Annotated in this window: 58 protein-coding genes (2 of these 58 running past the window's edge); 13 read left to right on the top strand and 45 right to left on the bottom strand. The window is 65.7% G+C overall.

Going from position 1 to position 55,725, the window contains the following annotated elements:
- Positions 1-264 carry the beginning of a phenylalanine--tRNA ligase subunit alpha gene (gene pheS / locus AC5RVY_RS12570; RefSeq protein WP_493955029.1) on the bottom strand. Its footprint begins 798 nt before the window's first position, so only the first 264 of its 1,062 coding nucleotides appear in the window; the start codon lies at positions 262-264; its stop codon lies off the left edge, out of view.
- A 209-nt stretch (positions 265-473) separates the two neighbouring features.
- Here pheS and AC5RVY_RS12565 point away from each other — a divergent pair, with 209 nt between their 5' ends.
- The 3 genes from AC5RVY_RS12565 (at position 474) to AC5RVY_RS12555 (ending at position 2,884) form a co-directional block, all read left to right on the top strand.
- Positions 474-977, top strand: coding sequence for a hypothetical protein (locus tag AC5RVY_RS12565; protein WP_493955028.1), 504 nt, complete (start codon positions 474-476; stop codon positions 975-977).
- Positions 978-979: 2 nt separating this feature from the next.
- Positions 980-1,696, top strand: a complete 717-nt coding sequence (locus tag AC5RVY_RS12560; protein WP_493955027.1) for an SIMPL domain-containing protein — start codon at positions 980-982, stop codon at positions 1,694-1,696.
- Positions 1,697-1,783: 87 nt separating this feature from the next.
- Positions 1,784-2,884, top strand: coding sequence for an Rv2578c family radical SAM protein (locus AC5RVY_RS12555; protein WP_493955026.1), 1,101 nt, complete (start codon positions 1,784-1,786; stop codon positions 2,882-2,884).
- A 19-nt stretch (positions 2,885-2,903) separates the two neighbouring features.
- On the opposite strand, the gene AC5RVY_RS12550 is transcribed toward AC5RVY_RS12555, so the two are convergent.
- Entirely contained in the window at positions 2,904-3,350 is a 447-nt protein-coding gene (locus tag AC5RVY_RS12550) for a (deoxy)nucleoside triphosphate pyrophosphohydrolase (protein WP_493955025.1), read from the bottom strand.
- Positions 3,351-3,515: 165 nt separating this feature from the next.
- Here AC5RVY_RS12550 and AC5RVY_RS12545 point away from each other — a divergent pair, with 165 nt between their 5' ends.
- A complete protein-coding gene (locus AC5RVY_RS12545; RefSeq protein ID WP_493955024.1) occupies positions 3,516-4,724 on the top strand; it encodes an MFS transporter in 1,209 nt (402 codons plus the stop codon).
- A 49-nt stretch (positions 4,725-4,773) separates the two neighbouring features.
- Here the strand turns inward: AC5RVY_RS12545 and AC5RVY_RS12540 are convergent, their stop codons facing one another.
- Positions 4,774-5,733: a cation diffusion facilitator family transporter gene (locus AC5RVY_RS12540; protein ID WP_493955023.1), complete on the bottom strand. Its 960-nt coding sequence runs from the start codon at positions 5,731-5,733 to the stop codon at positions 4,774-4,776.
- Between the two features lie 197 nt (positions 5,734-5,930).
- Between AC5RVY_RS12540 and AC5RVY_RS12535 the strand changes: the two genes are divergently transcribed.
- Positions 5,931-6,206, top strand: a complete 276-nt coding sequence (locus AC5RVY_RS12535; RefSeq protein ID WP_493955022.1) for a GlsB/YeaQ/YmgE family stress response membrane protein — start codon at positions 5,931-5,933, stop codon at positions 6,204-6,206.
- Between the two features lie 84 nt (positions 6,207-6,290).
- Here the strand turns inward: AC5RVY_RS12535 and AC5RVY_RS12530 are convergent, their stop codons facing one another.
- The 4 genes from AC5RVY_RS12530 to infC all read right to left on the bottom strand — a co-directional run bounded on the left by AC5RVY_RS12530 (position 6,291) and on the right by infC (position 9,140).
- Positions 6,291-7,202 carry a TrmH family RNA methyltransferase gene (locus AC5RVY_RS12530; protein ID WP_493955021.1) on the bottom strand — a complete coding sequence of 304 codons (912 nt, stop codon included), beginning with the start codon at positions 7,200-7,202 and terminating at the stop codon, positions 6,291-6,293.
- A gap of 66 nt (positions 7,203-7,268) precedes the next feature.
- Positions 7,269-7,661 carry a 50S ribosomal protein L20 gene (gene rplT / locus AC5RVY_RS12525; protein ID WP_104042761.1) on the bottom strand — a complete coding sequence of 131 codons (393 nt, stop codon included), beginning with the start codon at positions 7,659-7,661 and terminating at the stop codon, positions 7,269-7,271.
- A 117-nt stretch (positions 7,662-7,778) separates the two neighbouring features.
- On the bottom strand, positions 7,779-7,973 hold the full coding sequence (gene rpmI, locus AC5RVY_RS12520; RefSeq protein WP_009358635.1) for a 50S ribosomal protein L35: 195 nt from the start codon (positions 7,971-7,973) through the stop codon (positions 7,779-7,781).
- Positions 7,974-8,090: 117 nt separating this feature from the next.
- A complete protein-coding gene (gene infC, locus AC5RVY_RS12515; protein ID WP_493955020.1) occupies positions 8,091-9,140 on the bottom strand; it encodes a translation initiation factor IF-3 in 1,050 nt (349 codons plus the stop codon).
- A 376-nt stretch (positions 9,141-9,516) separates the two neighbouring features.
- Here infC and AC5RVY_RS12510 point away from each other — a divergent pair, with 376 nt between their 5' ends.
- Complete coding sequence (locus AC5RVY_RS12510; protein ID WP_493955019.1) at positions 9,517-9,903, top strand: DUF1844 domain-containing protein; 387 nt, start codon at positions 9,517-9,519, stop codon at positions 9,901-9,903.
- A 92-nt stretch (positions 9,904-9,995) separates the two neighbouring features.
- Here the strand turns inward: AC5RVY_RS12510 and AC5RVY_RS12505 are convergent, their stop codons facing one another.
- The 8 genes from AC5RVY_RS12505 to AC5RVY_RS12470 form a co-directional block, all read right to left on the bottom strand.
- A complete protein-coding gene (locus AC5RVY_RS12505) occupies positions 9,996-11,294 on the bottom strand; it encodes an MFS transporter (RefSeq protein ID WP_493955018.1) in 1,299 nt (432 codons plus the stop codon).
- A 54-nt stretch (positions 11,295-11,348) separates the two neighbouring features.
- On the bottom strand, positions 11,349-12,236 hold the full coding sequence (locus AC5RVY_RS12500) for an SseB family protein (protein WP_493955017.1): 888 nt from the start codon (positions 12,234-12,236) through the stop codon (positions 11,349-11,351).
- Between the two features lie 18 nt (positions 12,237-12,254).
- Positions 12,255-13,001, bottom strand: coding sequence for a bifunctional 1-(5-phosphoribosyl)-5-((5-phosphoribosylamino)methylideneamino)imidazole-4-carboxamide isomerase/phosphoribosylanthranilate isomerase PriA (gene priA, locus AC5RVY_RS12495; RefSeq protein WP_493955016.1), 747 nt, complete (start codon positions 12,999-13,001; stop codon positions 12,255-12,257).
- Positions 13,002-13,040: 39 nt separating this feature from the next.
- Positions 13,041-13,199, bottom strand: a complete 159-nt coding sequence (locus AC5RVY_RS12490) for a hypothetical protein (protein ID WP_493955015.1) — start codon at positions 13,197-13,199, stop codon at positions 13,041-13,043.
- Positions 13,199-13,960 (bottom strand): imidazole glycerol phosphate synthase subunit HisH, encoded by a 762-nt coding sequence (gene hisH / locus AC5RVY_RS12485; protein WP_493955014.1) that lies wholly within the window; start codon positions 13,958-13,960, stop codon positions 13,199-13,201. The genes AC5RVY_RS12490 and hisH overlap by 1 nt, the downstream gene beginning before the upstream one ends.
- Complete coding sequence (gene hisB / locus AC5RVY_RS12480; protein WP_050055651.1) at positions 13,957-14,577, bottom strand: imidazoleglycerol-phosphate dehydratase HisB; 621 nt, start codon at positions 14,575-14,577, stop codon at positions 13,957-13,959. Before hisB ends, hisH begins: the two co-directional genes overlap by 4 nt.
- Positions 14,578-14,637: 60 nt before the next feature.
- Positions 14,638-15,756 (bottom strand): histidinol-phosphate transaminase, encoded by a 1,119-nt coding sequence (locus tag AC5RVY_RS12475; protein WP_493955013.1) that lies wholly within the window; start codon positions 15,754-15,756, stop codon positions 14,638-14,640.
- A 69-nt stretch (positions 15,757-15,825) separates the two neighbouring features.
- On the bottom strand, positions 15,826-16,182 hold the full coding sequence (locus AC5RVY_RS12470; RefSeq protein ID WP_493955012.1) for a LysM peptidoglycan-binding domain-containing protein: 357 nt from the start codon (positions 16,180-16,182) through the stop codon (positions 15,826-15,828).
- 381 nt (positions 16,183-16,563) lie between these two features.
- Here AC5RVY_RS12470 and lexA point away from each other — a divergent pair, with 381 nt between their 5' ends.
- A complete protein-coding gene (lexA, locus tag AC5RVY_RS12465; protein ID WP_493955011.1) occupies positions 16,564-17,298 on the top strand; it encodes a transcriptional repressor LexA in 735 nt (244 codons plus the stop codon).
- Positions 17,299-17,378: 80 nt separating this feature from the next.
- On the opposite strand, the gene AC5RVY_RS12460 is transcribed toward lexA, so the two are convergent.
- Positions 17,379-19,436 (bottom strand): ATP-dependent DNA helicase, encoded by a 2,058-nt coding sequence (locus AC5RVY_RS12460; protein ID WP_493955010.1) that lies wholly within the window; start codon positions 19,434-19,436, stop codon positions 17,379-17,381.
- Positions 19,429-21,009: a GTPase HflX gene (hflX, locus tag AC5RVY_RS12455; protein WP_493955009.1), complete on the bottom strand. Its 1,581-nt coding sequence runs from the start codon at positions 21,007-21,009 to the stop codon at positions 19,429-19,431. The genes AC5RVY_RS12460 and hflX overlap by 8 nt, the downstream gene beginning before the upstream one ends.
- A 425-nt stretch (positions 21,010-21,434) precedes the next feature.
- Here hflX and AC5RVY_RS12450 point away from each other — a divergent pair, with 425 nt between their 5' ends.
- A complete protein-coding gene (locus AC5RVY_RS12450; RefSeq protein WP_493955008.1) occupies positions 21,435-22,058 on the top strand; it encodes a class I SAM-dependent methyltransferase in 624 nt (207 codons plus the stop codon).
- On the opposite strand, the gene dapF is transcribed toward AC5RVY_RS12450, so the two are convergent.
- From dapF to AC5RVY_RS12420, 6 genes are all read right to left on the bottom strand, one after another.
- Complete coding sequence (dapF, locus tag AC5RVY_RS12445; RefSeq protein ID WP_493955007.1) at positions 22,030-22,974, bottom strand: diaminopimelate epimerase; 945 nt, start codon at positions 22,972-22,974, stop codon at positions 22,030-22,032. The two genes, AC5RVY_RS12450 and dapF, sit on opposite strands and share 29 nt — an antisense overlap.
- 121 nt (positions 22,975-23,095) lie before the next feature.
- Positions 23,096-23,992 carry a tRNA (adenosine(37)-N6)-dimethylallyltransferase MiaA gene (gene miaA, locus AC5RVY_RS12440; protein WP_493955006.1) on the bottom strand — a complete coding sequence of 299 codons (897 nt, stop codon included), beginning with the start codon at positions 23,990-23,992 and terminating at the stop codon, positions 23,096-23,098.
- A 3-nt stretch (positions 23,993-23,995) separates the two neighbouring features.
- Positions 23,996-25,525, bottom strand: coding sequence for a tRNA (N6-isopentenyl adenosine(37)-C2)-methylthiotransferase MiaB (gene miaB, locus AC5RVY_RS12435; protein WP_493955063.1), 1,530 nt, complete (start codon positions 25,523-25,525; stop codon positions 23,996-23,998).
- A gap of 54 nt (positions 25,526-25,579) precedes the next feature.
- Entirely contained in the window at positions 25,580-26,113 is a 534-nt protein-coding gene (locus tag AC5RVY_RS12430; RefSeq protein ID WP_493955005.1) for a regulatory protein RecX, read from the bottom strand.
- 108 nt (positions 26,114-26,221) lie between these two features.
- Positions 26,222-27,277: a recombinase RecA gene (gene recA, locus AC5RVY_RS12425; RefSeq protein ID WP_493955004.1), complete on the bottom strand. Its 1,056-nt coding sequence runs from the start codon at positions 27,275-27,277 to the stop codon at positions 26,222-26,224.
- A gap of 191 nt (positions 27,278-27,468) precedes the next feature.
- Complete coding sequence (locus tag AC5RVY_RS12420) at positions 27,469-27,693, bottom strand: DUF3046 domain-containing protein (RefSeq protein WP_493955003.1); 225 nt, start codon at positions 27,691-27,693, stop codon at positions 27,469-27,471.
- Between the two features lie 41 nt (positions 27,694-27,734).
- On the opposite strand from AC5RVY_RS12420, the gene AC5RVY_RS12415 reads away from it, so the two are divergent.
- On the top strand, positions 27,735-28,331 hold the full coding sequence (locus tag AC5RVY_RS12415) for a MarR family winged helix-turn-helix transcriptional regulator (protein WP_493955002.1): 597 nt from the start codon (positions 27,735-27,737) through the stop codon (positions 28,329-28,331).
- Positions 28,332-28,436: 105 nt separating this feature from the next.
- Here AC5RVY_RS12415 and AC5RVY_RS12410 read toward each other — a convergent pair whose 3' ends face one another.
- From AC5RVY_RS12410 to AC5RVY_RS12375, 8 genes are all read right to left on the bottom strand, one after another.
- A complete protein-coding gene (locus tag AC5RVY_RS12410) occupies positions 28,437-28,889 on the bottom strand; it encodes a helix-turn-helix domain-containing protein (protein WP_142044884.1) in 453 nt (150 codons plus the stop codon).
- A 151-nt stretch (positions 28,890-29,040) separates the two neighbouring features.
- Positions 29,041-29,535, bottom strand: coding sequence for a CinA family protein (locus tag AC5RVY_RS12405; protein WP_493955001.1), 495 nt, complete (start codon positions 29,533-29,535; stop codon positions 29,041-29,043).
- Positions 29,532-30,176 (bottom strand): CDP-diacylglycerol--glycerol-3-phosphate 3-phosphatidyltransferase, encoded by a 645-nt coding sequence (gene pgsA, locus AC5RVY_RS12400; protein ID WP_493955000.1) that lies wholly within the window; start codon positions 30,174-30,176, stop codon positions 29,532-29,534. The genes AC5RVY_RS12405 and pgsA overlap by 4 nt, the downstream gene beginning before the upstream one ends.
- Positions 30,177-30,199: 23 nt before the next feature.
- Positions 30,200-33,088 carry an FtsK/SpoIIIE family DNA translocase gene (locus tag AC5RVY_RS12395; RefSeq protein ID WP_493954999.1) on the bottom strand — a complete coding sequence of 963 codons (2,889 nt, stop codon included), beginning with the start codon at positions 33,086-33,088 and terminating at the stop codon, positions 30,200-30,202.
- A 178-nt stretch (positions 33,089-33,266) separates the two neighbouring features.
- On the bottom strand, positions 33,267-34,958 hold the full coding sequence (locus AC5RVY_RS12390; protein ID WP_493954998.1) for a ribonuclease J: 1,692 nt from the start codon (positions 34,956-34,958) through the stop codon (positions 33,267-33,269).
- A 40-nt stretch (positions 34,959-34,998) separates the two neighbouring features.
- Entirely contained in the window at positions 34,999-35,907 is a 909-nt protein-coding gene (dapA, locus tag AC5RVY_RS12385; protein ID WP_493954997.1) for a 4-hydroxy-tetrahydrodipicolinate synthase, read from the bottom strand.
- A 135-nt stretch (positions 35,908-36,042) separates the two neighbouring features.
- On the bottom strand, positions 36,043-36,804 hold the full coding sequence (locus AC5RVY_RS12380) for a carbon-nitrogen hydrolase family protein (protein ID WP_493954996.1): 762 nt from the start codon (positions 36,802-36,804) through the stop codon (positions 36,043-36,045).
- Between the two features lie 24 nt (positions 36,805-36,828).
- Positions 36,829-37,173, bottom strand: coding sequence for a hypothetical protein (locus tag AC5RVY_RS12375; RefSeq protein ID WP_493954995.1), 345 nt, complete (start codon positions 37,171-37,173; stop codon positions 36,829-36,831).
- Positions 37,174-37,257: 84 nt separating this feature from the next.
- On the opposite strand from AC5RVY_RS12375, the gene AC5RVY_RS12370 reads away from it, so the two are divergent.
- Positions 37,258-38,493: a heparan-alpha-glucosaminide N-acetyltransferase domain-containing protein gene (locus AC5RVY_RS12370; protein WP_493954994.1), complete on the top strand. Its 1,236-nt coding sequence runs from the start codon at positions 37,258-37,260 to the stop codon at positions 38,491-38,493.
- 23 nt (positions 38,494-38,516) lie between these two features.
- Here the strand turns inward: AC5RVY_RS12370 and AC5RVY_RS12365 are convergent, their stop codons facing one another.
- The 7 genes from AC5RVY_RS12365 to AC5RVY_RS12335 all read right to left on the bottom strand — a co-directional run bounded on the left by AC5RVY_RS12365 (position 38,517) and on the right by AC5RVY_RS12335 (position 44,276).
- Positions 38,517-38,996, bottom strand: coding sequence for a hypothetical protein (locus AC5RVY_RS12365; RefSeq protein WP_493954993.1), 480 nt, complete (start codon positions 38,994-38,996; stop codon positions 38,517-38,519).
- Between the two features lie 2 nt (positions 38,997-38,998).
- On the bottom strand, positions 38,999-39,769 hold the full coding sequence (dapB, locus tag AC5RVY_RS12360; RefSeq protein ID WP_493954992.1) for a 4-hydroxy-tetrahydrodipicolinate reductase: 771 nt from the start codon (positions 39,767-39,769) through the stop codon (positions 38,999-39,001).
- A 120-nt stretch (positions 39,770-39,889) separates the two neighbouring features.
- A complete protein-coding gene (locus AC5RVY_RS12355; protein ID WP_493954991.1) occupies positions 39,890-40,396 on the bottom strand; it encodes a molybdenum cofactor biosynthesis protein MoaE in 507 nt (168 codons plus the stop codon).
- A complete protein-coding gene (locus AC5RVY_RS12350; RefSeq protein ID WP_493954990.1) occupies positions 40,386-40,934 on the bottom strand; it encodes a MogA/MoaB family molybdenum cofactor biosynthesis protein in 549 nt (182 codons plus the stop codon). The genes AC5RVY_RS12355 and AC5RVY_RS12350 overlap by 11 nt, the downstream gene beginning before the upstream one ends.
- Complete coding sequence (gene moaC, locus AC5RVY_RS12345) at positions 40,931-41,425, bottom strand: cyclic pyranopterin monophosphate synthase MoaC (protein WP_493954989.1); 495 nt, start codon at positions 41,423-41,425, stop codon at positions 40,931-40,933. Before moaC ends, AC5RVY_RS12350 begins: the two co-directional genes overlap by 4 nt.
- Positions 41,413-42,699 (bottom strand): molybdopterin molybdotransferase MoeA, encoded by a 1,287-nt coding sequence (locus AC5RVY_RS12340; RefSeq protein ID WP_493954988.1) that lies wholly within the window; start codon positions 42,697-42,699, stop codon positions 41,413-41,415. The genes moaC and AC5RVY_RS12340 overlap by 13 nt, the downstream gene beginning before the upstream one ends.
- A gap of 20 nt (positions 42,700-42,719) precedes the next feature.
- Positions 42,720-44,276: a molybdopterin-dependent oxidoreductase gene (locus AC5RVY_RS12335; protein WP_493955062.1), complete on the bottom strand. Its 1,557-nt coding sequence runs from the start codon at positions 44,274-44,276 to the stop codon at positions 42,720-42,722.
- Positions 44,277-44,503: 227 nt separating this feature from the next.
- Between AC5RVY_RS12335 and moaA the strand changes: the two genes are divergently transcribed.
- From moaA to AC5RVY_RS12320, 3 genes are all read left to right on the top strand, one after another.
- Positions 44,504-45,625 (top strand): GTP 3',8-cyclase MoaA, encoded by a 1,122-nt coding sequence (gene moaA, locus AC5RVY_RS12330; RefSeq protein WP_493954987.1) that lies wholly within the window; start codon positions 44,504-44,506, stop codon positions 45,623-45,625.
- Between the two features lie 5 nt (positions 45,626-45,630).
- Positions 45,631-45,897 (top strand): MoaD/ThiS family protein, encoded by a 267-nt coding sequence (locus AC5RVY_RS12325; protein ID WP_493954986.1) that lies wholly within the window; start codon positions 45,631-45,633, stop codon positions 45,895-45,897.
- Positions 45,898-46,228: 331 nt separating this feature from the next.
- On the top strand, positions 46,229-47,872 hold the full coding sequence (locus AC5RVY_RS12320; protein WP_493955061.1) for an HNH endonuclease signature motif containing protein: 1,644 nt from the start codon (positions 46,229-46,231) through the stop codon (positions 47,870-47,872).
- A 47-nt stretch (positions 47,873-47,919) separates the two neighbouring features.
- Here the strand turns inward: AC5RVY_RS12320 and AC5RVY_RS12315 are convergent, their stop codons facing one another.
- The 7 genes from AC5RVY_RS12315 to AC5RVY_RS12285 form a co-directional block, all read right to left on the bottom strand.
- A complete protein-coding gene (locus AC5RVY_RS12315; RefSeq protein ID WP_493954985.1) occupies positions 47,920-48,438 on the bottom strand; it encodes a DUF1579 family protein in 519 nt (172 codons plus the stop codon).
- A 99-nt stretch (positions 48,439-48,537) separates the two neighbouring features.
- Positions 48,538-49,881: a M16 family metallopeptidase gene (locus tag AC5RVY_RS12310; RefSeq protein WP_493954984.1), complete on the bottom strand. Its 1,344-nt coding sequence runs from the start codon at positions 49,879-49,881 to the stop codon at positions 48,538-48,540.
- A 111-nt stretch (positions 49,882-49,992) separates the two neighbouring features.
- Positions 49,993-52,254 carry a polyribonucleotide nucleotidyltransferase gene (locus AC5RVY_RS12305; RefSeq protein ID WP_493955060.1) on the bottom strand — a complete coding sequence of 754 codons (2,262 nt, stop codon included), beginning with the start codon at positions 52,252-52,254 and terminating at the stop codon, positions 49,993-49,995.
- Positions 52,255-52,494: 240 nt separating this feature from the next.
- A complete protein-coding gene (gene rpsO, locus AC5RVY_RS12300) occupies positions 52,495-52,764 on the bottom strand; it encodes a 30S ribosomal protein S15 (RefSeq protein WP_013600532.1) in 270 nt (89 codons plus the stop codon).
- Between the two features lie 183 nt (positions 52,765-52,947).
- Positions 52,948-54,216 carry a kynureninase gene (gene kynU, locus AC5RVY_RS12295; RefSeq protein WP_493954983.1) on the bottom strand — a complete coding sequence of 423 codons (1,269 nt, stop codon included), beginning with the start codon at positions 54,214-54,216 and terminating at the stop codon, positions 52,948-52,950.
- Positions 54,213-55,067: a tryptophan 2,3-dioxygenase gene (gene kynA, locus AC5RVY_RS12290; RefSeq protein WP_493954982.1), complete on the bottom strand. Its 855-nt coding sequence runs from the start codon at positions 55,065-55,067 to the stop codon at positions 54,213-54,215. The genes kynU and kynA overlap by 4 nt, the downstream gene beginning before the upstream one ends.
- Before the next feature lie 38 nt (positions 55,068-55,105).
- Positions 55,106-55,725 carry the 3' portion of a bifunctional riboflavin kinase/FAD synthetase gene (locus AC5RVY_RS12285; protein ID WP_493954981.1) on the bottom strand. 364 nt of this gene lie beyond the right edge of the window, so only the last 620 of its 984 coding nucleotides appear in the window; the start codon falls outside the window, past its right edge; its stop codon occupies positions 55,106-55,108.

Below are 55,725 nucleotides of genomic sequence, written 5' to 3'. Positions count from 1 at the left end.
GTCCGCGAGCGCCTTGTTGACCCGGCCGCGGGAAGCGCCCATGAGCTTTCCGGCGATGGCCTTCTGGTCCTTGGGCAGCTTGCCGATTTCACGGTTGGCCAGGCTCAGCGGGGACTTTTCACCGGTGTGCGCGAGCCTCACCGCCTTCAGCTCGTCAAGGGTGGCCGCGCCGGCAATGGCGGCGGTGGCCTGGTCTACAGCGGCAGTAATGGCGGCTTCATCCGTGGGATTCGGGATGGCGGCGCCCGGCAAAGTTTCAGTCATCTACTGTTCTTAGCTACGAGTCGTGGCTGCCGGTGAACGGGCAGCCTGCGCGGTTTCCCGGCGGCTCGTCCGTCACTGGCAGGTCATGGATGAATGACCCTCATTCACGTGCAAATATGGGTTCATTCAATGACCAGGTCAGGGCACACCGGTTTATCCGGCCGCCACTGCCCTCCAGTCTAATTGAACGGTCCGGCTACCATGTCCTCATGACACCACGGGAGCCTCTTGCCGGTCAGGGGCGGGCCCTGACCGGTCCGCAGGCCCTGCGGCTGGCTGCAAATGCCGTCAATGGCAGCACCGGCCTGGGCCTTGCCGTGGCGGCCGCCGCGACGACGGAGCTCAGCAGGGGCCCGCGGGGACTGATCCTCGCCGGCGGCTACCGGTGGCGACTGCCTTTTGCCGGCGCATTCACGCTGGGGAACGTCGTCCTGTGCCGCTGCGCCGTTAAGGACCTGTTGTCCTCGCCGGAGCTGCTGCAACACGAGGAAAGGCATTGTTCCCAGTACGCCTGGTGCCTGGGCATCCCCTTCCTCCCGCTCTACTTCCTCGCTGCCGGCTGGTCCCTGCTGCGCAGCGGCAATCCGGGGACACGGAACATTTTCGAACGGCATGCGGGCCTTGTGGCCGGCGGCTACCCTGCCCAGGGCACCCCGCCCCGTCCCCGACGCGGCCGGCCGGGGACGACCAACCATGCCGATATGGGGGCGTAACCATGACTGCTGAAGAAGCTACCGGCAGCAACCATGATGAGCCGGGCAACGCCCTGGGGCGGGCAGGCCATCAGTCCGACGGCGAAGCTGACGCCGGCACGGTCAGCGTCGCCGGAACCGGCACCGCCCACGCTGCCCCTGACCTGATGGTGGTGTCCATCGGTGTGGAATGCCGCGCCGATTCCGTGGACGCAGCCTGGTCCCGCGCGGGCAGCCGCGCAGAGGCTGTGGCCGCAGGTTTCCGCAGGCACGGGGTTGCCGCCGCGGACATCAGGACCACGGGCCTGACAGTCCGGGCTGACGTCGTGTGGCGGGAGGGCGAAGGCCAGTCCGTCACCGGGTACGTCGCGGCAAGCACCATCGCCGTCAGGTTACTGATGCCCGGTTCGGCCGCAGCTGCGGTGTCCGACGCAGTGGAGGCGGGCGGGAACGACGTCCGCCTCAACGGCATTGACCTGACGTTTGCGGACGACGCCGAGGTGCGGGCACGGGCGCGGGAAGCGGCCTGGCTGGACGCACTCCGTTCGGCACAGCAGTTTGCCCGCCTCGCCTCCGCCCGGCTTGGCCGGGTGCTGTCGATTACGGACACCGCGGCGCCCCAGGCCCCGGTGCCGCTCTCACCACTGCAGCGTGTTGCATCGGTGGAAGCCTTCGCCGTGGAGGCGGGGGAAACTGCGGTGAGCGCCACTATCAGGGTGGTGTGGGAGCTGGAGGCCTGAACCTTTCGGTGGGATAAGGCAGGGTGGATCCTCCTAGAGCCGTTCTGAAGGCTTGACTTAAGTTCGAACGTATATTCGAATGGAGCCATGAGATGGGACTCCCAAGCACTGATGCCGCCGCCGGCACCAACAGCTGCAAATGGTGCCGCTCCTGCACTGCTTCCCCTGGCCGGCCTGGTCCGTTCCGTCACAACGCCGGACTTCGCCGGTATCACTTTTCATGAGGTCACCGCCAAATCGGTGCTCAACAAGGTGCCGGCAGGTTCGCGGATGCCGTTTGAATGGACCATCAACCCCTACCGCGGGTGCAGCCATGCCTGCGTGTACTGTTTCGCCAGGAAGACGCACACCTATCTTGACCTCGACGCCGGGCGGGACTTTGACAGCCAGGTGGTGGTGAAAGTCAACGCGGCGGAGGTTCTCCGGAAGGAGCTGGCCAAGCCGTCCTGGACGCACCAGCAGGTTGCCCTGGGAACCAACACCGATCCGTACCAGCGCGCCGAGGGACGCTACCAACTGATGCCCGGGATCATCACCGCGCTGGCTGAGTCCGGCACTCCCTTGTCCATCCTCACCAAGGGAACCCTGCTGGCCAGGGACATTCCGCTGTTGAAGAGTGCCGCCACCCAGGTGCCGGTGGGCCTTGGCATCTCACTCGCCATGACCAATGAAGCATTGTCCGAGGCCATCGAGCCCGGCACCCCCGGACCGCGGGCGCGGCTCAAGCTGGTCTCCCGGCTTCGCGAGGCCGGACTCCCCTGCGGCGTTATGGCCATGCCCATCCTGCCCTGGCTTACGGACAGCGATGACGCCCTGGACTCCCTTTTTGCCTCCCTCGCTTCCGCCGGAGCCACCGGCGTTACTGCCGGTGCCCTCTACCTGAAGCCGGGCGGCACCAGGGAGTGGTTCATGAAGTGGATGGCCGCCAATCATCCTGAGCTGGTGGGACGTTATCAGCGGCTTTATGGCACCGGCTCCTACGCCTCGAAGGAATACCGGGCCTGGCTGGCCGGACGGGTCCGCCACTTCAAGGCGCGATACGGATTTTCCCAGTCGTCAGGCTTCAGCCACAGGGACCTTGACGATCCCCGCGGCGAAGAAGCCGAGTACCCGGCCGGCATCATCCCGGCCGCCCTGCCCACGGTGCCCGCCCACCCCCGGCCAGGGACGCAAGCTACCCTGTTCTAGCAGGCAGTGCCTGCGGGTTTTAGCGCATGCCTGCGGCGGGCACACCGAGTGCCGCCAGCAACTCCCGCACGATCGGGAAGTCGGCTGGAATCCAAGGCAGGCCAAGAACCTCATCCTGGTCAGCCAGTGAGACCCACCGGAGTTCATCGTGGTCCTCGAGCGGCTCCGGCTCGCCTGCCAGAATCTCCGCGAACCAGACACGCATACTGGCCCGGTGGTTCAAAGGCCAGCCGTTGGGGGAATCCGCGCGAAGCTCAGCGCCAAGCTGTACCCCGATTCCCAGTTCCTCGTCCAGTTCACGGCACAGCGCCGCTTCGGGGTCCTCGCCCGGCTCCACCTTGCCGCCCGGAAACTCCCACAGACCGGCCAGCTTCTCCGGTGCACTGCGCCGCGCCACCAGCAGCATGGACGGTTCCGCGAGGCGGTCCACGACGGCTCCGCCCACCACCTGTATCAGTCCAGTCACCGCCCCATTCTATGGGGGACAATGGGATAGCCAGGGCACCGGTTCCACCGCGGGGAATACGTCCGCCATACCGCCGGTTGTCACGGGAGTCCAGGCGCCCAAAACCAGCCCCGCTGCCGTGGCTGCAGCCCACCTTGTATTTCCAGTACCCCGAAAAGCAGGCACATGAGCAGCGTTTTACAGTCACCCACGCCTACCAGCACCACAGTTCCCCACATCGCGATGGCCATCATTGCCCTTGCCATGGGCGGGGTGGGTATCGGGGTCACCGAGTTCACCATGATGGGCCTCCTCAAGGAAGTGGAACAGGGCCTGGGTATCAGTACCCCCGAAGCCGGACACCTCATCTCCGCCTACGCGCTGGGAGTGGTGGTGGGCGCACCGCTGCTGGCCGCCGTCGGCGCCAAGCTGCCCCGCAAGAACCTGGCGCTCGGCCTGATGCTGTTCTTCACCATCGCCAACCTGGCCTCGTTCCTGGCCCCCGATTACGGAACCATGCTGGTTTCGCGGTTCGCGGCCGGGCTGCCGCACGGCGCCTTCTTCGGTGTTGCTGCCGTCATCGCCGCCTCATTGGTGCCGCCCACCCGCCGCGGCTGGGCCATCTCAATGGTGATGGCCGGCCTCAGCATCTCGAACGTGATCGGCGTTCCGGCTGCCACGTGGGTGGGTCAGACCTACGGCTGGCGGCTGCTCTTCATCCTTGTAGGCCTGCTGGGAATGCTCACCCTGGTGCTGATCTGGCGGTTTGTTCCCTTCCACAAGGCCCATCCCGACGCCAGCATCCGGCGCGAGCTCGGGGCGCTTAAGCGGCTCCAGGTCTGGCTTGCCCTCCTGGTGGGCATTGTGGGCTTTGGCGGCTTCTTTGCCACCTACACCTACATCTCCCACACCATGACCAACGTTGCAGGCCTGCCCTCCTCGCTGATTCCCCTGGTGGTGGCGTTGTATGGCCTGGGCATGGTGGCCGGCAACGTGGTGGGCGGCCGGCTCGCCGACAAGTCCGTGATGGGTACGCTCTACAGCGTGCTGCCGGCCATCGCTGCAGCCCTGGTGGCATATGCCATCGCCGCACACTGGCCCTGGTCAGCCCTGGTGATGGTGTTTGTGGTGGGCGCTGCCGGATCAATGCTCATTCCCGCGCTGCAGACCCGCCTCCTGGATGCCTCCCCCGACGCCCCGTCGCTGGCCTCGTCCCTGAACCACGCCGCGTTGAACGTGGCCAACGCCCTTGGAGCTTTCCTGGGCGGGCTCGTGATCGCCTGGGGCTGGGGCTATGTAGCCCCAGCGTTTGTCGGTGCCGGCCTGGCCGTCCTGGGCCTGGGAGTTGCGGTGGCCAGCGGCCTGCTGGAGCGCAAAAAACCGCTGGCCGCCTGAATAAGGGCGGCCAGCGGCTAGTGGACGCTATATTGCTTCCGGGGCAGCCCTAGGAGCCGGGCGCCACGGCGGCGGGCTGCTGGCCGGCACCTGCGGCATCTGAACGGTGGAGGTCCGGCTCCAGGTAGATCACCCTGGCAATGGAGACAGCTGACCGGATGCGGGCTTCTGCACTATCGATTTCCCTGGCAATCTCCTCGCCGGTGGCGTTGCGGTTGATGGCGATCTTGGCCGCCACCAGCAGTTCCTCCGGCCCCAGGTGCAGGGTCTTGAGATGGATGATCCGGCTCCCGTCGGCCTCAATGGCCTGGGCGATCCGCTCCAGGTCATCCTTGGACGCCGATTCACCCAGGAGCAGGGACTTGGTCTCCAGGGCAAGGATGACGGCGATGGCCACAAGCAGGAGGCCGATCATCGCCGTACCCGCAGCGTCCCAGAGTCCGTCGCCGGTCACAAGCGTCATGCTCACGCCGACGAGGGCGAACACCAGGCCCAGGAGCGCGCCGAGGTCCTCGAGCAGGATGACTGGAAGTTCCGGCTGCTTGGCGCTGCGGACAAACTTCGCCCACGACTGCTGTCCGCGCAGGTGGTTGGATTCCTTGATGGCTGTCCGGAACGAGAAGGATTCGGCGATGACCGCTCCGACCAGCACTGCCAGCGGGACCCACCAGAAGTCGCCTTCTATGGCGTGCGGGTGCTGGAACTTCTCCCATGCCTCATAGAGGGCAAAGAGTCCGCCCACACTGAACAGCACGATGGACACGATGAAGGCGTAGATGTAGCGTTCGCGGCCATAACCGAAGGGATGCTCCGGGCTGGCAGCGCGCTGTGCTTTCTTCCCACCCACCAGCAACAGGATCTGGTTGCCGGAGTCGGCCACGGAGTGGATGGCTTCAGCAAGCATCGACGACGATCGCGTCAGGAAATACGCAACAAATTTCAGGACGGCGATGGTCAGGTTAGCAGCCAGAGCCGCAATAATCGCCTTTGTACCGCCACTAGCAGCCAAGGGGCTTCACCTCTTTTACGGTTTTTGGAACACTACGGAATTTGCGGATCCTGCCTCGGCTCCGCCCATAGTTACCGTACCCGCACTGGCAGCAGGCATCCACCAGCGACAGGCCTAAGGCTGCTGACAACCACGGGGCCCTATGTTAGCTTGAAGCTCATCGGGACCGTATATCCCGGTCACTATAAGGAGGAGACATGGGTTTTCTTGCTTGGATCATTCTCGGCCTCATCGTCGGGGCCATCGTTAAAGCCGTGATGCCCGGCAGGGTGGGCGGCGGTTGGGTCACCAGCCTGATCCTGGGCGTGGTGGGCGCAATAGTAGGCGGCTGGATCGGCAGCCTGCTCTTCAACAAAGGCGATCTGGCCTTCTTCGATCTCGGCACGTGGATTCTCGCCATCGTAGGCGGCCTTGTGGTCGCCAGCATCTACGGCGCCATCACCGGACGCGGCAAGGCAACACGCGCTCCCTGAGTTTCCGGTCACCATTCACAGTTCACACAAGCGAGGGCTCCGGATTATCCGGGGCCCTCGCTGCGTTGTCAGCCAGCAGTTCAGCTACCCCGGCAGGACTGCCGGGAGATGCTGGGAACGGGCACTGGCATAGAGGCACACTGTGGCGGCCGTGCCGAGGTTGAGGCTTTCCGCCGCCCCGTACACGGGCACCGCCACCCGGTGGTCCGCCAGGTCAAGCTCAGCCTGGGACAGACCCTGCGCCTCGTTGCCGAACAACCACGCGGTAGGCTTTTCCAGTTCGTATTCCGACGGGGTGCCGTCCCCCGTCAACCGGCGCCGGGCATTCTCGTCCTGCAGTGCGTCAAGGTTGAGCGAACCATAGCCGTCCGCCGCCAGGATGCCGATCCCCCGTGCCCGGCACGCAGCCGCCAGTTCCGTGACGTCCGCCCCCAGCACTACGGGCAGGTGGAACAGCGAACCGGCGGTGGAACGGACGGCCTTGGGATTGTAGATGTCAACGCTGGAGCCGGTGAGGATGACTGCGTCCGCGCCCGCCGAATCGGCGGCCCGCAGGACTGTTCCCGCATTTCCCGGGTCCCGGACCTGGCAGAGCACGGCAATCAGGCGCGGGCCGGCGTCGAGCACTTCCTCAAGCGGTACGTCCACGAACCGGCAGACAGCAATGATGCCCTGGGGGTTGACCGTGTCCGCCATGGCTGCCAGGACATCGTCGGTAGCCAACCGGGCATTCGTGCCCTCGGCAAGCTCCTCGAATTCGGGGAACCTGTCCAGGCAGCTTTCACTGGCAAACACCTCGGTGACCACACCGGGCGCTCCCCCGGCCAGGCGCTGCTGGTGCAGCTTCAACGCTTCACGGACGGCTTGCGGGCCTTCGGCCAGGAATTGTCGGCGCTTTAAACGCGCCGGGCGCCCGGCAAGTTTTGCCACGTCCCTCACCCGATCTGCTCGGGGGTTGGAGAGTGGTAAATCCTGCGGGCGCCCGGTTTCGTTCATATAGGAAACTTTAGTGGCTGGAGCCACCGGTTCCTGAACTGCCCCTGGTACGAGGGAAGGCAGTTGCTACTGCGCGGCGGCGACCTTCTTGGCGGAGGTGTCGGCAGGCAGGGAGTCCTTGGCGACCTGGACCAGCGCGGCGAACGCGTTGGCGTCGGAAACAGCCAGCTCGGCCAGCATGCGGCGGTCAACCTCAACCTCAGCAGCCTTCAGGCCCTGGATAAGACGGTTGTAGGTGAGGCCGTTGGCGCGGGACGCAGCGTTGATGCGCTGGATCCAGAGACGGCGGAAGTCGCCCTTCTTCTTCTTGCGGTCGCCGTAGCTGTACACAAACGAGTGCAGCAGCTGCTCTTTGGCCTTGCGGTACAGGCGTGAACGCTGTCCACGGTAGCCCTTTGCGCGTTCAAGGATAACCCGGCGCTTCTTGTGGGCGTTGACTGCCCTCTTCACACGTGCCACGTGCGTACTCCTTCGAAATTCTGATCCCAAGCATCTACTGCCGGATTCCCGGCGGCCTGAGAAGGCTTTTTGGTAGGTGACTTACACCAGGTGGTGGTCAGTCAAAGAACTTGGAAACTAGATGCCGAGCATCTTCCGGATGACCTTGGCGTCGCCCTTGAAGACGATCTTGTCGCCGGCGAGGCGGCGGGTCAGCCTGGAGGACTTGTGCTCGAGGTAGTGGCGGCGGTTGGCCTGCTGGCGGCGCAGCTTGCCGCTGCCGGTCAGCTTGAAGCGCTTCTTAGCACCACTGTGGGTCTTCATCTTCGGCATGGGAACCGATCTCCTTACGTGTCCGCAGGCTGGGCCTGCAGTTCTATCGCGCAGCTGCCCCTGGGGGCGGCGTGCTGGTTGCTGACTGCCGGAGGGTGGACCCCCGGCAGCTGTGGACTAAGTGGTCTTCTTACCAGCCGGCTTCGGCACTGCCTTGGGGGCAGGGCGGGCAGCGGGTTTGGGTGCAGCGGGCCTGGCCACCGGCTTCGGCGGCGCAGGGACTGCTGCGGGCTTCGGCGCCGCAGCTGCCGGCTTGGCAGCTTCGGGCTTCTCGGCAGCGGGCCGTGGCGCCGGTGCAGCAACCTTCGGGGCTTCCTGCTTAGGTGCAGCAGCCTTGGGGGCTTCCTGCTTCGGAGCAGCTGCCTTGGGGGCTTCCTGCTTAGGTGCAGCAGCCTTGGGGGCTTCCCGCGTGGGGACTTCCTGCTTGGGAGCCTCCTGCTTGGGAGCTTCAGCGGCCTTGGCCGGAGCTTCTTCAGCGGCAGGCTCGACGGCGGGAGCCGCCTCCTGCGCGGGGGCTTCGTCGGCTGCCTCAGGCTCCGTTGAGACCGTGAAACCCTCAGGCAGCAGGTCCGCCAGGGACTGCGTCAGGGGTGCCTGGTCATCACCGGATACGTCGATGCGGCCGGAAGCCTTGGCTTCGTTCTGGGCTTTCGCTTCAGCCCGCTGCGTAGCGCGGCGTGCTTCGGCCTTGGCCTCGGCCTTGTTCTTCAGCGGGCCGACCACCATGACCATGTTGCGGCCGTCGATGCGGGGGCTGGATTCCACCACACCCACTTCGGCGACGTCGTCGGCAAAGCGCTGGAGCAGGCGGATGCCCATCTCCGGACGCTGCTGTTCACGGCCACGGAACTGGATCATGGCCTTCACCTTGTCCCCGGCGCCGAGGAAGCGCAGTGCGTGCCCGCGCTTGGTCTCGTAGTCGTGGGTGTCGATCTTCAGGCGGAAGCGGATTTCCTTCAGAACGGTGTTCGTCTGGTTCTTCCGGGCTTCACGTGCCTTGACCGCGGCCTCGTACTTGTACTTGCCGAAGTCCATCAGCTTGCACACCGGAGGCTTCGCCTGAGGTGCAACTTCAACGAGATCAAGGTCGGACTCGGCGGCCAGACGCAGGGCATCCTCAATACGGACGATTCCTACCTGTTCACCTGCAGGGCCGACCAGCCGCACCTCGGGGACGCGGATACGCTCATTGATTCTTGGCTCGCTAATGTTAAAGCTCCTGTGTTGTTGTGGGATCCGGCAAATAGAGAAGGCCCCCAATTGCCGGAGCAATCGAAGGCCTCGAAGACTGGTTGTGCGAGTCCTAAAGGAAACGTCACATCGGGTTCCGGAACGTGCCGGTTACCACTGCCAACCAGGTACCCGGCAACCTTGCGTTCCATCAACTGACGGAACAGCGGCTGACGCGGGTGGGAGAGAACTCCGCTTGCAAACTGCATGCCATCTTACAGAAAAAATTCCCGAACAACCCAAGGGTTGCGGGAACCTTGATCGTTTCTTCTGAAATAACGACATCCAGTCGGTCTGTGTCAAGCTTACCAGTATGAGCACCCCAGACAGTAATTCGTACGTTTTCGAGCCTGCGGACGCCGCTTCGGACGTCTCCCAGCAGATCCGCGACATTTCCGAAGTGCCGGCCATCGAGGTCATCACCACCGCAGCCGTCCACCTGATGAGCGCCGCGGCCGTCAAACTCGGCCTGGCGGCGGAAGACAACGCCGAGGAGCTCAAGGACCTCGACGAGGCACGGAAACTGATCACTGCGCTGGCCGGCCTGGTGACCGCGGCAGCCCCCGAAATCGGCTCCCAGCACGCGGGACCGTTGCGTGACGGCCTGCGGTCACTGCAGCTGGCCTTCCGCGAAGAGTCGCTGATCCCCGACGCACCGGGCAAGGGCCCGGGCGAGAAGTACACGGGCGCCGTTAACTGACGCAGCGCGCCACTCGCTGATTCCGACGGCGGGCCTCCTCACCAAGGGAGGCCTGCCGTCGCGCTTTAACTTCCTGCGGAACCGCCCGGTCCCTATGCGCGGACCTTGGCCCGACGGCGGCGCTGGAGGGCCAGCCCCACAAGGCACAGTGCCACGCCCGCGGCACCCACCGCAATAAAGCCTCCGGACGCGCCCACCTGGTCGATGAAAACGCCCGCCAGCGGAGCGCCAAACGCCACTCCCGCAGTAAGGGCGGAGCCATACCAGCCCATTGCCTCGCCCCGCCGCGCCTCCTCCACCAGGTCCGTCACCTTCTCGGATGCCGACGAGAGCACCGGGGCGCACAGCAGCCCCGGCAGGATGGCAACCAGGGCGAGGGTCCACGTGTCGTGGGCGAACCCCATGGGGATGGTCAGGGCGGCCATGCCAAGGAGCAGGACAATGGGCGAAATCGGCCGGTGCATGGCGCCGTAGATGAGCCCGCCCACCACCGAGGCGGCGCACCAGAACAGGAACACGATGCCGATTTCGGCCTGGTGCCCGCCCGTTTCGAGTGCTGCGACTATTCCCACGTCCGTGCCGCTGAGGACCATTCCGGCTCCCGCGGCAACAGCGAAGAGCGCGGCCACGGTGGCGGTGAACCAGGTGAAGTTGCCCGCCACCTTCTCCCTGAGCCCAACGCTGCGGGCGCTGTGGGCAGCAGCGGGTGCCAGGTCCGCCGCGGCTTCCTGCGGGTGGGCTGGCGCGGTGGAGACGACGGCGGCCTCGGCTGCCCGCTGCTGGTCCGCCTCGCAGTTTTCCGAGGTGGTGGCACTGCGGGTGGGCGGGTTGAACCACATCAGGAACAGGCCCGCCAGGGACGTTGAAACTCCCACAATCGTCAGGCCGGCTACGCTGAAACCGCTGGTGGCCACAATGGCTCCGGCGGCAGGACCGATCATAAAGACCACTTCGGTGGTGATTGCATCCAGGGCGAAGGCTGTGCGGCGCTGATCGTCGTCGGCCAGTACCCCCAGGGATTGCCGTACCACGCTGAAGATGGGCAGCGTGAGGAGCCCGCCCACGAAGACCAGTGGCAGGAGCCATTGGTAGGACACGTGCGGCACTACGGACCAGATGACGGTCTCGGACACCACTGAAGGAATCAGGGCCCTGCGCAGGCCCACCGTATCCACCCGTCGTCCGCGCCAGGGGGCACCAAGGGCGATGCCAATGGTCATCACGGCCGCGGCGGTACCTGCCGCGGCGTATCCCTGGTCGAGGGTGAGGACAATGTGCAGGGTCAGCAGCACACCGGCGGCGGAGTGCGGAATACGGGCGATCATGCCCACCAGGAGCAGCCGCCTGATGGGCCGCACGGCGAGCAACTCCCGGTAGAGAGCGAAATTCACGAAAGAATCCTTCGGTCTGCCGCAGCCGGCCGGGGATCCCCCTCCTCGCCGCAGCTAGTGGACAGCGCGCCGGAGTTTTATCTCGATCGAATCGACCCGCTCACCAAACAATACATTCCGGGACCACTCCGCCTGGAGTCCGGCCACCAGGTCCTGTACTGCGGCTGCATCCAGGCCGTCCTCCAGATAAAGGACCGCCTGCATCTCGGGACCGGCGCCTCCGCCGGCGAGGAGGGTTCCGTCAGCAGTACGGGCTGCCACTCCCCTGCCCGGCAGAAGCTCCAGGCCATGCACCGCGGGGAAGCGCGCCGCCGCCTGCCGCATCTGGTGGCCGACGGCGTCATCCGAGTAGGACGGAATCCAGTCTTGCTGCTGGGCCAGTGCCCACAGGGCAGGCCGCCGGACCACAAAGGTCACCGCCGAGCCCGGGTCAAGGACCAGCAGTTCGGCGCCTTCCGCCACGGCAGAAAGGGCTGCGCGGGCGGCGTAGACCGCTACGGGCCGCGCATCCGGGTGCCAGGAGCCGAGCGCTGCGGCGGACGTGAACGCCGGCATGGCCGTCCTGCCGTCGGCGGCTTTCAGGGTCACCAGGGCCATGTCCGCCTGCTTATTGGCGTGCAGGCCGTCCTGGCCTTCGGCTTCTTCAGCGAGCTGGGCAACGATCGGGATGAAGACGCGCGCGGTGGCGAGGGAGGCCACCACGGCGGCCTCGTCCCCGTGACCAGCCTGCAGGGCCGCGACGGCGGCCAGGTATCCGGCGTCGGCCAGTCCGTCGTCGTTGTCGAAGTTGTGGATCCTGGCGTGCTCCCCCGCCAGGCTCCGGCCCGCCCAGGGCTGGCCCGCGGAGTCGGCGGCACCACCGGCGCCTGCCAGTGCTGCTGCGATGTGTCCGGGGAGGTGGCGTTGCGGAGGCGTGCCCGGTCCGGGTTGGGTGCTGGCCACGGTGTTGCGCCTGGCCGGCTAGCGGCGGCCGGCGACGTCGAGGGCCTCGGGCAGGGTGAAGGCACCAGCGTACAGGGCCTTGCCCACAATGGCTCCTTCAACTCCCAGCGGTACCAGGGAGCGCAGGACCTTCAGGTCGTCCAGGCTGGAAATACCTCCCGAAGCCACCACGGGCTTGCCGGTCTTTTCGACCATCTGGCGGAGCAGCTCCACGTTGGGGCCCTGGAGCGTCCCGTCTTTGGTCACATCGGTGACCACGTAACGGGAGCAGCCGGCCTCTTCGAGCCTGCCCAGGACGTCCCAGAGGTCCCCGCCTTCCTTGGTCCAGCCGCGGCCGGCCAGGGTGGTTCCGCGGACATCGAGGCCGACGGCGATCTTGTCGCCGAAGCGTTCGATGGCCCGGCGGGTCCACTCGGGGTTTTCCAGGGCGGCCGTACCAAGGTTGACCCGTGCCACGCCGAGGTCCAGTGCTGCCTCAAGCGTTTCGTCATCCCGGAGGCCGCCGGAAAGTTCCACGTTGATGTCCAGCCTGCCCACCACATCGCGCAGCAGGTCCGCATTGGAGCCACGGCCGAAGGCGGCGTCCAGGTCCACCAGATGGACCCACTCGGCGCCCTGCTGCTGCCAGTTCAGTGCCGCTTCCAGCGGGGTTCCGTAGCTTGTTTCGCTGCCCGCCTCGCCTTGGACCAGCCTGACGGCCTGGCCGTTGACGACGTCGACGGCGGGCAGGAGTTCAAGAACCGGCAGGTCGGTAGCGGTGTTCATCAATATCCTCGAAAGTTGGGGGAACAGGTGGGCAGGGCGCTAGCTGGCGGGCAGCGTCAGCAGATAGGCGGCAAGCAGTGCCATGGCGGCCAGGACGTAGAAGGACACCTGGGTCCAGAGCGGTTTGTGCTGCTGCCGGAAGGAGATGCCGCCGCCGATGAGCAGGCCGGCGAGGCCCATCAGCAGGACAGACCACACTAGGCGTCTCCGCCGGCGGACGTTTCCGGCGTCGGGTTGCCTGCATCGGCGGGCCGGCGGAGTGCCTCCACCCAGTTGCGCAGGAGCTGCGCTCCGGCGTCGCCGGACTTTTCCGGGTGGAACTGGGTTGCGCAGAGCGGACCGTTTTCCACTGCGGCGATGAACGGAGCGCCGTGCTCGGACCAGGTGACCAGCGGCGCGGCCATCCGCGGCTGGACGACGTCGAAGTTCCATTCCTGCACGCCATAGGAGTGGACGAAGTAGAAGCGCTCGTTTTCAACGCCGGCGAACAGCTTGGAACCTTCCGGCACCTTGACCGTGTTCCAGCCCATGTGGGGTACCACCTCCGCGGGAAGGAGTTCCACCTTGCCGGGCCATTCGCCCATGCCTTCAGCCTCGGTGCCGTGTTCCACGCCCGCCTCGAACAGCACCTGGAGCCCTACGCAGATGCCCAGGACGGGGCGTCCACCGGCGACGCGGCGGCCGATGAGGCGGATGCCGTCCACAGCCTTGAGCTCACGCATCACGGTCTCGAACGCGCCGACGCCGGGCACCACCAGGCCGTCCGCGTTCAGTACATCCTCGGGTTTTGAGCTGAGGATTACCTCGGCCCCTGCCCGTTCCAGGGCACGTACAGCGGAACGGACGTTCCCCGAACCGTAGTCGAGCACCGTGACGGTGGGTTTGCCCTCCGGCGACGGCAGCTTCTGCGCAGCCGAGGGATCGATGATGGCGCCGTCCCGAAGGACCTGGCCGCTCACAGCGCGCCCTTGGTGGAGGGGATGCCCTCAACCCGGGGATCGGACTCCACGGCAGCGCGAAGGGCACGTGCGAACGCCTTGAACTGGGCTTCGACGATGTGGTGCGGGTCCCTTCCGGCGATCACATTCATGTGCAGGCAGATCCCGGCGTGGAGGGTGATTGCTTCAAAGACGTGGCGGGTGAGCGAGCCAGTGAAGTGGCCGCCGATCAGGTGGTACTCCTGGCCTGCGGGTTCCCCGCCGTGCACCAGGTACGGGCGGCCGGAAACGTCCACCACGGCGTGCGCCAATGCCTCGTCCAGGGGCACGGTGGCTTCACCGAAGCGGCGGATTCCCGCCTTGTTGCCCAGGGCGGTGCGCAGCACCTCACCGAACGTGATGGCTACATCCTCGACGGTGTGGTGGACGTCGATGTGGGTGTCACCGGTTGCTTTCACCGTCAGGTCGATGAGTGAGTGCTTGCAGAGCGCGGTGAGCATGTGGTCATAGAAGGGCACCGACGTGTCGATGTCCGAGACGCCGGTACCGTCGAGGTTGATTTCCACGAGCACGGAGGACTCGCTGGTGGCACGCTCCATGCGCGCGGTCCTGGCCGCAGTGGATCCGGTGGAACTCATGGTCAAGTGTCCTTTGGGAAGAAGGAGTGGTTCAGGGCGTCCAGCGCCGGTACTTCCAGTCTAGGCGGGAAGCCCGGACTGGCCGGCAAGGATGCTTTCGAGGGATGTGAGGAAAGCTGTGGTTTCGGTCTCAGTGCCGGCAGTGACGCGAAGATAGCCCGGAATTCCAACGTCGCGGATCAGGACCCCTGCGTCGAGCAGCCCCTGCCAGACCTGGTGCGGATTCTCCACCCCGCCGAAGAACACGAAATTTGAGTCTGACGCGGCGGGTTTGAGGCCCATCCTGGTCAACTCGGCCACAATCCTGTCGCGCTGCTTCTTGATGTCCTCAACATCTGCCATCAGCGCCTCGCGGTGCTGGAGCGCTGCCAGGGCAGTTGCCTGCGTAATGGCGGAGAGGTGGTACGGCAGGCGCACCAGGCGCAGGGCGTCGGTGACCTCAGGCGCCGCGGCCAGGTAGCCCAGGCGCGCGCCTGCCAGGGCAAAAGCCTTGCTCATGGTCCGCGAGACAATCAGCCGTTCGCGGCCTGGCAGCAGGGTCAGTGCGCTGGGCGTTCCGTCGTGCGCGAACTCGTGATAGGCCTCATCAACAATGATGATCGCCTGGCTGGCTTCTCCGGCTTCATAGACAGCTTCCACAACGTCGAGCCCGAGAGCTGTTCCTGTGGGGTTGTTCGGCGAGCAGAGGAAAACGATGTTGGGCTGCAGTTCTTTGACCTGCAGCGCGGCAGACTCTGCACTGAGGCCGTACCCCTCGGCGCGTTCGCCCACAAGGTATTCGGTGTCCGTACCGCTGGCCAGCAGCGGGTACATCGAGTACGTGGGCGGGAAGCCGAGCGCCGTGCGGCCCGGGCCGCCGAAAGCCTGCAGAATCTGCTGGAGCACTTCGTTGGAGCCGTTGGCCGCCCAGACATTGGAGGGTCCGAGTCCATGTCCCATGTATTCGGCCAGGGCCTTCCGCAAGTCGGTGAACTCACGGTCGGGGTACCGGTTCAGTCCGGCGGCGGCCTCTGTCACTGCCGCACTGATGGCGGCCCGGACGCCCTCGGGCACACCATGGGTGTTCTCGTTGACGTTGAGGAGGATGGGAACATCCAGCTGTGGTGCACCGTACGGGGTAAGCCCACGAAGGTTGTTGCGGAGGGGAAGCCGGTTCAGGCGCTCTAGCTGGTGATTCACCTGAACAGTTTAGTGCCCCTTTCGGGGACCGGAAAATGTGACGGTGCCCTGTTCGCAATCGGCGTGCAGTTACCGCGTGGGCACATAAAGCTGCTGCCCGGGGTGGACCGCGCCGGCACTGAGGTTGTTCAGCTGCACGATGTCTGCCACGACGTCACGCGCGTCCCGCTCCGGGTCTACGGTTCCGGCGATGGCCCACAGCGACTGGCCCGGCTGCACAGTGACCGTGACAGTGGGGGTTACAGAGAGGTCCGCCGCTGTGTCTGACGCCTTTGCAGGCGAGTTGAAGAAGCCGGCCAGGGAGAGCAGCAAGGCCGCCAGCAGGACCAGCGGGAAGCCGATCAGGACAATCTTCCCGCGGCGGGTCAGGCGAAGCGGCGGCAGGGGCGGCGTACGCCGCGCCTGCCGGAGTCGCGGCTGCGACATGAGTTGATCCATCGAAAGAAGCTGTGGGCGCGAACCCTCTGAAGCAGATGTAGCTGACATGAACTGAGCCCTCCTGGACTGACCGTGCTGCCCGATGTCTTCCCCGGCGCCCGCCCTGATCCCCGCGGACCTGGTCCGGGTTTTCGAACGGTTCGAAACCGAATAGAACACATGTTCGAACTTTGCTTTCTCTGTTTTAGCACCTATCAACGAATAATGTCGAGACTCGCTAGAACAAATGTTTGAAAATGCAATGCGGCTGGCCTAGCTTTGAAGACAAGAACAACCACCTCTGAAGTTGATCAGCAGGGTCTGACAATTACGGCGGCACCTCCAGGTCCGGGCCGAAAAGCCGGGCAAACCCGAAAGGCATTGGCGAATATGGCAGCAGCAGCCGCCGGGGGCAGGGCAACCTCCCAACCGAAGAAGAGCGCCAAGGGCCTGACGCCGCGGCAGAAGAAAATCCTCGAAACCATCCAGCGCTCGGTCAACGACAACGGCTATCCGCCGTCAATGCGCGAAATCGGCGACACCGTGGGCCTGGCGAGCCTGTCCAGCGTCACTCACCAGCTGTCGCAGCTGGAAAAGCTCGGTTATCTTCGCCGGGACCCGAAACGGCCGCGCGCCATGGAGGTGCTGATGCCCCTCACGCTGGACGGTGGCTCATCCAAGCCTCCAGCTGAGCCCTCTGCCCTTCTGCAGGGCAGCGGCGGCACGGTAACCGAACTCCCCACCGCCATGGACACGGCCATGGTTCCCCTCGTGGGCCGCATCGCTGCCGGCGGTCCCATCCTGGCCGATCAAGTGGTGGAGGATGTCCTGGCGCTCCCCCGGCAGCTGGTGGGCCAAGGGGAACTGTTTATGCTCAAGGTTGCCGGTGATTCCATGGTGGATGCAGCGATCTGCGACGGCGACTGGGTGGTGGTACGCCGCCAGGCGGATGCCGCGAACGGCGATATCGTCGCGGCATTGCTGGATGATGAAGCCACGGTAAAGACCTTCCGGCAGCGTGACGGCCACACGTGGCTGCTGCCGCAGAACACCCAATACGAACCCATTTTGGGTGACCATGCCACCATCATGGGCAAGGTTGTCTCGGTGCTCCGCTCTCTTTAGGCAACGGAATGTAGATTACGCAGGTGACGCCCCGGCGGCGCCAGGGCGTCACCGGCAGCGCCAGGGCGTCACCGGGAGCATCAGGAGTTCTCCTGCGCCAGCCGCTCGAGCGCCGCAATGGCCGTCTTCCGGTCCGTCGTGGGCCAGAAGGGCGGGAGCGCGCCACGGAGGAACCCTGCATACCGTTCGGTGGCCAGCCTGGAGTCCAGTACCGCCACCACGCCCTTGTCGCCGGTGGAACGGATCAGCCGTCCTGCCCCCTGGGCCAGCCGGATGGCGGCGTGGGTGGCCGAAACGGACATAAAGCCGTTGCCGCCGGCCTGCGCCACGGCACGTGACCGGGCCGTCATCAGTGGATCGTCCGGCCGCGGGAACGGAATCCGGTCAATGACCACAAGCCGGCAGGATCCACCAGGAACATCCACGCCCTGCCACAGGGACATGGTGCCGAAGAGGCAGGTATCGGGTTCGTCCGCGAACTGCTTCACCAGGGCCGTCATGGTGGAATCGCCCTGGCAGAGAATAGTCGTGCCGAGCTTTGGCCTCAACGCATCGGCTGCCTCCTCCGCCGCGCGCCGTGACGAAAACAGGCAGAGGGCACCACCGTTGGAAGCCCGGATGAGCGCCTCCAGTTCAGCCAGGGCTTCGGGCGACACACCCCGGCCGGGCTTGGGCAGGTGGCCCGCCACATAGAGGATGCCCTGCCGTGGATAGTCAAAGGGCGACCCCACATCGACGCCGGTCCAGCTGGGCGCGCCCTCCCCAACCAGGCCCAGTCCGCCCGCGGCCGGTTCGAAAGCGGAACCGATGGCCAGGGTCGCCGAGGTCAGCACCACAGTATGGTCGGCGAACAGTCCCTCACGGAGCCGGCCGGCTACGGACAGCGGGGCAACGTTGATGAGCGCGGGCGCGGTCTCGTCCGGCTGGGAGTATCCCTGCTGGGGATCAAAGGAGCTGGCGCGCGAGAACCACACCACTTCCCTGTTCTCCCGGGCAGCCAGGAGCCGTTCGCACAGCTCCAGGATGACCATCAGCCGGGAGCGGGCGAGCTGCCGCCCGCCGTCGGCCGTTGTGCTGCTGTCCCCCTTGGAGTCGGACAAGGCGGCGCGGCAGGCTTCGCGCAGCTGGTCCACGCAGTCCAGCTGCTCATCGTTCAGGCCGTTCGGCAGCAGCCCGTTGGGGACTCCGGCCAGCGCAACTTCCAGGTTGGCGGCGGCGGCGTTGAGCGCATCCACGGTGATGGCCGTGTGCTTGCGCGCACCGGCTGCGGCGGCATGGACCATGGCCAGCGAGAGTTGGCCGGATACGGCGCCAGTCACCCTGTCCTGGAGCTCATGCGCCTCATCAACCACCACGACGTCGTACTCGGGCAGCACGGCCAGGCCCTCAAAAGCGCTGACGGCAAGCATGGCGTGGTTGGTAACCACAACATCAGCGTCTGCAGCATTCTGGCGCGCCAGCTCACTGAAGCATTCTGCCGCCATGGGGCACTTCTGCGCCCCCAGGCATTCCATTGACGTGACGGAGACCTGCCGCCAGGCGCGGTCCGTGACACCGGGCAGAAGCTCATCCCGGTCACCGGTGGTGGTTTTCTCCGCCCACTCGCGCAGGCGGACTACTTCCTTGCCGAGCTGGGAGGCGGGACCGCCTACGGCCGCCGCGAAGTGGGGCACGCTGGTGTCCTCGCCCAGGGAAAACAGCTGGCCCTCGGCGGGTTCCTCGGAGGGAAATCCCCCTTCGAGTTTATGCAGGCACACGTAGTTGGAGCGGCCCTTGACCAGTGCCACCTTGACGGGACGGTCCAGGGCTGGAGTGATGGTTTTCAGGAGCCGGGGAAGGTCCCTGCCCACGATCTGGGTCTGCAGGGCAAGCGTTGCCGTGGACACCAGGGCCGGCTTGTTGCTCTCCAGCGCATGGGCTATGAGGGGTATGAGGTACGCCAGCGACTTTCCGGTACCCGTGCCCGCCTGGACGAGCAGGTGGTCCCCGGTTTCGAGTGCCCGCGCCACCTGCCTGGCCATCTCGTGCTGGCCGCTCCTGCTCTGTCCGCCCATGCCCGCAACGGCCCGGTCGAGCAGTTCGATAACGAACTGCTCGCCGGCCGTTCCTGTGGCTTCGCCAGCCACGAGGTCAGTCATGGGTGACGAATGATTCCAGTTCAGCCGCGAGGCCTTCCCGGACTTTGACTACTGCCCGGGTACCGGCTTCATCATGGTCAACGCTGATAATCTCAGCGTCCGATTCGTGCAGCTTGCTGACCAGGTCCCCGCGGTCGTAGGGAATGAGGAGGTCAAGCTTGACGGACGGACGCGGGATGGCCTCGCTGACGGCCTGCAGCAGCTGCGGAATTCCTTCCCCCGTGCGGGCTGAAACCACTACATGCCGCGGTTCCCGCTGCTTCAGCCGCTCCACCACAAAGGGATCCGCGGCGTCGGCTTTGTTCAGGACGATGATCTCCGGCACTTTGCGGGCGTCCACTTCGCTGAAGACCTTGCGGACGGCAGCAATCTGGCCCTCGGGATCCGGGTGCGAAACGTCCACGACGTGAAGGATCAGGTCCGAGTCCGCCACTTCCTCCAGGGTGGAACGGAAAGCCTCTACCAGCTGGGTGGGCAAAGAACGGACAAAACCCACAGTGTCCGCCAGGGTGTAGCCCAGGCCGTCCGCTGTTTCAGCTTTGCGGACCGTGGGGTCCAGCGTGGCGAACAAGGCATTCTCCACCAGCACGCCTGCATCCGTCAGCCGGTTCAGCAGCGAGGATTTGCCGGCGTTGGTGTACCCGGCGATTGCCACGGAGGGCACCTCATTACGACGGCGGTTGGCGCGTTTGGTCTCGCGGGCAGGCTTCATCGCGGCGATTTCCCGCCGCAGCTTGGCCATGCGGGTGCGGATCCTCCGGCGGTCCAGTTCGATCTTTGTTTCACCGGGACCACGCGAACCCATACCCGCCGCGGCACCGCCCACCTGTCCACCGGCCTGGCGGGACATCGACTCGCCCCAGCCGCGCAGACGCGGCAGCAGGTACTCGAGCTGCGCCAGCTCAACCTGGGCCTTGCCTTCCCGGCTCTTGGCATGCTGGGCAAAGATGTCCAGGATCAGGGCCGTGCGGTCGATCACCTTCACCTTGACGATGTCCTCAAGGCCACGCCGCTGCGACGGGGCCAGTTCGGCATCCACCACCACGGTGTCGGCGCCGGTGGACATCACGATGTCCTTCAGCTCCAGGGCCTTGCCGGAGCCAAGGAACGTTCCCGGGTCCGGCTTGTCGCGGCGCTGCACCAAACCGTCAAGGACCTCGGAGCCTGCGGTTTCGGCGAGGGCGGCGAGCTCGCGCAGCGAGTTTTCCGCGTCCGCGAGGGTTCCTTCGGACCACAGTCCTGCCAGGACCACCCGTTCCAGGCGCAGCTGCCGGTATTCGACTTCGGTGACGTCTTCGAGTTCTGTGGACAGCCCTGCCGTGCGGCGCAGGGCACGGCGTTCCTCGAGATCCTGCTGGTCGCCGTCGTATGTTGTGTGTTCTTCATCCAGGCGGGAGATGGCCTGGGCTTTGCCCAGTACCGCTTTTCCGTCGCCGCGCTGCGTTGCATCTGGCGTGCTGACGGCTTTGGCCGGTACGTCCTTGGAGAGAATCCGGTCGATCACGGCCTGGATTTCCTCAGGACTCATGTCCTGGGAGGCTGAATCGGATCCGGTGTTGGGCTGGCTGGTCATGGTCTCCTTTGAAGGTTCGGCAGTTCCAGAATAGTGCCGATTGGTGGTGATTGGGGAAGTATTCGCGCTGGGCTGACGGCCTGCGGTCATGCAGTTCTCCTGGTTTCTCGCGCCGGGCAGCGATGTGTCCGGGGGTAGCAGCCACCTCGAGGGGTGGGAAAGCGGAAGGCGCCGGAGAATCGGCGAAAGAAGCAGCAGGAGCTGACTTTCGAGTATTGTCCGGCGGCCGGAGCCAGCGCAGGGGCGCGGTCCGGTGCACATGTGCGGAAGGCCTAAGAAAGCCTGCGTCGCTGTGGGACATTTTCTTCGGGACGGGCGGGGCCCGTGCCGGCTACTCGAAGATCAGGAACATGGGTTCAACCCTAACAGACCGCTCCCCGGCGCAGTTTCCCATTACGCTGCAAGGGGAACTACTCTGGCCAGTTATGGAGTCCGCACACTATTTCAGTTCATCACCTGCCGGCCCGTTCACCCGCAAGCCGCTCACGGTTGAACTGGCGGGGGAAACACGCCGGCTGCAGACTTCAACCGGAATCTTCAGCCCCGACGGCATCGACAAGGGAACGGCGGTGCTCCTCGCCGAAGTCCCCGCTCCTTCACCTACCGGCAACCTGCTGGATATCGGCTGCGGCTGGGGTCCGATCGCGCTGACGATGGCCCTGCGGGCACCGCACTCGACGGTCTACGCGGTGGACGTCAACGAACGCTGCATCACGTTAACCAACGAGAACGCGGCAGCACTGGGATTGTCCAACGTGGTGGCCAGCACGCCAGATGCCGTAGAACCGGAAGTGCGTTTCGACACCATCTGGTCCAATCCGCCCATCCGGATCGGCAAGGACGAACTGCATTCCCTGCTGAAGCTGTGGCTGCCCCGGCTGGCACCGGGTGGAACGGCCTGGCTTGTGGTGCAAAAGAACCTGGGCTCGGACTCGCTGCAGCGCTGGCTGGCGGCAGAATTGGACGATTCCTTTGCCGTGACCCGCGAGTCGACGTCCAAGTCGTTTCGGATCCTGAAAGTCAGGAAAGCGTCCCGCTTGCCACAATAACGGCGGGCCCGCTGAGTTCCACGTGCTCATGCCCGCCGGGGCCGGCGAAAAATTTCACGCCCACCACGCCGCCGGGGACATGGACCTGCCAAGCGTCCGGCGCTTCCGCTCCGGCCCAGTGGCGGATGGCCACGGCTGCGGCGCACGCGCCCGTACCGCAGGACTGGGTCTCCCCCACACCGCGTTCGTGGACGCGCATGGTGACGGAGCCGACGCCGTGGTGCACCAGCGGCTCGGACGGAACCACAAACTCCACGTTGGTGCCGTTGGCGGGCACAGGGTCCACCACCGGCGCCGTGTACAGCCGGGTCGCTGCAAGTTCCGAGAGTTCGGCAAGGGCAACCACCGTGTGGGGATTGCCCATGCTGACGGACAGGGCGGGCCGGGGAACTTCCAGCCCGTCCGCGGACACCAGCGAGTCCATGGCCTTGGCGGTGGCCTCGCCGGGGAAGATGAATTCCCATGGGCCCATGTCCACCGCGTAATCCTCGCCCGTCCTGACAACCGTTTTGGCGCCGGCGCGGGTGCCGATGGTGAGGGCTCCGCCGTCGGGCAGGTCCACCAGGCCCTCCGCGCGGAGGAAGTGCACAAAGACGCGGACGCCGTTACCGCACATTTCGGACAGTGATCCATCACCGTTGCGGTAATCCATGAACCACTCGGCTTCGGGCGTCGCCACGAGCAGTTCGCGGCCCTCCGGCAGGAAGCGGGAGGGAACGGCGCGGATGAGCCCGTCGCCGCCGATCCCGCGGTGCCGGTCGCACAGGGCGGCCACCTGCTCAGGGGCTATCGTGTGGCGGTCATCAGGATCGGCCACCAGGACAAAGTCATTGCCGGTGCCGTGCCCCTTGGAGAAACGAAGCCCGCCCAGCGTCTGGAAGGCGTGCGTTGTGGTCTCGGCAAGGGTTGCATTCATGGTGTCAAGGGTACCGGCCGGGCGGGGCAGGCTTGAAACCGGAGCGAATATGCGGAGCCGCGGACTTGGGGCGGGTGGACGTCCACCGAGGTGGACAAAAGTCCGTGGTCACTGGCGGCTCTTAACGGCAGATTGCGGCGGCGCGCGCGGCCAGGTTCGGGTCCTGCCAATCCAGCCAGTTGATGCGGGGGTCGGCCCGGAACCAGGTGAGCTGGCGCCGGGCAAACTGCCGGGTGGCCACGATGGTTTCTTCCGCGGCCTCCGCGACCGTTGCTTCGCCGTCGAGCACCCGGAGGAACTGTGCGTACCCCAGGGCGCGGGGCGCTGTTTTGCCCTGCCGCAGGCCGTGGGCTTCGAGCCGCTCCACCTCATCGAGCAGGCCCGCCCCCACCATCCTGTGCACGCGCAAGGCCAGCCGCTCGCGGAGCTGGTCACGGTCCACGCTGAGGCCCACCTGCACTGCAGGCTGGAAGTACTCCCGCTGGGGCATAAAGGAACTGAACGGGCGGCCGGTGAGCTGATGGACTTCCAGCGCACGGATGATGCGCCTGTCGTCGGCGAGCCGGCCGGCGGAGACCGGATCCACGGCCTGGAGCCGAGCCAGCAGCGCAGCGGAACCCTGGGCTGCCAGCTCATCCTCAAGCTGCTGCCGAACGGCAGGGTCTGTCCCGGGAAACTCCAGGACGTCCAGCGCGGCCCGCACGTACAGTCCGGAGCCGCCGGCCAGGATGGCCCGTTTGCCGCGGGAATGGATGTCCGTGATGGCGGCCCGCGCCTGCTCCTGGAACGTGGAGACGCTGGCCTCCTGGGTCACGTCCAGAACGTCCAGCAGTTGGTGCGGCACCCCCCTGCGTTCGGCCAGGGTGATTTTCGCCGTGCCGATGTCCATGCCGCGGTAGAACTGCAGGGCATCGGCATTGATCACTTCGCCGTCCAGTTCCAGGGCGAGGTTGACGGCAAGGTCCGACTTGCCGGAGCCGGTGGGGCCGACGACGGCGATGACAGGCGGAGAGCCCACCGGTCAGCGGGTGCGCACAGGCAGCGAGGGCATCCCGAGGGAGACTCCGGACCGGCCGTTGCCGGCGCCGGGAACGGGAGCGGGAACGCCGCAGGAGTCCGCCTGCGACCTGTCCCAGGCGTCACCGGCGCGGGAACGGCGCAGGCTGTAGTCCTCCAGGGTTGGATCGGCGACGAGATGGAAAGCTGCGGCCTCCGTAATGGTGACCGTGACAAGGTCACCAGGGCGCGGCGCCTGCGCTCCCTCGGGTACCGAGAAGTGCACCAGCCGCTGGTCCTGCGACCGGCCGGACAGCCGGTGGGTTTCGCCGGCCTTGCGGCCGGACTGAGCGGTGACCATCACCTCCACCCTGCGGCCGAGCTGCTTCCGGTTCTCCTCCGCGGCAATGCGGTCCTGAAGGGCGGTGAGCCGCTCAAAGCGTTCCTGCACCACAGCTTTGGGCAACTGGTCCGGCAAGTCTGCAGCAGGGGTTCCCGGGCGCTTGGAGTACTGGAAGGTAAAAGCTGTGGCGAAGCGGGACCTTTCCACCACGTCCAGGGTGGCCTGGAAGTCTTCTTCGGTTTCCCCGGGAAAGCCGACGATGATGTCGGTGGAGATGGCGGCGTGCGGAATCTTTTCCCGGACCTTGTCCAGGATGCCGAGGAACTTGGTGGAACGGTAGGAGCGCCGCATGTCGCGGAGGACTTTGTCCGAGCCGGATTGCAACGGCATGTGCAGCTGTGGCATCACGTTTGGGGTCTCAGCCATGGCGTCGATGACATCATCCGTGAAGGCGGCCGGGTGCGGGCTGGTGAAGCGCACCCGCTCCAGCCCCTCGATCCCGCCGCAGGCACGCAGGAGTTTGGAGAAGGCCAGCCGGTCCCCGAACTCCACGCCATAGGAGTTCACGTTCTGGCCGAGAAGGGTGACTTCGATGGCGCCGTCATCCACGAGGGCCTGGATCTCCGCGAGGATGTCTCCCGGGCGGCGGTCCTTCTCCTTGCCGCGCAGGGACGGAACGATGCAGAACGTGCAGGTGTTGTTGCAGCCGACCGAAATGGAAACCCAGCCTGAGTACACGGAGTCCCGCTTCGTGGGAAGCGTGGACGGGAAAACGTCCAGGGATTCCAGGATTTCCAGCTGGGCTTCATGGTTGTGCCGGGCCCGTTCCAGCAGGGCGGGCAGGGCGCCAACGTTATGGGTGCCGAAGACGGCGTCCACCCAGGGTGCCTTCTTCAGGATGGTTTCGCGGTCCTTCTGTGCCAGGCAGCCGCCCACGGCGATCTGCATTCCCGGGTTGGCTGCCTTCACCGGAGCGAGGATGCCGAGGTTGCCGTAGAGCTTGTTGTCGGCGTTTTCCCGGACGGCGCAGGTATTGAAGACCACCACGTCAGCCTGCGCGCCGTCCGCCGGCACGTACCCGGCGTTCTCCAGCATTCCCGCCATGCGTTCCGAATCATGCACGTTCATTTGGCAGCCGAAGGTGCGGACCTCGTAGGTTCGGGGCTTCTGGCTGCCGGCTTCCGCAGCGGCGGCGGCCCGGGCAGCACCCAGGTCCGAGGTGGCGTCGGGGCCGGAACGAGGGGAAGGAATGGTCAAACTCACCTGTTAAGGGTACCGGGTCAAAGGCCCGTCATGGTCTGGAGCCGCATGGGCGTCCAGGACCTCACTGACGATGCGGAAGGCCTGGGACGGCTGGTAGCCCTTCCGCGCCAGCATGGACGCCAGCCGGCGCGTGGCTTTGTCCCGCTCCGCCCGGTCTGCCAGGTCGGCGCCGGGCCGCAGCTTCCGCTCCACCAGGCTCCTCGCCGCGGCCTCCTCATCAGCTTCGGAGATCTGTTCCAGGGCTGCCGCAGCAGTTTCCTGCGCGACGCCCTTTTCGGCGAGTTCCCGCCCGAGCGCGCCCTTGGCCAGCTTGCGGGACTGGGAACGGCTTCGTACCCACATGTCCGCGAAATCTGCGTCGTCAATGAGCCGCGCTTCCTCGAACTTGTCCAGCACCGCTTCGGCAACGTGCTCCGGGATGTTCCGCTCGGCAAGTTTCCGGGCCAGCTGAAGCCGGCTTTTGGCTGAGGTGGTCAGCTGCCGGTAGACAATAGCCTGGGCCACCGAAACAGGATCCGGCTCGGGATCCTCCGACATTGGAGAGTCCGGATCCGGGCCATCCGGGAAGGCATCTGGGGAAAAAGCAGCGCGCCGCCCGCCGGTCCGGGACCGGCGGGGACGCGCACTGTCAGGATGGTTCAACGCTTAGAACCCGTCGACGGCCTTCAGCTTCGGGGCGTCCTTCGACTCGGCCTCTGCCGGCTTCACACCCACGCCGAGCTTTTCCTTGATCAGGCGCTCCAGCTCGGCAGCCAGCTCCGGGTTGTCCCGGAGGAACCGGCGCGAGTTTTCCATGCCCTGGCCCAGCTGGTCGCCATCGTACGTGAACCAGGAGCCGGACTTCTTGATGATGCCGTGCTCAACGCCCATGTCGATGATGCCGCCCTCGCGGGAGATGCCTTGGCCGTAGATGATGTCGAACTCGGCCACCTTGAAGGGCGGGGCCATTTTGTTCTTGACGATCTTGGCTTTGGTCCGGTTACCGACCGAATCCGCGCCCTCCTTGAGGGTCTGGATGCGGCGCACGTCGATGCGGATGGAGGCGTAGAACTTCAGGGCCTTACCACCGGTGGTGGTTTCGGGGGAGCCGAAAAAGACGCCGATCTTTTCACGGAGCTGGTTGATGAAGATCGCCGTGGTTTTGGTCTGGCTAAGCCGCCCGGTGATTTTACGCAGGGCCTGGCTCATCAGGCGGGCCTGCAGACCGACGTGGCTGTCTCCCATGTCGCCCTCGATTTCGGCGCGGGGCACCAGGGCGGCCACGGAGTCGATGACGATGACGTCGAGGGAGCCTGACCCGACCAGCATGTCCATGATCTCCAGGGCCTGCTCGCCGGTATCCGGCTGGGAGACCAGGAGGGCGTCCGTGTCCACACCGAGCTTGGCGGCATACTCCGGGTCCAGGGCGTGCTCGGCGTCGATGAAGGCGGCGATGCCGCCCTGGCGCTGGGCGTTGGCCACGGCATGCAGTGCAACGGTGGTTTTACCGGAGGATTCCGGACCGTAGATCTCAACGACGCGGCCGCGGGGAAGGCCGCCGATTCCCAGTGCCACGTCCAGGGCAATGGAGCCGGTGGGGATGACCTCGATGGGTGCCCGGACTTCGTCGCCGAGCCGCATGACCGAGCCTTTACCGAACTGCTTGTCGATCTGGGCCAGCGCTGCTTCGAGCGCTTTTGCACGATCCGGGGCTGCCGCCATGGTTCACACCTCTAATGCTTTCTCGCTTTGGAGTGGCCTCAGCGGCCGTTTATTGGTCATCTCTGACGCTAATGGGACCCACTGACATTCCGGCCGGAGGACGGCGGCTATGTGGATAACCCGCTATGAAAAGCATAGCTTTACCCGAACAGGTATTCGAACAGCGGCCCGGCGTGTCAGCAGGATTCCCGTTATTCGGCGCGGGGCTTGATGTCCCGGCCAAGCCGGCGCTCGGCGGGAACGTCCTGGACATCACAGACCGCCAGCCACACCTTGCGCGGCTCCACGCCGGCGGCCAGCGCCTGGTCCGCGGTGCAGCCGCCTACCCCGGCAAGAACAAGGGTCCTGCTGAGGACCCGCGAGTAGCCGGCGCCGAATTCGTCGTCCATAAGCCGCCAATAGTCACTGATTCGCACGTGAAGAGTCTCTCACGGTCCCGCGCCCTAGAATTGTTGCCATGAGCAACTCCCCTGCCGCCCCGACCCCCCACGGCCGCGACGACGATGTGGTGGACGCGGCACTGCAGAACGTGGAACACCAGATCAGCCTTTTCTGGCGGCGGGCACGTGCCGTTTCCAACCAACTCTCCCGCCAGGTCCACCCGGACATGGAGCCCGCCGCCTACGGCCTGCTGACGGTCATCCGGCGGGAAGGCCCCATCCGGCTCACCGACCTGGCGATGAACATCGGTGTGGGCAAGCCGTCGGTCAGCCGCCAGATTGCGTTCCTCGAAAGCATCGGACTGGTATCCAAGGAGGCCGATCCCCTGGACGGTCGTGCCCAGGCCATCAGGCTCACCCCCAAAGGTGAAGAAAAGATGCACCAGGTCCAGGACGCCCGCCGCCAGGTCTTTCGGGAACGGCTGGGTGAATGGCCGGTGGAGGACCTCCAGGAACTGGCCAGGTTCATGGGCAAACTGAACGCGACGTACGAGCGTGACGGTTTCCCGCAGGATGGGCCCCCGGACCCTGCTGCCCGGCAAGAAACCCCCCTGGCCCGGGAAGCACCTGCCCAAGAAATGCAGGCGAGCCTCAACGGGACGCAGGACGAGTAGGGTGCCCCCGCTCCGGGCAGCCGGGAACAATGCCGGTTAACAAGAAAGCCCCCGGCGCTGCCGGGGGCTTCACTTGCAGGATTGCACCTTCCGGTGGATCAATCCTTACCGGGCGCCGGAGAGAAGGCCCGTTGAAAGTTCATCGTTGAGTTCGTTATTAAGGTCGCGATCAAGGTCGCGTCCGTAACGCTGGGAGAATTCCTGCGGTACGGTGTCCGGAACGGCCACGCCTTCGGCTACTGCCACGCGGTCGCTGACCTCGCGGAGCATGCTGGACAACGGAACGTCCAGGGCCGAGCAGATTGAGGAAAGCAGCTCAGAGGATGCTTCCTTCTGACCGCGCTCCACCTCGCTGAGGTAACCCAGGGAGACACGGGCGCTGTGCGAGACTTCACGGAGCGTACGCCCCTGACGCTGGCGAACATCGCGCAGGACATCACCAATTTCGTGACGAAGTACTACCATCTTGCGCTCCTTCTGTTCGCTCTTAGCCTGATCGGCGAGGCCCACATCCTTCCAGCGGACAACGCCGTTTACGGATACGGGCTGCTTTACCATCTGTATCGCCTTGCTCCTCGTTAGGTCCGGTCCGCCGTCAAGCGAACCATCGGTGTTTTTATCCTAGGCGCCTCCGCTCTCCGGAAGCGACACAATGTAATAACTAATCGGTACCGGCTTTTGTTCCCGCCAACTTTACAGTCCGGTAACTTCAGGAGGCCAGGGCTTCGATCAGCCGTTCCAGGGCTGCCGCGCAGGCCTGCCCGCGGATCTCCGCCCGGTTACCCGAGAACACATATTCATGGCCGGCTGTTCCCTCTGCCGTTGCGATGCCGATGTACACCGTTCCCACCGGTTTCCCGTCATGGGCTTCCGGCCCGGCAACTCCCGTTGTGGCCACGCCTATATCGGCGCCGAGGGCGGTGCGCACGCCGGCAGCCATGGCGGCGGCAACGTCACTGTCGACGGATCCGGCGCGGTCCAGGAGTTCCGTGGAAACCTTCAGCACGTCCGCCTTGACCGAGTTCTGGTAGGCCACCACGCCGCCCTGCAGCATTCCGGATGCTCCGGGGGTGTCTGCGAGGACCGCGGACACCATGCCGGCCGTCAACGATTCCGCTGTCGCAACGGTGCGCTTAAGCTCCATTGCTTGCCGCACTGCCTGCTCAGCGAGATGGTGAAGCGAGAGATGCTGCTGATTCGTCATTGCCGTTCCTGCCCGCTGTTGGTGGTTCCCTGGGCTTTCCCCCTGGCGCGGAGGCGCAGTGCCTCGACTACATACTCGACGCCGGTCCAGACCGTGATGGCCACGGCCACCATCATGACGGCGAACGCCACCCAGATGAGCCACGGCGCAAAGGCCCCCAGCGGGAGGAGGTAGAGGAAGATGGCCGCTGTCTGGACCACTGTTTTGAGCTTGCCGCCGCGCGAGGCGGGAATGACGCCGTAGCGGATGACGAAGAAGCGCAGGGCAGTGATGCCCCATTCGCGCACCAGGATCACCAGGGTTGCCCACCAGGGCAGTTCGCCGAGGACGGACAGCATCACCAGCGCAGAACCGATGAGCAGTTTGTCCGCGATGGGGTCGGCGATCTTGCCGAAGTCCGTGACGAGGTTCCGGCTCCTGGCGATGTCACCGTCGAGCTTGTCCGTGTAAATCGCGACCGCGAACGCGGCGGCCGCGGCCCAGCGCCAGGGCCCGGACTCACTGTGGAGGCCGGGCGCGTCCGCGATCAGGAACCAGACGAAGAACGGCACCAGCGCGATGCGGAGCATGGTCAGGATATTGGGAAGGTTCCAGACCCCGGCACGGCCCGGGCCGGCGGCGGTTGCATCGGTGCTAGTCACTTTTCTAGGCTACAGTCTTCGGGCTAGCGCCCGGTCAGGGACCAGGCGTCTTCGGAGCCGTCCTCGTCGTCGTACCCGCCCGGCGGGGAGTCGGAGCCGTCGTAATATTCCACGTTCTGCTTCCGCTGGTCCAGGTCCGCCGCCACCAGGTCCTCGGCGTAACCGCCCTGGGCAATGTTCGCATTGGCGTTGTCGCTGAGCGCGGCAGTCTGCGCATCCGGCGCGGCCGGAGCCTCCTGGCCCTTCATGGCTGCGAGGACGGGGGCGAGGTCGTCCGGTTTCACCAGCACGTCGCGGGCCTTTGAACCTTCCGAGGGGCCCACCACGCCGCGTGATTCGAGCAGGTCCATAAGCCGTCCGGCTTTGGCGAAGCCAACGCGGAGCTTGCGCTGCAGCATGGACGTGGAACCGAACTGCGTGGTGACCACCAGTTCGGTGGCCTGCAGCAGCACCTCGAGGTCGTCCCCGATGTCGTCGTCGATCTGCTTCTTGGGCGCTTCGGCCGCGACGTCGTCGCGGTAGGTGGCCTGGAGCTGTCCCTTGACGTGCTCCACCACCTTGTGGATTTCAGACTCGGTGACCCAGGCGCCCTGGACACGCATGGCTTTGGAGGCGCCCATGGGCAGGAAGAGGGCATCGCCCTGGCCGATGAGTTTCTCGGCACCCGGCTGGTCCAGGACCACGCGGGAGTCCGTGACGGAGGACGTGGCAAAGGCCATCCTGGACGGAACGTTGGCCTTGATCAGGCCGGTCACCACGTCAACTGACGGCCGCTGGGTGGCCAGGACGAGGTGAATGCCGGCGGCGCGGGCCAGCTGGGTGATGCGGACGATCGAGTCTTCCACGTCGCGCGGGGCCACCATCATGAGGTCTGCAAGTTCGTCGACGATCACCAGCAGGTACGGGTAGGGGCGGATGACCCGCTTGGAGTCCACCGGCGGCTGGACTTTGCCGGCCCGTACGGCCTTGTTGAAGTCGTCGATGTGCTTGAACCCGTAATTGGCGAGGTCGTCATACCGGGCGTCCATCTCCCGGACCACCCATTGGAGTGCTTCGGCGGCCTTCTTGGGGTTGGTGATGATGGGCGTGATGAGGTGCGGGACGCCTTCGTAGGCGGTCAGTTCCACGCGTTTGGGGTCCACCATCACCATGCGCACCTCGTCCGGCGTGGCGCGCATGAGGATGGAGGTGATCATGGAGTTCACGAACGAGGACTTACCGGCACCGGTTGCGCCGGCCACCAGGAGGTGGGGCATCTTGGCCAGGTTGGCCACCACGTAGCCGCCCTCCACATCCTTGCCCACGCCCATCACCATGGGGTGGTCGGTGCGGCGGGCGTTCTGGCTGCGGAGCACGTCGCCCAGGGATACCGTCTCACGGTCCGTGTTCGGGATTTCGATGCCGATGGCGGACTTGCCCGGGATGGGGCTGAGGATGCGCACGTCGCTGGACGCAACGGCGTAGGAGATGTTCTTGGACAGGGCCGTGACCCGCTCCACCTTGGTTCCCGGAGCAAGTTCGATCTCGTACCGGGTGACGGTGGGGCCGCGGCTGAAGCCGGTGACGGTGGCATCGACATTGAACTGCTGCAGCGTATCGGTCAGGGCAGCGACGACGGCGTCATTGGCCTCCGTGCGTTCCTTCGGGATGGAGCCCGGGGTGAGGTAGTCCGAGGCTGGAAGGGTGTAGGTGACGTCGCCGGCGAGGGACAACTGCTCGGTGCGCTGCGGGATGGGAACGGGCGGCGGTGCCGGAGCCACCGGGTTGGAGGGCACCGTGGGTGCAGCTGCCGGTTTGGCGGCGGGAGCGGCCATACCCGGCGTGATCATCGGAATGGCTTCGGTCGCGTTGTCCGGTCCAGCCGCTGCGCCGCTGCCGAGGCCCTGGGCGGCCTTGATCTTTTCGACGGCGATCTCCGCTTGGGTGGGACGGCGGACGCCCGGGGCGGGACGGGGCGGCGCGGGTTCGTCGTCATCAATGACGGCGTGCTCGAACGCTTCGTCGCCCACGTAGCCTTCCAGGCCGCCGTCGCGCTCCTCATCCTTGCCAAAGAAGCGCCGCTTCTTCTTCTTGGGCGCCGCAGGCGGCGTCCGCTCAAGATAGCTGCGGTCGTGGCTGTCTCCGTCCTGGTCCTGCAGGTCGATCCCCATCAGGTGCTCGTAGGCGGCGCGCAGCCGTCGCGGGATGGCACCGAACGGCGTTGCGGTAATGATGAGCAAGGACACAAAAGCCAGCAGCCCGTAGAGCACCAGCGGCACGGCGGGATGGATCGCGGCCAGCGGGGAGGCGCCGAGGAAGCCCAGCATTCCGCCGGCCTGGCGCAGGCCGTCAAAACCCTGGGCAACGGTGGGCTGTCCGCCCAGGATGTGGGCCAAGCCGCAGCCGGCAAACGTCATGATGAGGAAGCCGATGCCCACCCTGTTGTTGCCCCGCCCGTCGGAGGGCTGGCGGAAGAGCCGGAAAGCGCAGACAAAGAGCATCAGCGGAAGCAGAAGTGACATCCAGCCGAAGGTTCCGTTCAGCACGCTGTAGACGGCGTCCGGGAACCAGCCGGTCAGGCCCCACCAGGCGAAAGTGGCGATAAAAATACCCAGGACGAGGTTGAACAGGGCTGCGCCGTCGCGCCGTTCGTCGGCCGGGAGGTCGCTGACGTCATGGCCGATGCGCCGTATTCCCCCGCCCACAAGGTGGCCGATTCCCAGCCATGCTCCGCCGGCCACTCGCAGCAACCAGGGCTGGTGCTGTTCGACGGCGGGAAGCTGGCGTGTGCGCGCAGTGCTGGATGAGCCGCCGGACCGCCCGGACCTGGCCGGGGACTTCGCTGCCGTGGTGCCGGAGCCGCGGCCCCCGGATTTGCTGCTGGGGCTGGCCTTGCTGGAACCATTGGGCGCGGAAGTAGTACGAGTGGCCATACCAGCCACGGTACCGGAACCACGCCCGTTTCCCGGGGATTTGGGGCCCGGCGGATCCCCCTCGTCATGGCCTGATCCCCCTCATTGAAGGGACCGTCCCGGACCGCTTAAGCAGCTCCGGCCCCTGCTCCTGCCTGGATGGCGGCGAGCGGGGGCCGGAAGCCGGCAGTGCCGGAGGTCAGGCCTCGAGCACCACGGGGATGATCATTGGCTTGCGGCGGAGCTTGCGGTTGACCCAGGTGCCCACCACCCTCCGGACCACCTGCTGGAGCTGGTGGCTGGTGTGGTCCGCGTGGTTCAGGACGGCTTCTTCCAGCGCTGCGTTGATCTTGGGGATGATGTCGTCGAAGACGGAGTCGTCCTCTGCCACGCCGCGGGCGTGGATTTCCGGCCCGGAGACAACCTTGCCGGTGGTCCGGTTGATGACGGTGATGATGGAGATGAAGCCCTCGTCGCCGAGTATGCGGCGGTCCTTGAGGTCGGCGTCGGTAATTTCGCCAACACTGGATCCGTCCACGTAGACGAAGCCCACTTCCACCTGGCCCACCACATCGGCGCGGTGGTCCTTCAGGTCGATCACGGTGCCGTTGTCGGCGAGGATCACGCTGGCCTCGGGGACCCCGGACTCGATGGCGATCTTGCCGTTGGCAATCAGGTGCCGGGTCTCGCCGTGCACGGGCATCGCGTTGAGGGGCTCGAGGATGTTGTAGCAGTACAGGAGCTCTCCGGCGGCGGCGTGGCCGGACACGTGGACCTTGGCGTTGCCCTTGTGGATGACATCCGCACCGAGCTTCAGCAGGCCGTTGATGATCCGGAAGACGGCGTTTTCGTTCCCGGGAATCAGGCTCGACGCCAGGATGACCGTGTCGCCGTCACCCACCACCACGCGGTGGTCGCCGTTGGCCATCCGGGACAGCGCGGCCATCGGCTCCCCCTGGGAACCGGTGGACATCAGGACTACGCGGTTGTCCGGCAGGTTGTCGATGTTCTTGATGTCCACGATCAGCCCCGGCGGAACGTCCAGGTAACCCAGCTTCTCCGCGATCGCCATGTTCCGGACCATGGACCGGCCGACGAAGGCCACCTTGCGGTTGTGCTTCGCGGCGGCGTCCAGGACCTGCTGGACCCGGTGGACGTGCGAGGAGAACGACGCGACAATAATGCGCTTGGTGGCTTGGCCGAAGAGCCGCTCCAGCGTGGGGCCGATCTCCTTCTCCGCGGTGGTGAAACCGGGGACGTCGGCGTTGGTGGAGTCCGACATAAAGAGGTCAACGCCCTCTTCGCCGAGCTTGGCGAAGTGCCGGAGGTCGGTGATGCGGCCGTCGAGGGGAAGCTGGTCCATCTTGAAGTCGCCCGTGTGCAGGACCGTGCCGCCTGCGGTGCGCAGGAAGACGGCCAGTGCATCGGGAATCGAGTGGTTGACGGCCACGAATTCGCATTCGAAGGGGCCGAACTTCTCTACCTGGCCTTCTTCCACGGTGAGCGTGTAGGGCCGGATCCGGTGTTCCTGCAGCTTCGCCTCGATCAGGGCAAGCGTCAGCTGTGAACCCACCAGCGGGATGTCGCTCCGCAGGCGCAGCAGGTACGGAACGGCGCCGATGTGGTCCTCGTGGCCGTGGGTAAGGACGACGGCCACGATGTCATCCAGCCGGTTCTCGATGTACGAGAAATCCGGAAGGATCAGGTCAACGCCGGGCTGGGTTTCCTCGGGGAAGAGGACGCCGCAGTCGACAATCAGCAGTTTGCCGTCGATTTCGAACACGGCCATGTTCCGGCCGATCTCCCCCAGTCCGCCGAGCGGGACGATCCGCAGCGTGCCGTTCGGCAGGCGGGGCGGGGTGACAAGGCCGGTCAGGGCGATTTGGGTCATATTGCACTACTTTCCAGGCGGAAGGGTGCCGGTCTCAACCTCAGGAAAAGACCAGCCCCGCTTCCGCCAAATCCCCGCGGATGGTTTCGATCTCGGCTTCGTCCGGCTCCACGAGGGGCAAACGGACAATCGAGTTGGGCAGGACTTCCTGCCATTTAAGAATCTGTTTGGCCGCAACGGCTCCCTGGACGCGGGTCATGGTGGCGCGTACTACCGGCTGGAGCTCGAAGTTGATCTTCCGTGCGGTGCCGAGGTCGTTCGCATTCACGGCGTCAATGAGTTCGCGGAAGCGGCGGGTGGCAACATGCGTGGTGACGCCGACAAGGCCGACGGCGCCCAGTGCCATCCAGGGCAGGGTCAGTCCGTCGTCGCCTGAGTAGAAGAGCAGGTCCGTCTCGGCCATGACACGGGTGGCGGCCACGAAGTCCGCCTTGGCGTCCTTGACTGCGACGATGTTGGGGTGCTGGGCCAGCCGGATCATGGTTTCCGGTTCGATGGCGATGGAGGAGCGGCCGGGAATGTCGTAGAGCATCACGGGCACGTCGGCGGCCGAGGCAATGGTCTCGAAGTGTGCGCGCAGGCCTGACTGGCTGGGCTTGTTGTAGTAGGGGGTCACCAGCAGGATGCCGTCGACGCCGAGGGCTGCGGCTTGCCGGGAGAGGTGCACGGAGTGCGCGGTGTCATTGGTTCCCGTGCCGGCGATGATGGCGGCGCGGCTTCCAACGGCTTCCTTGACGGCGCGGAACATGCCGAGGTTCTCTTCGTCGGTGAGGGTGGAGGTTTCGCCGGTGGTTCCGGTGACTACCAGGCCGTCGCAGCCATCGTCCACAAGTTTCGTGGCCAGTTCCGCCGCCTGGTTGTAGTCCACTGAGCCGTCCTTGCTGAACGGCGTAACCATGGCGGTCAGGAGGGTACCGAGGGCAGGGATATGCGCGGAAGTGTCAGCCATGGAAAAAACGTTACCCTGTCCACTGCTGGTTAGGACAATAGGACGGGCGTGATGAACGTCAAATAGGGGTTCGGCGGGGCGGCACCGGCGGTTCCTAACCCGATTTTCACTGTCGGAACTTTGCAGCCCCGGACTTTAGGCGGGCTTATGCTGCCGGAATCTCCCGAGCCGGCTGCGCTGCAGGACTGATGAAACAACTTCGGTGCCGGTACCAGCGGCCTGCCGCAGGGGAAAGCCGTCCGGCCCCCAGAATCCGCTCAGGCCGCACGATTCGCCCAGCGGGCTGCTGCCGCCGAGGTTGGCGAGCGCAGTGAACATCCGGTTGTCCATGGCCCGGGCACCCAGATGGAGGGCGAGGCGGTGTTCCTCGTCCTTGGTGTAGAGGGCGGACACACAGTAAAGATCGGCTCCGGCGGCAGCAGCATCTCCTGCGTGGGCAGGCACGGACGTATCCAGGCAGAGCGCCAGGGCGACATGCCAGCCGTCCACCCGGATGAGCGTTGGCCCCTCCCCCGGTGTGAAGAGTTCGTGCTCCGGCCCGTGCAGGTGCGTCTTGAAGGCCGTCTCGGTGCTGCCGTCCGGGTGAACGGCCTGTGATGCCAGCCGGGGTGTTCCGTCAGGCTCCCGTAAGGCGGCCCCCACGACTGCGGTGATTCCCGTCCTGCGGCAGATCTCATGGACATCGGCCAGGCGTTCGTCTTCCGGCACCAACCAGGACTCAGGGCTCCCGAGGAGATCCAACCGGTAGCCGGTCAGGGAGAGTTCCGGGAAGACCACCAGGCGGGCGCCATGGTCATCAGCGTCCTCGATAAGGCGCACGTGCTCCTCAGCGTTGGCCGGAATGCCTCCGTCCAGCGGCCGGTACTGGATGACAGAGACAGGAAGGGTGTCGGACACGCCTCCATCCTAGGCGTGCCAGGGCTACACAGGCCCGGGGTGGCAGTACCTGCCCACGGCTGCCTGCCGCAGCCCTTCTGCCCACGTGGCCAGCCGCTGGGCTGCCCGGACGTAATGGAACAGTTCCACGGGCGTCAGGGCGTCGATGTCCGTCTCGGCCAGCCGGCGGGCCAACTCGGCACCCTCTGGCTGGGCGGACAGGCTGATGCCCTCCTGTTCCCACTGGACGTCCTCAGGCGACTTTCCGGCCACCAGCTGACGGAACAGATAGTCAACCACCCCCGGGCTCATGGCCTTCAGTGGCCCGGCTTCGCGGGATTCCGCGGCCGACGCTCCGGATGGGGGGACTCCGAATGATGGCGTTTGCATGCGGTTCATAGTATTCGAACATATATTCGAATACAAGAGGGGCCAGGAGGACCCCGGCACAGGGAGGTGTGAGACGATCTGGGCATGACCTCCCGTAATGCCGCCGCTTCCGCCAGGACGTCTGCCGGCCGGTCCGCGCCGGCACGCCTGCATGGCATCGACGCGGCCCGCGGGCTGGCGCTGCTGGGCATGATGGCCACCCATCTGCTTCCAACGTTCGAGCCGAACGCGAACCTCACACCCACATGGGTCGGCCTGACTTTTTCAGGCCGGGCCGCTGCTTTGTTCGCGGTCCTGGCGGGGGTGGGCCTTGCCCTGTCCACCGGAAAGCACAAGCCACTGCAGGGTCCTGAGCTGTCCGGCGCCCGGCGCGGCGTGGCCCTGCGTGCCCTGGTGATTGCCGCCGTCGGGCTCACCCTTGGCGGCCTGGAAGTGAACCTGGCCATCATCCTGGTCCACTACGCAGTGTTGTTCCTGTGTGTCCTGCCCTTCCTGGGCCTGGGGCTGAAGGCACTCTGCGCCTGGGCGGCCGGCTGGATCCTGCTCTCTCCGGTGCTGGCCTATCTGCTTCGTCCTTGGCTGCTGGCCGCGGAACCGCCGCTCAAACTGGGGCACAACCCGTCCTGGGAGGACCTTTCCACGCCCGGCCGGCTCCTGGCGGACGTCTTCTTTACCGGCTACTACCCCATCTTCCAGTGGCTGTCCTATCTCTTGGTGGGGCTCGTCGTCGGCCGCCTGATGCTGAACAAGGCGCTCGTGCCGTGGGTGCTTTTGGCGGGCGGCACTCTCGTAGCAGTGCTGACCAAGGCGCTGGGCACCGAGGCGATGGAGGACTGGGGCGGCCGCGAGGCACTGGAAAAGGTCCTGAACTCCCCCGGTTACCCACTGAAAAGTGTCCTGCAGGTCAACCTGACCGGCATCCCGCAAGAGGGGTCCTGGTGGTGGCTGGCGTCCGCCGCACCCCACTCTGCCACCACCCTGGACCTGCTGCACACGTCCGCCGTGGCCGCGGCGGTCATCGGGGCGTTCCTGCTGCTGGGCAGGCTGGCCGACTGGGTGGCCCTGGACCTGCTGCTGCCCCTGCGCGGCGCCGGCGCCATGACCTTAACCCTGTATTCCGTCCATGTCTGGGTGGTTTCAGCGTTCTACCTGAAGCCCCTGCCGGCCGGCTGGACAGAGGAGGCCATGTATTTCGCGCAGGCTGCATCCGCAGTAACCGTCGGCATGGTGTTTGTGCTGCTCAAGTGGCGCGGACCGCTCGAATGGCTGGGCCACGCAGCAAACCAGGCGGGGCGGGGCAATGCCAAAGCGGTCCGTTAGCAGTGGCTTCCGCCGGATAACCGCTAGGCGGCGGCGTTGCCCCGGAAGAGCTTGACGGCATCACGCATGGAGGCACGGGCCCGCTTGCGGTCGCCGGCGGCGTCATAGGCGCAGCTCAGCCGGAACCAGGAACGCCAGTCCCCGGGGGCTGCTTCGGCCTCAACGCGGTACTTCTCGAATTCGGCGTCTGCTGCCGACCGGACGATCCGGCCGGCGGGCGTCCTGGGCAGTTCGTCCACGGGAAGGCCGCCTTCGGCTTCCAGGACTTTGGCCATCTGCTCGGTGCGGGCACCAAACATCAGCTCGCGGATCAGTGCCCAGGCCCCGATCACGGGCAACACCAGGTAGGCGGCCCCAATGGCCACCGCAGCGGGGTTACTGTCCGTCAGCAGCAGGAAGGAGCGCTGGAAGGACACCACCAGGTAAAAGACCAGGAGCAGAGTGACCGCGCCAACCCAGATCTTGGTCCGGTTTTTGCGGAAACCGGCAACCAGCCCAGCCACGGCTACAGCCCCAGGTCCAGGTAGCCGTCCAGACCAACCGTGAGTCCGGGGTGGGCGGCCACATTGCGCAGACCAAGGAGCACACCGGGCATAAAGGAGGCACGGTCGAAGGAGTCGTGGCGCAGGGTCAACTGCTCTCCGGCGCTGCCGAGGAGGACTTCCTGGTGGGCCACCAGCCCGCGGAGCCGCACGCTGTGGACCCGAACGCCGTCCACTTCGCAGCCCCGGGCACCGGGGCGTTCACTGGTGGTGGCATCGGGGCTCGGCGGCACCTGGGCGGCCGCGCGTTCGGCCGCGATGAGCTCTGCAGTGCGGACAGCGGTACCGGACGGCGCGTCCACTTTGTCCGGGTGGTGCAGTTCGATGATCTCTACCGACTCAAAGTACTTGGCTGCCTTCGCCGCGAAAGCAGAGGCAAGGACCGAGCCAAGGGCGAAGTTCGGCGCAATCAGCACGCCCGTTTCCGGATGCCGTGCCAGCAGGTCCTCCAATGCAGACAACTTGCCGGCGTCCCAGCCGGTGGTGCCAACAACGGCGTGGAGGCCGTGTTCGACGGCGAAGCGGACGTTCGCTTCGGTGCTTTCCGGCACCGTCAGGTCCACGACAAAGCGGGCACCTGCTGCGGTGACCTGGTCCAGGGAGTCGCCGCGGCCCAGTGCTGCGACGAGCTTCAGGTCCGGTGCGGCTTCGATGGCTTTTACGGCTTCGGCGCCCATGCGTCCGTTCGCGCCCAGCACGGCGACGGGCATGGGCGCGGAGAGTTGTTCGGTCATGCCGTTAAGCCTACCGGCGGGCCCGGGCCGTACAGGAACCCGGACGTGTGCGTTACCTCGCAGGAAGCCCGGGAAACCTCCGCATACGCGGGAGTTTTGGGTTGGGCCAGCCCGGCAGGATCAGCCGCCCGCGCCCACCCATTCCACCGTTCCGTCAGTGAAGAACTGTTCCTTCCAAATGGGAACCTGTTCCTTGATCCGGTCCACCAGCTCGGAGCAGACCGCAAAGGCCTGGCCTCGGTGGGCCGCTGACACGGCACATACCAGCGCAGGGTCGCCAATCTCCAGCAACCCGATCCGGTGCGCCGCCCAGATCTTCACTGGCTGCACGGATGCGCCTTCGGTGCCGCTGCCCCCGGACACCTGTCCGGCAGCCTGCTGCCCCGCGGCCTGCTGTTCAGCGACCAGCTGCGCCACGACGTCGGCCATCACCTGGTGTGCCGTGGGGTGGGCACTGTAGCTGAGCCGCGTGACTGGCTTGCCGCCGTCGTGATTGCGCACCACGCCGCTGAAGCTGACCACCGCACCCGCGGTGTCGCTCTCCACCGCCGCGATGGCCTGGTCAACGGAGATGGGTTCCGCGCTCAGGACGGCGTTAACCACCTCGAATGATGTTTCAGTGCCCATGTCCGCCTTCCAGCTGGTCGCAGAGGTGCCCGATCAAGGGATCCAGGACGGTGAGTCCGTCCATAACGCCCTTGGGTGATCCGGGCAGGTTGATGATGAAGGTGTTGCGCACAGCCCCGGCGTAACCGCGGCTGAGGGCTGCGAGGGGTGTTTTGGCGGCGCCGGCGCGGCGCACCGCTTCCATGATGCCCGGAATCTCGCGGTCCAGGAGCGGCAGCGTGACGTCGGGCGTGCGGTCGTCCGGGCTGAGGCCCGTCCCGCCGCTGGTAATCACGACGGCGGGATGCTGGGTCAGGAGGGCCCGGATGGCTGCGCCCACGGGCTCGCCGTCCGGCACCACCATTGCCGGGAACACATCAAAGCCGTGCTCGATCAGCCAGTCGGTGATCACCGGGCCGGTTTCGTCGTCGTAGATGCCTGCGGCGGCCCGCGTGGAGGCAATAACGACGCCGGCCTTCCGGCCCTGCACATCGCCGTGGCGGTGCGGCTCGGGAGCGTTGAGGGTACTGGGGGTGCCGGATGCGTTGGGGGTGCTCACAGTGTCCAGTCCCCGCTCTTGCCGCCGCTCTTGGCCAGTACCTTGATGCCGTCCAGGACGGCGTGCTTGTCCACGGCCTTGATCATGTCGTAGACGCTGAGCGCTGCGATGGATACGGCCGTGAGGGCTTCCATCTCCACGCCGGTAACCCCACGGGTCTTGACGGTGGCGAGGATCGAAACGGATTCCGGGGCGAGTTCAAAGTCAACGGTGACCTTGGACAGCGGAAGCGGATGGCAAAGCGGAATCAGTTCCGGCGTTTTTTTGGCGGCCATGATTCCGGCCACGCGTGCCACAGCGAGGGCGTCCCCCTTGGGCAGTCCGCCGGAACCAAGCAGGCCCATGACTTCTGGGGTGGTGTGGACCGTGGCGGTGGCGGTGGCCTCGCGGGTGGTTTCGGCTTTGGCGGACACGTCCACCATCTGGGCGCTGCCGTCCTGGCGCAGGTGCGTCAGGGCAGCGGGAGGTTGTTCTGCATTCACAGCATCCATACTTCCACCTCCGACCCTGCGGCGAGTGCGGCCACTCCAACGGGAACGTGGACCAGCACGTTGGAGCCTGCGAGCGCATGCATCAGGTGTGAGCTTTCGCCGCCCTGCAGCTCCACCGTTCCGTCGGGCTGCAGGGTGCCGCGGCGGACCTGGTGCTTGTGTCCGGGAGAGGTGAGCGGCTGGCTGAGCCGGGCGCGGAGGGGCAGGCGGGGCGCGGGAGAGCCGAGCAGGCTTGCCAGCACCGGGCGCAGGAACATTTCATAGGACACCAGGCAGCTGACCGGATTACCCGGGAATCCCAGGAACGGGCGCCCCTGGAAGGTCCCGATCCCCTGAGGGCCGCCCGGCTGCATCGCCACGTGCAGGAATTCCACCGGCTGGTCTTCCATGGCCTGCCGGACCACCTCGTAGGCTCCCTTGCTGACACCTCCGGTGGTGACGATGAGGTCCACGCTGTCCTGTTCGGCACCAAGCAATTCGCGAAGCTTTTCCGGATTGTCAGTGACAATGCCCGCCCGGCGGACGTCCAGTCCCGCCTGTTTCATCGCAGCTTCCAGCAGGGTGCCGTTCGAATCGTAAATTTTGCCGGCAGGAAGGTCCTGGCCGGGTTCCACCACTTCGTCGCCCGTGGTGACCAGCAGGACTCTCACTGCTTGATGGACCACAACGTCCGGAATGCCCAGCGCCGCGAGCAGTCCCAGCTGGGCCGGACCCAGGAAGGTGCCGGCTGCCAGTGCGGTCTCACCGGCGCGCACGTCGCTGCCTGCTTCGCGCACGTAGGTGCCGGCCGCTGTGGAGGGCAGCCGGACCATGGCTTGTTCCATGTGCGGCAGGAAGCTGTCCGGGACTGCCCGCTCGATGGGGACGACGGCGTCAGCCCCGTCCGGGAGCATGGCTCCGGTCATGATGGGAGCAGCCATGCCCGGCTTCAGCGCGTCGGGACTGGCGCCGGCGGGAACGGGAGGCATAACGCGCAGGTCTCCGCCGCCGTCGGGCAGGTCCCCTGACCGGACGGCGTAGCCGTCCATCTGCGAGTTGGCGAAGGGCGGAAGGCTGATGGGGGCGGTGACGTCGCTGGCGAGTCCCCGGCCAAGCGCCTCCCGCAAAGGCAACACTTCAGTCCGGCTGGGTGACCGCAATCCCTGCAGCAGTTCGGCGACGGCGGCCGCATGCTCAGCCACGGACCGAGCCTGGTGCTTGTGTTGCTTTGCCTCGTGCAGTGCTTTGTGGGACGTCCCAGACAATGACGCTCCATGCGGTTGCGGGCTGGTCATGGTTCCGCCTTCGGTAGCCATCAGGGTTGCACGTCCACTCTAATCGTGTGGTAGCCGGTGGCTCCGTCCGGGGCGGACGGCCTCCTCTGCTCGTCCTGCACCTCACCTGCCAGGTTCGTGGCCCGGACCTGGACCTCGTACTGGCCTTTGGTCAGCTCCACGGCCAGCTTCCACTGATACCAGGTGTCCAGCGAGATGCCCTCAGCCAGCTCGGCCGCCTGCCAGGGACCCCGGTTCATACGGAGCTCCACTTTTCCGATGCCAGTATGCTGCGCCCAGGCCACCCCGCCAAATATGACCGTCCCGGCCTTCACGGGACGGCCGTCACGCGGTACGTCTATCCGCGAGGACGTTTTGATCGGTCCGCGCTCAGACCAGCCGCGCGGAGTCCAGTAACCAACGTCGTCCGCAAACCGGGTGACCTTCAGCCCGGTGACCCATTTGGTGGCCGATACGTATCCGTAAAGCCCTGGCACCACCAGGCGGACGGGGAAGCCGTGCTCCAGGGGCAGTGGCTCACCGTTCATGCCCACGGCAAGCAGTGCATCGCGGCTGTCGGTGAGGACCTCGAGCGGCGTACCCGCCGTCCAGCCGTCGGTGCTGCGTGAGAGCACCATGTCCGCGCCCGACTGGAGCCCTGCCAGTGCCAACAGCTCGCGAACCGGCCAGCCCAGCCAGCGCGCATTGCCGATGAGGTCCCCGCCCACCTCGTTGGAAACGCAGGCAATAGTCACGTGGCGTTCCACCAGGGGTTTGGACAGGAGCTCGGCATACGTCAACTCAACCTCCCGGTCCACCATTCCGGTGATTTTCAGGGAACAGGTGTCCGGGTTAAGGGCTGGAACCGAAAGCGCAGTATCGATGCGGTAGAAGTCGCTATTGGGGGTGACGAGCGGTTGCATACCCTCAACACCTGCCTCCGCCCCTGAAGGTATCGGTGCCGCTCCGGACGCCGGTACAGGCAACGCCACGCGGCTCCGTGCTTCGCTGACGCCCACAGTGGCGCCACGCCATACCGCCGCCAGGGCCCCGCCGACGATAGTGAAAGCGGCCCCGCCGCCCAAAGCCTGGAGGAAGCGGCGGCGGGCCGGGGCGGCGTCGGCCGCCGGGCCGCCATCGCTTCCCGCTGGGGGCAGCGGGCCCCATTTCTGCAGCCTCCGGATCAAAAGCCTGAGAAGTGCGGCGGCCACAGCGGCCGTGAGGACGGGCAGAGCAACGGCATTGAAAGTGGCTTGGGCCCGGGTGAGGACGGCGACCAGTCCCACCAGCCCGAAGACGGCAATAACAGCGACGCCGGCAAAGCGGCGGCGGTCCTCCAAGACTCCCGCCAACGCAGCCAGTGCCGCAATGACCAGGGCCATGCCCACCAGCAGCGCAGCCTTGTCGGCCGTCCCGAACAACGCAACCGCCCAGTCCTTCACGCCCGGAGGAACCGCGTCGATGACGGCCCCGCCCACAGCGGTCACCGGCGACAATGCCGGGCTAAAGACACCGGCCAAAAACTCCCCGAGCACCACGCCAACGCCAACCGCAACCGCGCCCGCTGCGGCCGCCCATCGCCCCCGCTTCCCCGGCACTGACCGCCGGGGCTCTGGATCCGCTGACCGTTGCGGCTGCGAAACCGGCGGTTGCTCCGGAAGATCCGTCCCGCCGTCGTGCGCTGCATGCTGTGGCTGGGAGCTGTTCACACCTACAGCATAGGTTCGCCGGACGTACGCGGCGCCGCTCCGGACCCGGAATCTGCAGCCGCCGCCCATGACGTCCCGGATGTGATGCAGAGCCCATTGTGGCGTAGCCTGAATTCATGAGTGTCCAGCTAGGCATGCCGCAGGCGCGCGACGAAGCAGCCGCAGCGCTTCCCTCTGTTCCGGCTGCCCGCCCGGGTGATGCTCCGGCCGGCCTGGCCGACCGCTACGGACGCCGCGCCACGGACATGAGGCTTTCCCTGACGGACAAATGCAACCTTCGCTGCACCTACTGCATGCCCGCCGAGGGCCTGGAGTGGCTCGCCAAGCAGGCGGTGATGTCGGCCGAAGAAATCGTCCGGATTGTGCGTATAGGCGTCGACCAGCTGGGTGTGCGCGAACTGCGGCTTACCGGCGGAGAGCCGCTGGTACGCCATGACCTCGTGGATATCATTGCCTCGCTCCGCGGGAATCACCCCGACCTGCCCATCTCCATGACCACCAACGGCGTTGGCCTGGCAAAAAAGGCTGCCTCCTTGAAAGCTGCCGGACTGACGCGGATCAATGTGTCCCTGGACTCGCTGCATGCGGAAACGTTCACCAAGCTGACCCGCCGGCCGTTCCTGGACCAGGTGCTGGCCGGAGTGGACGCAGCCTGGGCGGCAGGTCTTGGGCCGGTCAAGCTCAACGCGGTACTGATGCGTGGCATCAACGACGCCGAGGCGCCGTCCCTGCTGTCCTGGGCCCTGGGCCGCGGGTACGAGCTGCGGTTCATTGAGCAGATGCCGCTGGACGCGGACCACGGCTGGACGCGCCGGAACATGATTACGGCGGCCGAGATCCGGCAGCTGCTCTCGGCGGACTTCGTCCTGAGCCCTGATCCCCGCGCCCGTGATGGCGCCCCGGCGGAACGTTTTGAAGTACGACGGCGGGAGGCTGGGTCTGTTTCGGGCCCGTTGCTGGGAACCGTAGGCATTATCGCCTCCGTGACCGAGCCGTTCTGCTCAGACTGCCGCAGGACCCGGATCACTGCGGAAGGCAAGATCATGAGCTGCCTGTTCTCGCGCGAAGAGTTCGACTTGCTGGGCCTGCTGCGTTCGGGCGCCAGCGACGAAGCCCTGGCCCAGCGCTGGCAGGACGCCATGTGGATCAAGCCCAAAGCCCACGGAATGGACCACGTGGGACTTGACGCTCCGGACTTCGTCCAGCCGGACCGCAGCATGAGCGCCATCGGGGGCTGACACTTGTGAATGTACGTTACTTCGCTGCCGCACGCGCTGCGGCAGGTGTGGAGGAAGAGACCTTCCACCTGGCTCCGGGAGCCACTGTTGCTGACCTGCTGGAGGCCGTACTTTCTGTGCAGCGCCCGTCGCCGCCTGCCGGCACTCCCCCGTTGCCCCGCATCTTGTCCCGGAGCAGTTTCCTGCTCAACGAGGTGGCCGTGCGGGACCAGTCCATCGTTGTGAAGGCTGACGACGTCGTGGACGTGCTGCCTCCCTTCGCCGGGGGCTAAGAGTACTTTCCGCGAAGTGGTTGGCCGGGGCCGGAATGTCAGTGCCTCGACGGATGATGCTGCTATGGGAAACGGCATGGGAAGCTCGGACATCAACGCCGACGCGCTGCTTCCCGCCGCGCCAGCTACAGCGGTCCGCCCATCAGCCGACGCCGCCCGGAACGTCAGTGCCTCACTGGATGATATCCGTATGAACACGGGCGCACGAGGCGAGGAAATAGGCGCGGCAGCGCTGTGCCCTGACCAAGCACCTGCGCCTGCTCTGCCGGTCGGGATGGTGGCAACGGATGATGCCCCTCGGAATGTCAGTGCCTCGATGGATGATGTTGCTATGGGAAACGGCACGGGCACGGCAGCAGCGATTGAAGGCATTCACGCCTCCGTTGCCCGGCTTGATGCGCTGTTCCTCGAAGATGCTCGGCTGGAAGCTGACACTGCAGCCGGCGCCGGTGCCGGTGGTAGTCGCGATGCTGGTGTGGATGTGCTGCAGCGCCGGTATGAGATCCGGCTGGAGCGGATGTCGGTAGTGTCTCGGTTTGAGGCCCAGCTGGCCGCGGTCAAGGCCCGGGACGCCGCCGAGGCGATCGAAATTCAGCATGCGATGACCTCACCGGACGCGCCCGTCCATGAACGGACCTACGCCGAGATGTCCGCGGTCGAGGAAATCGCCGGGGTCCTGACCATCAGCTCCGCCGCCCCCGGAGCACTCGTCAGCCAATCCCGACAACTCACCGCCCTCCCCCAAGCTTTCGACGCGTTATCCACTGGCGCCATCTCCTGGATGCACGCCCGGATCATCGCCGACGAAACAGACAACCTCGACCCCACCGGGGCAGCCGCCCTCGTCGCCCATGTCCTGAACCCGAACCCGGCCCGCGGAGCCGCCGCCGGCGAACTGATACCGTCACGCTTCCGGTCCCGAGTCCGTAGCTGGCGCGAACGCCACCACCCCGAATCCCTCGAAAAACGCCACACCAAAAGCGCCGCGGACCGGCGGATGGAATGCACCCCGGACCGCGACGGCATGGCCTGGGTATCGCTCTACCTCCCCGCGGACCGAGTCTCAGCCATCTGGAACCGCACCACCACCCTCGCCGGCGGCCTCCAAGTCCCCGACGAACCGCGCACCCTCACCCAACTAAAAGCCGACATCGCCGCCAGCCTCCTGCTCCGCGCCCCCGCTGCAACCGGCACCGCCGACCACGAACCCGCCAGCGGCAATAGATACCCGGAGGTCGGCAAAGTCCCGGCACCCAAGGTCGACGTGCTCGTCACCGTCCCGGTCCTCGCACTGCTCGGCGCCACCGACGAACCCGCCACCCTCGACGGTTTTGGCCCGATCCCGGCCTCCATGGCCCGCAAACTCGTCGCCGACGGTGCCACCTCGTTCTACCGGGTCCTGGTCGATCCCCGCGACGGGGCGCCACTGGAAATCGGCCGCACCAACTACCGCCTCACCACAGCCATGAAAAAAGCCCTGCAGCTTCGGGACGGAAAATGCACCTTCCCCGGCTGCAACAACCCATCCCCGGACAACGACACAGACCACCTCACCGCGTGGCAGCACGGCGGAACCACCGGCATCAGCAACCTGGCCCAACTCTGCCCCAAGCACCACCGCCTCAAACACAACAGCCGCTGGGAACCCACCCCAGCAACCCAAAACGAACCACCCGGCTGGACCTCACCCACCGGCCGCCACTACAAACCCGAACACCCCGACCAGGAACCACCACAATGGCCACCCGGACTCCTGACGCCGGCACAGAATCCACGCACAACCGAAGCACCCGGATTCCTGGACATCCCCGACGTTAACGCGCCCTTTGAAGAGCCAGTCGATGGCAACCTTGAAGATCCCCACGACTTCTCGCCGGACGACCCCATCTGGGACGACTTCTACGCCATGCCCCCGAAACTGCCGAAAGACCCGCTCAAAGAGTGGGAGCGGGAGTGGAACATGGTGAAGTCCTGAAGCCGCCTGAAGTGTGAAGCACTGACGTCCAATGACGCCTGAAAGCGTCAGATCCGCTGGAACGAGGAGGTCATGAACGGAACATAGGTCGAGCCAGTCCCGTTCGCCGCGCCGGGCTCGTCCTGGCTTCCGTTGTCCCCTGCCGCCTTAGCACCCCGGGTACGAAGCTCCGTTACATGCGTCAGTGCGTCACCGTGCACACTCACGGTATGACGGGTCCATCCGGCGGTGCCGTGGCGTTCCACCCTGAGGGCGCCGTCATGCCAAGTGCAGCGTGCGGGGGCGCCGGGGGCCGGGCTTAAGTTGTCTACGTAATACCAGAAGACGTCCTGGTGATCCGGATCGAGAGTGAAAATTCCGTGGCCTTCGAAATGTGTCCCGTCCGGTTCCAGATGACGATAACTTTGCACCACGGCAGACCCGCTGGCCACCGGGGTGTAGGTCACCTCGGCGTCCACTGTCCGTTCGGGCCCCCAGGGACCGGCAGCTAACCGGGTGGTGCCCCGCCAGCGGCCCAGGAAAGCAGCCAGAGCCCGTGGCGCGCCGCCGGGCGGAGTGCGTTCCACTGTCCTTCACCTCCCGAACCAAGTCCTGCCGTGTCGAGCAAAGTCTTGCCGTGTCGGGCAAAGTCCTGCCGTGTCGAGCTGCGTCACGCCGTCTACCAATTAGAGCCCGAAGGTCTCAGTTTCCTCGAAGGGCCCCACGACCGTCACCGTCCGCGGTGCCGCCGCCAGTTCCGCGGCAAGGTCCTGGACCTGCTCAGCCGTCACAGCCTTGATGAGCCGCAGCGTTTCGTCGATGTCCTGGTACTCACCGGAGACGAGTTCGGCGCGGCCCAGCCGTGACATCCGCGAACCGGTATCCTCCAGGGCCAGCACGATGCCGCCCCCAAGCTGGCCCACTGCCTTGCGGAGCTCGTCGTCGGAAATTCCGTGCTCGGCGAGCTTCTCCAGCTCAATGGACAGCAGGTCCAGCACCTGGCGCACCTTCGAGGGCGTACACCCGGCGTACATGCCGAAATACCCGGCGTCCGCATAGGAGGACGCGAAGGAGTACGTGGAGTACACGAGGCCGCGCTTCTCGCGGATCTCCTGGAACAGCCGCGAGGACATGCCTCCGCCCAGGACCGCGTTAAGGACGCTCATGACATACCGGCGCTCGTCGGTGGCAACGATGGTGGGGCAGCCCATGATGATGTTTGCCTGCTCCACTGCACGCTTGACCACGTGGAGGCCGGCGGTTCCGGTGATCAGGGCACGGTCGGTGGAACGCCGGTCCACGGGCGCTGCATCAGCCTTTAGCGACCACCCGGCGGACTCGAGCGCGTCCACCACCAGGTTGCAGACGACGTCGTGCTCCAGCCCGCCGGCTGCCGTGATCACCAGTTCGTCCGGGCGGTAGTACCGCTGGTAGTGCTCCCACACGGAGTCACGCGCCACAGCCTTGATGGCGTCCGGGGTGCCGCCGATGGGGCGGCCCAGCGGGTGGCTGCCCAGGACGGCTGCCACAAAGTGCTCGTGGGCGACGTCCGTGGGGTCATCGCTGTCCATGGCGATTTCCTCAAGGATGACGTCCCGTTCCTGCTCCATCTCCGCCGGATCCAGGACGGCTCCGGTGATCATGTCCGCAATAACGTCGATGGCCATGGGCAGGTCCGAATCGAGGACCCGCGCGAAATAGCAGGTGCTTTCCTTGGCCGTGGCCGCGTTCGACTCGCCGCCTACTTCGTCGAAGGCGGAGGCGATCTCCAGTGCCGTACGGCGCTTGGTTCCCTTGAACAGGAGATGCTCCAGGAAGTGGGTAGAGCCGTGCTGTCCCGGGGCCTCGTCCCGAGAACCCACACCAACCCAAAAGCCGATGGTCGCAGACCGCTGCCCCGGCATGGCCTCTGTCAGGACCCGTACTCCCCCGGGCAGCACCGAACGCCGGACCTCGGAGCCGCCGTCGGAACCGTGGACCAGGGTGTCGCCGCGGTGATTCTGCTCGAGCGGCAGGGGTACAACAGTCATTGAGGCCTTTCAAAAAGGGGCAGCCGGGATCTGGCTGCCATCGTAACAGCGGCGGGGCCGGTGGATCATCCACCGGCCCCGCCGATTCATGCTTGTGTGCCGGAAAACCGCTTACTCGGAGTCAGCGCCCTCGGCAGCCACTGAGGCGTGAACGCGCTCGGTCTCGCCAGCGCCTTCCTCTTCAGCCACTACGGGGGAAAGGGACAGCTTTCCGCGGTCGTCGATCTTGGTGATTTCCACCTGGATCTTCTGGCCCACGGAAACAACGTCATCAACGTTGTCCACCCGCTTGCCGCCGGCGATCTTGCGCAGCTCAGAGATGTGCAGGAGACCGTCCTTGCCCGGGGTCAGCGACACGAAGGCACCGAAGGTGGTGGTCTTGACGACTGTACCCAGGTAACGTTCGCCGATTTCCGGGACCTGCGGGTTCGCGATGGCGTTGATGGCGGAGCGTGCTGCGTCTGCAGACGGGCCGTCGGTGGCGCCAATGTAGACCGTGCCGTCGTCCTCGATGGAGATGTCGGCGCCGGTGTCTTCCTGGATCTGGTTGATCATCTTGCCCTTGGGGCCAATGACCTCACCGATCTTATCCACGGGGATCTTCACGGCGATGACACGCGGTGCGAACTCGGAGAGCTCGTCCGGGGTGTCGATGGCCGAGTTGATGACCTCGAGTATGTGCAGGCGGGCCTCGCGGGCCTGCTTCAGTGCTGCTGCCAGGACCGAGGCGGGGATACCGTCGAGCTTGGTGTCCAGCTGGATGGCCGTGACGAACTCGGACGTACCGGCAACCTTGAAGTCCATGTCGCCGAAGGCGTCTTCGGCGCCGAGGATGTCAGTCAGCGCTGCGTAGCGGGTCTGGCCGTCCACCTGGTCAGAGACCAGGCCCATGGCGATACCGGCGACGGCCGCCTTCAGGGGCACACCGGCGTTCAGCATCGAGAGGGTGGAGGCGCAAACAGAACCCATCGACGTCGAACCGTTGGAGCTGAGAGCCTCAGACACCTGGCGGATGGCGTACGGGAACTCCTCGCGGGACGGCAGCACGGGCACAAGTGCGCGTTCGGCCAGGGCACCGTGGCCGATTTCGCGGCGCTTGGGCGAACCCACGCGGCCGGTTTCACCGGTGGAGTACGGCGGGAAGTTGTAATTGTGCATGTAGCGCTTGCGCGTCACCGGAGACAGCGAGTCGATCTGCTGTTCCATCTTCAGCATGTTCAGGGTGGTGACGCCCATGATCTGGGTCTCACCGCGCTCGAAGATGGCCGAACCGTGGACGCGGGGCAGAACCTCAACCTCGGCGGTGAGCTGGCGGATGTCCGTCAGGCCACGGCCGTCAATGCGGACCTGGTCCTTGAGGATGCGCTGGCGCACAACCTGCTTGGTGACCGAGCGGAATGCTGCGGACAGCTCCTTCTCGCGGCCTTCGAACTGGCTGGCCAGGGAAGCGGTCACTTCGTCCTTCAGGGCATCTGAAGCGTTGTCGCGCTCCGTCTTGTCCGCGATCTGGAAGATTGCAGCCAGCTTCTCAGCGGCAGCAGCCTCAACAGCGGCGTAGACATCGTCCTCGTAGTCGAGGAAGACAGGGAACTCGACCGTGGGCTTGGCGGCGCGGGCAGCCAGGTCCGCCTGGGCGTCGCACAGAGCCTTGATGAACGGCTTGGCAGCCTCGAGGCCCTCGGAGACAACCTCTTCGGTGGGGGCGGTGGCGCCCTGTTCCTTGATGAGGTTCCAGGAGTTGTCGGTGGCTTCAGCTTCGACCATCATGATGGCGACGTCGTCACCGGCGATGCGGCCAGCCACCACCATGTTGAAGACCGAGTTTTCCAGCTGGGAGTGCTTGGGGAAAGCAACCCACTGTGAACCGTTTTCGTCAGCGACCAGGGCAACGCGGACGCCACCGATGGGGCCGGAGAACGGCAGGCCGGAAAGCTGCGTGGACATGGAGGAGGCGTTGATGGCCACCACGTCGTAGAGCTCGTCAGGGTTGATGGCCAGGACGGTCACCACGATCTGGACTTCGTTACGCAGGCCCTTGATGAAGGCCGGGCGCAGCGGGCGGTCCATCAGGCGGCAGGCCAGGATGGCTTCGGTGGACGGGCGTCCTTCGCGGCGGAAGAACGAGCCTGGGATGCGGCCGGCAGCGTACATACGCTCTTCGACGTCGACCGTCAGCGGGAAGAAGTCGAAGCCTTCACGCGGGTGCTTGCCGGCAGTGGTGGCGGACAGCAGTGCGGTGTCATCGTCGATGTACACCATGGCAGCGCCGGCTGCCTGCTTGGCAAGCCGGCCGGTTTCGAAGCGGATTACGCGCTTGCCAAAACGGCCATTGTCAATGACTGCTTCCGAGAACTGGATTTCGGGACCCTCCAAGAGAGTCACCTCCGTTTCTGTTATACGGAAGTCCAGCCGCATCAACCCAGGCCAGCATCTGTCTACTGGCCCTTGCACCCGGTCATCGATCGAGACCCACGGGCCGTGGCTTCAATCAACGAAGCCGTTCCCGGGGATCACTACCGAGGACCGCGAATGCGTGATGCGGTTGATCCTCCTGTTTAATTTTTCATTTGAAGAAGGCGGCCCGTTCCGTGGAAAGGGCCGCCCCAGGCCCGACTAGCGGCGCAGGCCGAGACGCTCGATGAGCGAACGGTAGCGGGCGATGTCGGTCTTCTTAAGGTAGCTCAGCATGCGCTTGCGGCGACCAACCATGGCCAGCAGACCGCGCTGGGTGTGGTAGTCGTGCTTGTGCTCCTTCATGTGCTCAGTCAGATCCTTGATCCGCTGGGTCAGGACTGCAACCTGGACCTCCGGTGAACCGGTGTCGCCTTCTCCGGTTGCATATTCCTTGATGATGGACTGCTTTACAGCGGCGTCAAGTGCCACAATAACTCCTAGGGATGTGCCGTGAGGGCCCAGGTCAGAAAATCACTGCCGGGTCTGCCGGCGCAACACATCAGGGAAGCCCCCGCGTACGGCGCACAACAGGAACCAGCCGCCACGGACTGCAGCCGGATCCATCGTTCAGTTTACCGGCCGCGTCCCAATCTTGTCGAAACAGTGCAGAACTTAGCCTTTCAGCCGGTCCCGGATAGCTGACATCCCGTGCAGGACCTCCTGGAAGCTGGTGCTCAGCGGGGAGAGTCCCACCCGGATGCCATGCGGCGCCCGGAAGTCGGGGATCACGTCCTCATCCCAGAGCCCCGCCACCGTCTCCTTGGCAAAAGCGGGGTGGTCCAGCGTGATGTGGCCGCCGCGCTCCCCCTGCTCCCGGGGCGTGGAAAGCTCCACCCCCAGAGGCGCCAGCAAGGCGTCGTAGATCTCGATGGCGAAGGTGGTCAGCTGCACCGACTTTTCCCGGATGGCGGCCATGGTGGCCTCCTCGATGAGGTCCAGCGTGCCGCGCATGGCGAGCATCCCGAAAATTGCCGGTGTCCCGCTGAGGAATCCGCGGATGCCGGTGGCGGGCTCATACCCGGCGGCCATTTCGAAAGCGTCCTTGCGGCCCATCCATCCCCAAATGGGCTGGTTGATCGAGCCGAGGTGCCGCCGGTTGACGTAAGCGAACGCCGGTGATCCCGGCCCGCCGTTGAGGTACTTGTAGGTGCAGCCGGCAGCAAAGTCCACGCCCGCACTGTCCAGGTCCAGCTCCACCGACCCCGCGGAATGGCACAGGTCCCACACAACGAGGGCACCGGCGTCGTGCACTGCTTCGGTGATCGCCGGCAGGTCCGCCAGGTGGCCCGAACGGTAGGCGATGTGGCTCAGGAGTACGACGGCGGTCCGCGGCCCCGTCACTTGGCGCACCTGGTCAGCGGTCACCCCGCCGGCAGGGTCGGTTTCGATCCAGCGAAGCGTTAGTCCCTCCTCGAGGGCGATGCCCTCCACCAGGTAGCGGTCCGTCGGGAAGTTCCAAGTGTCCAGGACCAGCTCGTTCCGGTCCGGGTCTGCCACGGCGGCGAGGGCTGCCCGGATCAGTTTGTAGAGGACCACGGTGGTGGAATCGGCAACAATGGTCTGCCCGGGCGCCGCGCCGAGGACCGCGCGCCCCAGTTGGTCGCCGATGGCCTGCGGCAGCTCCAGCCATTCCTCGTCCCAGCCCCGGATCAGTCGGCCTCCCCATTCGTCGCGGATAAAGGCGCTGATGTCCTCAGGGGTCCTCTTCAGCGGACGGCCCAGCGAGTTCCCGTCCAGGTAGGACAGCGGCGTCCCCGTCCCGATGAAGAGGTCCCGGTAGCGGGCCAGCGGGTCCTGGCTGTCCAGCTCGGCCGCGCGCTGCTGCAAAAATGCTTCAGGCTCCTCCGTGCTTCGTGCAGTGGGCTGCTGCTGGATGCTCATTGGCCGATCTCCGTCCTGACTGCGAATAGTTCCGGGAAAAACGTCAGTTCCAGGGCCTTCTGCAGGAACGCGGCGCCGCTGGATCCGCCGGTTCCCGTTTTCATGCCGATGGTCCGCTGCACCGTCCGCAGGTGCCGGAACCGCCAGAGCTGGAAGTTGTCCTCCAGGTCCACCAGCTCCTCGCACGCCTCATAGGCTGCCCAGTTACCGGCGGCATTTTCGTAGATGTGCTTGAACAGCGGGACGAGTTCAGGCGTGAATTCATGGGCTTGGGTGACGTCCCGTTCCAGCACGGATGCCGGCACTTCGAAGCCCTGGCGGGCAAGGTAGGCCAGGAATTCGTCATAGATGCTGGGCGCGTGAAGCAGCTGTTCCAGCATGGCGTGGGCTTCGGGATCGGAGTCGAAGACGGACAGCATTTTGCCGTTCTTGTTGCCGAGGATGAACTCCACGGCGCGGTACTGGCTCGATTGGAATCCAGAGGAATTGCCCAGGAAACCGCGGAACTGCGAATATTCGGTGGGCGTCAGGGTTGCCAGCACCGACCACTGTTCGGTGAGAGTCTTCTGGATGTGCTTGACCCGCGCGATGCCTTTGAGCGCCGAACCCAGGTCGTCATCCCGGAGCCAGGCCGCCGTGCTGCGCAGCTCGTGCAGCACCAGCTTGAGCCACAGCTCGGTGGTCTGGTGCTGGATGATGAACAGCATCTCGTCGTGGTGTTCCGGCTGGCTGACCGGGTGCTGCGCGCTGAGCAGCGTTGGCAGTTGCAGGTAGGAGGCGTAGCTCATCCGTGAGCTGAAGTCGCGGACAATACCTTCGTCCAGTTTCCTGGTGTTCTTTTCAACGGACACGGTATTGCCTTTCGCTGCGGGGCTTTCCCTGCGGACGGTTAGTGCCTGGCCAGCAGATCGTGTGCCTGGACCACGTCCAGCCGCATCTGGTCCACCAGCGCCTCAGGCCCACGGTAGGCCACCATGCCCCGGAGGCGGGCCACAAATTCAACAACTACTGTCTGGCCGTACAGATCGAAGTCCTCCACGGCTTCCCGCGGGCGGTCGATGACATGGGCCTCCACCTGGCGGCTGACGCCGTCGAACGTGGGATTGGACCCGACGGAGATGGCGGCCGGCCAGCGGGTGCCCGCCTGGTCCACGAGCCAGCCGGCATAGATGCCGTCCGCGGGAATGAGCCCGCTGGCATTGGACGACAGGTTGGCAGTGGGAAATCCGAGGGCGCGGCCGCGGGCAGCGCCATGGACCACTTCGCCGCGCATCCGGTGCGGCCGTCCAAGCACGGCGGCGGCAGTGGTGACGTCACCTTCCTGGAGTGCTTCGCGCACCCAGGTGGAGGAGCAGCGGCGGTCCTTGCCGTCGTCGTCATGGAGGGGGTAGCCCTCTGAGCCGAACTCGCTGATCACCTGGACATCGAAGCCGAACTTCTGCCCGAGCGCCTTCATGGTGTCCAGGTCCCCGGAGTTGCCGCGGCCGAAGCGTGCATCATGGCCGATCA

It is taken from the genome of Arthrobacter sp. Ha26 (assembly GCF_059091705.1).
The sequence above is the reverse complement of the archived record's forward strand: the minus strand, read 5'-3'. Positions and strand labels throughout refer to the sequence as shown.

Bases quoted from the DNA above. Each gene is read 5' to 3' on its own strand.
- AC5RVY_RS12375 (WP_493954995.1), bottom strand. From the start codon at position 37,173: ATGCAAACGCCATCATTCGGAGTCCCCCCATCCGGAGCGTCGGCCGCG.
- AC5RVY_RS12370 (WP_493954994.1), top strand. From the start codon at position 37,258: ATGACCTCCCGTAATGCCGCCGCTTCCGCCAGGACGTCTGCCGGCCGG.
- AC5RVY_RS12355 (WP_493954991.1), bottom strand. From the start codon at position 40,396: ATGGGCACTGAAACATCATTCGAGGTGGTTAACGCCGTCCTGAGCGCG.
- kynU (WP_493954983.1), bottom strand. From the start codon at position 54,216: ATGAGCATCCAGCAGCAGCCCACTGCACGAAGCACGGAGGAGCCTGAA.
- moaA (WP_493954987.1), top strand. From the start codon at position 44,504: ATGAGTGTCCAGCTAGGCATGCCGCAGGCGCGCGACGAAGCAGCCGCA.
- hflX (WP_493955009.1), bottom strand. From the start codon at position 21,009: ATGACCAGCCAGCCCAACACCGGATCCGATTCAGCCTCCCAGGACATG.
- AC5RVY_RS12530 (WP_493955021.1), bottom strand. From the start codon at position 7,202: ATGAACGAAACCGGGCGCCCGCAGGATTTACCACTCTCCAACCCCCGA.
- AC5RVY_RS12310 (WP_493954984.1), bottom strand. From the start codon at position 49,881: ATGACTGTTGTACCCCTGCCGCTCGAGCAGAATCACCGCGGCGACACC.
- AC5RVY_RS12430 (WP_493955005.1), bottom strand. From the start codon at position 26,113: ATGTCGGAGGATCCCGAGCCGGATCCTGTTTCGGTGGCCCAGGCTATT.
- recA (WP_493955004.1), bottom strand. From the start codon at position 27,277: ATGGCGGCAGCCCCGGATCGTGCAAAAGCGCTCGAAGCAGCGCTGGCC.
- AC5RVY_RS12320 (WP_493955061.1), top strand. From the start codon at position 46,229: ATGGGAAACGGCACGGGCACGGCAGCAGCGATTGAAGGCATTCACGCC.
- AC5RVY_RS12460 (WP_493955010.1), bottom strand. From the start codon at position 19,436: ATGACTGACCTCGTGGCTGGCGAAGCCACAGGAACGGCCGGCGAGCAG.
- dapA (WP_493954997.1), bottom strand. From the start codon at position 35,907: ATGGCTGACACTTCCGCGCATATCCCTGCCCTCGGTACCCTCCTGACC.
- AC5RVY_RS12415 (WP_493955002.1), top strand. From the start codon at position 27,735: ATGAGCAACTCCCCTGCCGCCCCGACCCCCCACGGCCGCGACGACGAT.
- AC5RVY_RS12340 (WP_493954988.1), bottom strand. From the start codon at position 42,699: ATGACCAGCCCGCAACCGCATGGAGCGTCATTGTCTGGGACGTCCCAC.
- moaC (WP_493954989.1), bottom strand. From the start codon at position 41,425: ATGGATGCTGTGAATGCAGAACAACCTCCCGCTGCCCTGACGCACCTG.
- AC5RVY_RS12535 (WP_493955022.1), top strand. From the start codon at position 5,931: ATGGGTTTTCTTGCTTGGATCATTCTCGGCCTCATCGTCGGGGCCATC.
- AC5RVY_RS12470 (WP_493955012.1), bottom strand. From the start codon at position 16,182: ATGTCGCAGCCGCGACTCCGGCAGGCGCGGCGTACGCCGCCCCTGCCG.
- AC5RVY_RS12405 (WP_493955001.1), bottom strand. From the start codon at position 29,535: ATGACGAATCAGCAGCATCTCTCGCTTCACCATCTCGCTGAGCAGGCA.
- AC5RVY_RS12395 (WP_493954999.1), bottom strand. From the start codon at position 33,088: ATGGCCACTCGTACTACTTCCGCGCCCAATGGTTCCAGCAAGGCCAGC.
- hisB (WP_050055651.1), bottom strand. From the start codon at position 14,577: ATGAGTTCCACCGGATCCACTGCGGCCAGGACCGCGCGCATGGAGCGT.
- lexA (WP_493955011.1), top strand. From the start codon at position 16,564: ATGGCAGCAGCAGCCGCCGGGGGCAGGGCAACCTCCCAACCGAAGAAG.
- AC5RVY_RS12450 (WP_493955008.1), top strand. From the start codon at position 21,435: ATGGAGTCCGCACACTATTTCAGTTCATCACCTGCCGGCCCGTTCACC.
- dapB (WP_493954992.1), bottom strand. From the start codon at position 39,769: ATGACCGAACAACTCTCCGCGCCCATGCCCGTCGCCGTGCTGGGCGCG.
- AC5RVY_RS12510 (WP_493955019.1), top strand. From the start codon at position 9,517: ATGAGCACCCCAGACAGTAATTCGTACGTTTTCGAGCCTGCGGACGCC.
- AC5RVY_RS12565 (WP_493955028.1), top strand. From the start codon at position 474: ATGACACCACGGGAGCCTCTTGCCGGTCAGGGGCGGGCCCTGACCGGT.
- dapF (WP_493955007.1), bottom strand. From the start codon at position 22,974: ATGAATGCAACCCTTGCCGAGACCACAACGCACGCCTTCCAGACGCTG.
- AC5RVY_RS12390 (WP_493954998.1), bottom strand. From the start codon at position 34,958: ATGACCCAAATCGCCCTGACCGGCCTTGTCACCCCGCCCCGCCTGCCG.
- AC5RVY_RS12410 (WP_142044884.1), bottom strand. From the start codon at position 28,889: ATGGTAAAGCAGCCCGTATCCGTAAACGGCGTTGTCCGCTGGAAGGAT.
- AC5RVY_RS12545 (WP_493955024.1), top strand. From the start codon at position 3,516: ATGAGCAGCGTTTTACAGTCACCCACGCCTACCAGCACCACAGTTCCC.
- AC5RVY_RS12555 (WP_493955026.1), top strand. From the start codon at position 1,784: ATGAGATGGGACTCCCAAGCACTGATGCCGCCGCCGGCACCAACAGCT.
- rpmI (WP_009358635.1), bottom strand. From the start codon at position 7,973: ATGCCGAAGATGAAGACCCACAGTGGTGCTAAGAAGCGCTTCAAGCTG.
- priA (WP_493955016.1), bottom strand. From the start codon at position 13,001: ATGAACACCGCTACCGACCTGCCGGTTCTTGAACTCCTGCCCGCCGTC.
- AC5RVY_RS12560 (WP_493955027.1), top strand. From the start codon at position 980: ATGACTGCTGAAGAAGCTACCGGCAGCAACCATGATGAGCCGGGCAAC.